General features: G+C 52.7%; 54 protein-coding genes (2 of these 54 running past the window's edge). 29 read left to right on the forward strand and 25 right to left on the reverse strand.

Translation table 11 applies throughout. The features are described from left to right. A protein-coding gene (locus LDL70_RS01970) for a hypothetical protein (RefSeq protein WP_225686469.1) crosses the window boundary here: on the reverse strand, positions 1-284 show its 5' portion. It extends 94 nt beyond the left edge of the window; 284 of the gene's 378 nt are visible here — the first part of the coding sequence; it begins with the start codon at positions 282-284; the stop codon falls past the left edge of the window. Between the two features lie 825 nt (positions 285-1,109). Here LDL70_RS01970 and LDL70_RS01975 point away from each other — a divergent pair. From LDL70_RS01975 to tdh, 11 genes are all read left to right on the forward strand, one after another. Next, entirely contained in the window at positions 1,110-2,219 is a 1,110-nt protein-coding gene (locus LDL70_RS01975; protein WP_022709484.1) for an extracellular solute-binding protein, read from the forward strand. A 116-nt stretch (positions 2,220-2,335) separates the two neighbouring features. Further along, positions 2,336-3,322 (forward strand): ABC transporter permease, encoded by a 987-nt coding sequence (locus tag LDL70_RS01980; protein ID WP_033315823.1) that lies wholly within the window; start codon positions 2,336-2,338, stop codon positions 3,320-3,322. Further along, positions 3,322-4,116 carry an ABC transporter permease gene (locus tag LDL70_RS01985; RefSeq protein ID WP_022709486.1) on the forward strand — a complete coding sequence of 265 codons (795 nt, stop codon included), beginning with the start codon at positions 3,322-3,324 and terminating at the stop codon, positions 4,114-4,116. Before LDL70_RS01980 ends, LDL70_RS01985 begins: the two co-directional genes overlap by 1 nt. Next, a complete protein-coding gene (locus LDL70_RS01990; protein ID WP_225686471.1) occupies positions 4,116-5,192 on the forward strand; it encodes an ABC transporter ATP-binding protein in 1,077 nt (358 codons plus the stop codon). Before LDL70_RS01985 ends, LDL70_RS01990 begins: the two co-directional genes overlap by 1 nt. 78 nt (positions 5,193-5,270) lie before the next feature. After that, entirely contained in the window at positions 5,271-6,770 is a 1,500-nt protein-coding gene (locus LDL70_RS01995) for an NAD(P)/FAD-dependent oxidoreductase (RefSeq protein ID WP_225686473.1), read from the forward strand. Continuing rightward, complete coding sequence (locus LDL70_RS02000; protein WP_225686475.1) at positions 6,770-7,273, forward strand: CMD domain-containing protein; 504 nt, start codon at positions 6,770-6,772, stop codon at positions 7,271-7,273. The genes LDL70_RS01995 and LDL70_RS02000 overlap by 1 nt, the downstream gene beginning before the upstream one ends. Beyond that, positions 7,266-7,841, forward strand: coding sequence for a peroxidase-related enzyme (locus LDL70_RS02005; RefSeq protein ID WP_225686477.1), 576 nt, complete (start codon positions 7,266-7,268; stop codon positions 7,839-7,841). Before LDL70_RS02000 ends, LDL70_RS02005 begins: the two co-directional genes overlap by 8 nt. 29 nt (positions 7,842-7,870) lie before the next feature. Next, positions 7,871-8,476 (forward strand): helix-turn-helix domain-containing protein, encoded by a 606-nt coding sequence (locus LDL70_RS02010; protein WP_022709491.1) that lies wholly within the window; start codon positions 7,871-7,873, stop codon positions 8,474-8,476. Positions 8,477-8,534: 58 nt separating this feature from the next. Continuing rightward, positions 8,535-9,617, forward strand: coding sequence for an NAD/NADP octopine/nopaline dehydrogenase family protein (locus LDL70_RS02015; protein WP_225686486.1), 1,083 nt, complete (start codon positions 8,535-8,537; stop codon positions 9,615-9,617). Positions 9,618-9,703: 86 nt separating this feature from the next. Next, on the forward strand, positions 9,704-10,891 hold the full coding sequence (locus tag LDL70_RS02020; protein WP_075654271.1) for a glycine C-acetyltransferase: 1,188 nt from the start codon (positions 9,704-9,706) through the stop codon (positions 10,889-10,891). Between the two features lie 10 nt (positions 10,892-10,901). Beyond that, positions 10,902-11,936, forward strand: coding sequence for an L-threonine 3-dehydrogenase (gene tdh, locus LDL70_RS02025; protein ID WP_225686488.1), 1,035 nt, complete (start codon positions 10,902-10,904; stop codon positions 11,934-11,936). 68 nt (positions 11,937-12,004) lie between these two features. On the opposite strand, the gene LDL70_RS02030 is transcribed toward tdh, so the two are convergent. Beyond that, positions 12,005-12,664, reverse strand: coding sequence for a TetR family transcriptional regulator (locus LDL70_RS02030; protein WP_151158543.1), 660 nt, complete (start codon positions 12,662-12,664; stop codon positions 12,005-12,007). Positions 12,665-12,810: 146 nt separating this feature from the next. On the opposite strand from LDL70_RS02030, the gene LDL70_RS02035 reads away from it, so the two are divergent. From LDL70_RS02035 to LDL70_RS02065, 7 genes are all read left to right on the forward strand, one after another. Then, a complete protein-coding gene (locus LDL70_RS02035; RefSeq protein ID WP_225686490.1) occupies positions 12,811-14,322 on the forward strand; it encodes an ABC transporter substrate-binding protein in 1,512 nt (503 codons plus the stop codon). 179 nt (positions 14,323-14,501) lie between these two features. After that, positions 14,502-15,506 carry an ABC transporter permease gene (locus LDL70_RS02040; RefSeq protein ID WP_022709497.1) on the forward strand — a complete coding sequence of 335 codons (1,005 nt, stop codon included), beginning with the start codon at positions 14,502-14,504 and terminating at the stop codon, positions 15,504-15,506. 5 nt (positions 15,507-15,511) lie between these two features. After that, on the forward strand, positions 15,512-16,366 hold the full coding sequence (locus tag LDL70_RS02045; protein WP_225686492.1) for an ABC transporter permease: 855 nt from the start codon (positions 15,512-15,514) through the stop codon (positions 16,364-16,366). A 53-nt stretch (positions 16,367-16,419) separates the two neighbouring features. Beyond that, entirely contained in the window at positions 16,420-16,779 is a 360-nt protein-coding gene (locus LDL70_RS02050) for a RidA family protein (protein ID WP_022709499.1), read from the forward strand. Between the two features lie 40 nt (positions 16,780-16,819). Then, complete coding sequence (locus tag LDL70_RS02055) at positions 16,820-17,182, forward strand: Rid family hydrolase (protein WP_022709500.1); 363 nt, start codon at positions 16,820-16,822, stop codon at positions 17,180-17,182. A gap of 28 nt (positions 17,183-17,210) precedes the next feature. After that, positions 17,211-18,974 (forward strand): ABC transporter ATP-binding protein, encoded by a 1,764-nt coding sequence (locus tag LDL70_RS02060; RefSeq protein ID WP_225686494.1) that lies wholly within the window; start codon positions 17,211-17,213, stop codon positions 18,972-18,974. Positions 18,975-19,081: 107 nt separating this feature from the next. Beyond that, on the forward strand, positions 19,082-20,290 hold the full coding sequence (locus LDL70_RS02065) for a cyanate transporter (protein ID WP_225686504.1): 1,209 nt from the start codon (positions 19,082-19,084) through the stop codon (positions 20,288-20,290). Between the two features lie 9 nt (positions 20,291-20,299). On the opposite strand, the gene LDL70_RS02070 is transcribed toward LDL70_RS02065, so the two are convergent. The 11 genes from LDL70_RS02070 to LDL70_RS02120 form a co-directional block, all read right to left on the reverse strand. After that, positions 20,300-20,983 carry a phosphoribosyltransferase gene (locus tag LDL70_RS02070; RefSeq protein WP_225688317.1) on the reverse strand — a complete coding sequence of 228 codons (684 nt, stop codon included), beginning with the start codon at positions 20,981-20,983 and terminating at the stop codon, positions 20,300-20,302. After that, positions 20,970-22,151, reverse strand: coding sequence for a M20 aminoacylase family protein (locus LDL70_RS02075; protein WP_225686506.1), 1,182 nt, complete (start codon positions 22,149-22,151; stop codon positions 20,970-20,972). The genes LDL70_RS02070 and LDL70_RS02075 overlap by 14 nt, the downstream gene beginning before the upstream one ends. 70 nt (positions 22,152-22,221) lie before the next feature. Further along, complete coding sequence (locus LDL70_RS02080; RefSeq protein ID WP_225686508.1) at positions 22,222-24,042, reverse strand: adenine deaminase; 1,821 nt, start codon at positions 24,040-24,042, stop codon at positions 22,222-22,224. Further along, positions 24,039-24,965, reverse strand: coding sequence for a nucleoside hydrolase (locus tag LDL70_RS02085; protein ID WP_225686515.1), 927 nt, complete (start codon positions 24,963-24,965; stop codon positions 24,039-24,041). Before LDL70_RS02085 ends, LDL70_RS02080 begins: the two co-directional genes overlap by 4 nt. Positions 24,966-24,973: 8 nt before the next feature. After that, positions 24,974-25,996 (reverse strand): ABC transporter ATP-binding protein, encoded by a 1,023-nt coding sequence (locus LDL70_RS02090; protein ID WP_225686524.1) that lies wholly within the window; start codon positions 25,994-25,996, stop codon positions 24,974-24,976. Continuing rightward, positions 25,989-26,786, reverse strand: coding sequence for an ABC transporter permease (locus LDL70_RS02095; RefSeq protein WP_225686525.1), 798 nt, complete (start codon positions 26,784-26,786; stop codon positions 25,989-25,991). Before LDL70_RS02095 ends, LDL70_RS02090 begins: the two co-directional genes overlap by 8 nt. After that, positions 26,783-27,610 (reverse strand): ABC transporter permease, encoded by an 828-nt coding sequence (locus tag LDL70_RS02100; protein ID WP_022709509.1) that lies wholly within the window; start codon positions 27,608-27,610, stop codon positions 26,783-26,785. The genes LDL70_RS02095 and LDL70_RS02100 overlap by 4 nt, the downstream gene beginning before the upstream one ends. 210 nt (positions 27,611-27,820) lie before the next feature. After that, positions 27,821-28,837, reverse strand: coding sequence for a PotD/PotF family extracellular solute-binding protein (locus LDL70_RS02105; RefSeq protein WP_225688319.1), 1,017 nt, complete (start codon positions 28,835-28,837; stop codon positions 27,821-27,823). 109 nt (positions 28,838-28,946) lie between these two features. Beyond that, positions 28,947-30,002: a LacI family DNA-binding transcriptional regulator gene (locus tag LDL70_RS02110; RefSeq protein ID WP_225686527.1), complete on the reverse strand. Its 1,056-nt coding sequence runs from the start codon at positions 30,000-30,002 to the stop codon at positions 28,947-28,949. Between the two features lie 101 nt (positions 30,003-30,103). Further along, the gene (locus tag LDL70_RS02115; protein ID WP_225686529.1) at positions 30,104-31,237 is read right to left on the reverse strand and encodes a sterol desaturase family protein; all 1,134 of its coding nucleotides are present in this window, start codon (positions 31,235-31,237) and stop codon (positions 30,104-30,106) included. Further along, the gene (locus LDL70_RS02120; RefSeq protein WP_225686531.1) at positions 31,234-31,854 is read right to left on the reverse strand and encodes a phosphatase PAP2 family protein; all 621 of its coding nucleotides are present in this window, start codon (positions 31,852-31,854) and stop codon (positions 31,234-31,236) included. The genes LDL70_RS02115 and LDL70_RS02120 overlap by 4 nt, the downstream gene beginning before the upstream one ends. Before the next feature lie 164 nt (positions 31,855-32,018). Here LDL70_RS02120 and LDL70_RS02125 point away from each other — a divergent pair, with 164 nt between their 5' ends. Genes LDL70_RS02125 through LDL70_RS02140 form a run of 4 tightly spaced genes read left to right on the forward strand, consistent with a single transcriptional unit; the run spans position 32,019 to position 36,145 of the window. Continuing rightward, positions 32,019-33,053, forward strand: a complete 1,035-nt coding sequence (locus tag LDL70_RS02125) for a 3-oxoacyl-[acyl-carrier-protein] synthase III C-terminal domain-containing protein (protein WP_225686533.1) — start codon at positions 32,019-32,021, stop codon at positions 33,051-33,053. Beyond that, positions 33,053-34,030 carry an NAD(P)-dependent oxidoreductase gene (locus LDL70_RS02130; RefSeq protein ID WP_225686535.1) on the forward strand — a complete coding sequence of 326 codons (978 nt, stop codon included), beginning with the start codon at positions 33,053-33,055 and terminating at the stop codon, positions 34,028-34,030. The genes LDL70_RS02125 and LDL70_RS02130 overlap by 1 nt, the downstream gene beginning before the upstream one ends. Continuing rightward, positions 34,014-34,874, forward strand: a complete 861-nt coding sequence (locus tag LDL70_RS02135; RefSeq protein WP_225686537.1) for an MBL fold metallo-hydrolase — start codon at positions 34,014-34,016, stop codon at positions 34,872-34,874. Before LDL70_RS02130 ends, LDL70_RS02135 begins: the two co-directional genes overlap by 17 nt. Continuing rightward, positions 34,871-36,145, forward strand: coding sequence for a F390 synthetase-related protein (locus LDL70_RS02140; RefSeq protein WP_225686539.1), 1,275 nt, complete (start codon positions 34,871-34,873; stop codon positions 36,143-36,145). Before LDL70_RS02135 ends, LDL70_RS02140 begins: the two co-directional genes overlap by 4 nt. 32 nt (positions 36,146-36,177) lie before the next feature. Here the strand turns inward: LDL70_RS02140 and LDL70_RS02145 are convergent, their stop codons facing one another. Next, positions 36,178-36,990: an arginase family protein gene (locus LDL70_RS02145; RefSeq protein ID WP_225686541.1), complete on the reverse strand. Its 813-nt coding sequence runs from the start codon at positions 36,988-36,990 to the stop codon at positions 36,178-36,180. Between the two features lie 99 nt (positions 36,991-37,089). After that, the gene (locus LDL70_RS02150; RefSeq protein ID WP_225686543.1) at positions 37,090-37,653 is read right to left on the reverse strand and encodes a hypothetical protein; all 564 of its coding nucleotides are present in this window, start codon (positions 37,651-37,653) and stop codon (positions 37,090-37,092) included. Positions 37,654-37,877: 224 nt separating this feature from the next. On the opposite strand from LDL70_RS02150, the gene LDL70_RS02155 reads away from it, so the two are divergent. Beyond that, the gene (locus LDL70_RS02155; RefSeq protein ID WP_225686545.1) at positions 37,878-38,591 is read left to right on the forward strand and encodes a DUF6683 family protein; all 714 of its coding nucleotides are present in this window, start codon (positions 37,878-37,880) and stop codon (positions 38,589-38,591) included. A gap of 20 nt (positions 38,592-38,611) precedes the next feature. Here the strand turns inward: LDL70_RS02155 and LDL70_RS02160 are convergent, their stop codons facing one another. Then, entirely contained in the window at positions 38,612-40,399 is a 1,788-nt protein-coding gene (locus LDL70_RS02160) for a monovalent cation:proton antiporter-2 (CPA2) family protein (protein WP_225686548.1), read from the reverse strand. A gap of 132 nt (positions 40,400-40,531) precedes the next feature. Further along, the gene (locus LDL70_RS02165) at positions 40,532-41,275 is read right to left on the reverse strand and encodes a hypothetical protein (RefSeq protein ID WP_225686550.1); all 744 of its coding nucleotides are present in this window, start codon (positions 41,273-41,275) and stop codon (positions 40,532-40,534) included. Positions 41,276-41,551: 276 nt separating this feature from the next. Between LDL70_RS02165 and LDL70_RS02170 the strand changes: the two genes are divergently transcribed. Further along, the gene (locus LDL70_RS02170; protein WP_225686560.1) at positions 41,552-42,232 is read left to right on the forward strand and encodes a lysozyme inhibitor LprI family protein; all 681 of its coding nucleotides are present in this window, start codon (positions 41,552-41,554) and stop codon (positions 42,230-42,232) included. A 117-nt stretch (positions 42,233-42,349) separates the two neighbouring features. Here LDL70_RS02170 and LDL70_RS02175 read toward each other — a convergent pair whose 3' ends face one another. From LDL70_RS02175 to LDL70_RS02200, 6 genes are all read right to left on the reverse strand, one after another. Further along, a complete protein-coding gene (locus tag LDL70_RS02175) occupies positions 42,350-44,746 on the reverse strand; it encodes a TonB-dependent receptor (protein WP_225686569.1) in 2,397 nt (798 codons plus the stop codon). Positions 44,747-44,911: 165 nt separating this feature from the next. Continuing rightward, positions 44,912-45,871 (reverse strand): FecR domain-containing protein, encoded by a 960-nt coding sequence (locus LDL70_RS02180; protein WP_225686578.1) that lies wholly within the window; start codon positions 45,869-45,871, stop codon positions 44,912-44,914. Continuing rightward, a complete protein-coding gene (locus LDL70_RS02185) occupies positions 45,868-46,398 on the reverse strand; it encodes an RNA polymerase sigma factor (RefSeq protein WP_225686586.1) in 531 nt (176 codons plus the stop codon). Before LDL70_RS02185 ends, LDL70_RS02180 begins: the two co-directional genes overlap by 4 nt. A 306-nt stretch (positions 46,399-46,704) precedes the next feature. Further along, a complete protein-coding gene (locus LDL70_RS02190; RefSeq protein WP_225686588.1) occupies positions 46,705-47,826 on the reverse strand; it encodes a porin in 1,122 nt (373 codons plus the stop codon). Between the two features lie 153 nt (positions 47,827-47,979). Next, complete coding sequence (locus LDL70_RS02195) at positions 47,980-50,166, reverse strand: OmpA family protein (protein ID WP_225686590.1); 2,187 nt, start codon at positions 50,164-50,166, stop codon at positions 47,980-47,982. A 205-nt stretch (positions 50,167-50,371) separates the two neighbouring features. Beyond that, entirely contained in the window at positions 50,372-51,703 is a 1,332-nt protein-coding gene (locus LDL70_RS02200) for a PLP-dependent aminotransferase family protein (RefSeq protein ID WP_225686592.1), read from the reverse strand. Positions 51,704-51,805: 102 nt separating this feature from the next. Between LDL70_RS02200 and LDL70_RS02205 the strand changes: the two genes are divergently transcribed. The 5 genes from LDL70_RS02205 to LDL70_RS02225 all read left to right on the forward strand — a co-directional run bounded on the left by LDL70_RS02205 (position 51,806) and on the right by LDL70_RS02225 (position 56,812). After that, positions 51,806-52,768: a nitrate ABC transporter substrate-binding protein gene (locus LDL70_RS02205; protein WP_151158516.1), complete on the forward strand. Its 963-nt coding sequence runs from the start codon at positions 51,806-51,808 to the stop codon at positions 52,766-52,768. Between the two features lie 132 nt (positions 52,769-52,900). Next, on the forward strand, positions 52,901-53,785 hold the full coding sequence (locus tag LDL70_RS02210) for an ABC transporter substrate-binding protein (protein ID WP_220159087.1): 885 nt from the start codon (positions 52,901-52,903) through the stop codon (positions 53,783-53,785). After that, positions 53,782-54,702: an amino acid ABC transporter permease gene (locus LDL70_RS02215; protein ID WP_151158515.1), complete on the forward strand. Its 921-nt coding sequence runs from the start codon at positions 53,782-53,784 to the stop codon at positions 54,700-54,702. The genes LDL70_RS02210 and LDL70_RS02215 overlap by 4 nt, the downstream gene beginning before the upstream one ends. Beyond that, complete coding sequence (locus LDL70_RS02220; RefSeq protein WP_370637749.1) at positions 54,699-55,484, forward strand: amino acid ABC transporter ATP-binding protein; 786 nt, start codon at positions 54,699-54,701, stop codon at positions 55,482-55,484. Before LDL70_RS02215 ends, LDL70_RS02220 begins: the two co-directional genes overlap by 4 nt. A 134-nt stretch (positions 55,485-55,618) precedes the next feature. Further along, positions 55,619-56,812 (forward strand): M20 aminoacylase family protein, encoded by a 1,194-nt coding sequence (locus tag LDL70_RS02225; protein WP_028233281.1) that lies wholly within the window; start codon positions 55,619-55,621, stop codon positions 56,810-56,812. Between the two features lie 163 nt (positions 56,813-56,975). Here the strand turns inward: LDL70_RS02225 and LDL70_RS02230 are convergent, their stop codons facing one another. Both LDL70_RS02230 and LDL70_RS02235 read right to left on the reverse strand, forming a co-directional pair. Continuing rightward, positions 56,976-57,566, reverse strand: coding sequence for a 3'-5' exonuclease (locus LDL70_RS02230; protein WP_221719386.1), 591 nt, complete (start codon positions 57,564-57,566; stop codon positions 56,976-56,978). Between the two features lie 89 nt (positions 57,567-57,655). Beyond that, positions 57,656-57,671: the 3' end of a LysR family transcriptional regulator gene (locus LDL70_RS02235; RefSeq protein WP_116086726.1), read on the reverse strand. 893 nt of this gene lie beyond the right edge of the window; only the last 16 of its 909 coding nucleotides appear in the window; the start codon falls outside the window, past its right edge; the stop codon is at positions 57,656-57,658.

Genomic DNA, 57,671 nt, shown 5'->3' on the forward strand with positions numbered 1-57,671 from the left:
ACTGATTTTGAAGATGTCACTGTTTTGGTAGCAGCAACACGCGGTGCACGTTGCGTGCGCGGGGCTTGTATATCATCTGCTTTGGCGATGGCAGTGGTTTTTGCAGGCAGGCCATAACCGACTTTGGTGACAGATGTTGCCTGTGTTTCAGCAACATTATAGCCAGTGCTGCATCCGGCAATAGCCAGACTGCCAGCCAGAACGGCTGTAAGAGCGAGTGTTGTGGATTTGAAAGGCATGCGATTACGGTGACCCGCGAGGATCTTTGCGGAGAAGAGTTGCATTCGTGTGAACCTTTGTTCCGATGCCGTGACACAGGAACGTATAAACTGAATAAATTAATACGAAGTGATTAAGATCGGGACAATTAGCAATTGAAGCATTGCCTAATTGAGTTAGATCTAAAGTTGTAAGGGCTTCATATAGTATCAGTCACGGGAACCCAACCCCTTTTCGCGGGAATGCTGCCGGACAGCGGATCAGGCTTGTAACTCATGATACCGTTTTTTGTACTTGTCCGGCGTGCTGCATAAAATTTACTGCAATTCAATAACTTGCCTGCCTGCAACCGTTTTCCCTGCAATCGGCAGCATCAAGGCGTTTGTGTTAGATTTTTGTACAGATGGTTTAATTTGCGTCGAAATGGCGCATGCAGGTCAGGAGATTCTCTCTGTGAGATTTATCCGGTTTCATTGTTGAGCTGTGCAGAAGCGGAAGCAGCGGAAAAAATCCGCTATAAAAGATTTTTCAGTTTGGGTTGCACAGAGCAGAATTGTCAATTCTCCTGCGTAAATCAGACGTGACTAAAAAAATATTCTCTGGTAAAATTTATCAATAAAATTATGATGTTAGATCAAATGCAATTTTGATTTGCTTTGCATTTTAAGGACTGTTGTTTATAGTTGTTGATTATAATGCTAAAAATTATTTCTTTATAATAAAGCCCTTGACATATTTCTGCTTTATCGGAATTATCCATTTTAGCGGACATTTTTCCACCAGATCCGATATTTCTGCCGAAGGGAAGCGGCGAAGTATTTTCAATTGATCCTGTGGGTGAGCCTGATCTGCGCCTGATAATAAAAAACAAATATCTTCAGGGGAACATAATGAGGAAGACTCTTCTGGTTAACCGCCGGTCAGCATTGAAGCTGGTTGCGGCAGGGACAGCTGTGCTGTCGTCACCATATATCATCAGACCGCGTCCGGCATGGGCTGAAAACGGCGTTCTGAATGTTACAACCTATGACAAATTTCTGCCGCAGGACTTTTTGGACAAGTTCCAGAAGGATACCGGTATTGAAGTGCGCGTTCGTCTGACAGACGATCAGGGCAAGCAATATAACCTGCTGACTGCAGAAGGCGCCAATCCGTCAACCGATATCGTGACGGTTGCAGGGCACCGCTATAGCCAGTTCATCCAGTCCAAGCTGATTTCTGCAATTGATACAGATAAAATCAGCAACTGGAAAAACCTTAATTCTGTCTATCAGGATGCCAAATGGGCACGCGTTGAGGACAAGCTCTGGGGGCTGCCAATTCTGGCTGGCTATGAGGGGCTTGCACGCAATACTGATTACGTTAAGGAAGCGGACAGTCTGGAGATCATGTTTGATCCGGAATATAAGGGGCAGACCTCTTATATCGTCAGCGACTTCCTGACACTGGCCATGCAATATCTTGGCTATGACGGTGACTTTGTCAGCTATACGGATAATCGTGAGCTTGCACAAAAGGCTACCAATGATGCCCGCGACCTCCTGATTAAACACAAGGATATGGTGCGTAAATATTACGATGCCGGTTCCGAAGTGCAGCAGATGTTTATCAATGAAGATATTTATCTGGCGCATTCCTGGTCAGGCCCGGTTGCCAAGCTGATTATGGAAGGCCATCCGATCCAGCTTTCTGCACCGAAAGAAGGCACATTCGGCTTCGTATATACGCTGAACATCGTCAATAATGCGCCTAATCAGGAAAATGCCTATAAGCTGCTTAATGCAGTTCTGGCAGATCCGGCAGTCGGTGCATCGATGACCCGTCAGTCCGGCTACAGTTCCACCATCAATGGTGTGGCTGATCTGCTGAATGACCGTGAGAAGATGGCAGCAACCTTGCCGCAGAACCAGCTTGAGCGGGTTATCTTCTTCAGCTCTGTCAACCGCGATATGAAAAACGAACTGGTTGACCGTGCGACCGCTGAGGTCAAGGCCGCCTGACGGTTCTGCGTTCTGAATGAATGTTTGCGCCCGATCCGGCGCAAACATCCTTCCCGTAAAATGACTGTCTGATGAAACAGCACGACATGCGTCGCAGGGCTGAACAGGAAAGCTATATGTCTGACACCTCTATCAGGGACGATATTGGTATAAGCCAAAAAGCGGAAATGCCGCGCTATTCAACACGGATAGCAAAAGTCATGAATTCCGGCTTGTATCAGAAAACATTGGGAGCCGCGGTCAATTCGCGTTACGGACGCGTGATCCTGCTGGCAGGTTTTCCTCTGCTCTGGCTCATTTTTCTGCATGTCGGGCCGATTTATCAGATGCTAAAAATCAGCCTGATGTCGCAATATCCGCTGCCTGCAGGCAGTGAGCCGCAATATACGCTGGATAATTATGCGATCTTCTTTCAGGAGTCGATTTACTTCACGCCCCTGATCCGCAGCTTCTTTTTCTCGCTTTTTGCAACTACAGCCACCCTGATCGTGGTTTATCCGGTTGCCTATTATGTTGCGAAAATTGTGCGTCCGGAGGGTCGCTCCAAAGCACTGCTGCTGCTGCTCGTCCCGTTCTGGGCAGGGGAGCTGATCCGCACATTCTCGGTGATTATGCTGCTGGCAAACCGTGGTGCGCTCAATGTTTTTCTGCGGGAAATCGGTCTGATCGACCGGCCGATCCAGATGCTTTACGGCCCGTTCTCTCTGACATTCGGCCTGATCTATCTCGTGTGCCTGTATATGTTGCTGCCGCTTTATTCAGCGATTGAGAAAATCCCGTCATCCTATCTCGATGCCGCTGCCGATCTTGGTGCAGGCCCGTGGACACGGTTCCGCAGAATTATTCTGCCTTTGTCCAAGGAAGGCATTATTTCGGGTTGCTCACTGGTCTTTCTCACAACAGTCGGTGTTTTCGCCACGCCGATGCTGCTTGGCGGGCCCGGCACAGTGATGTTCCCTGAAACCATCAGCGGCTTCTTCCACGGCGCCAGCAATAAATGGCCGGTAGGCGCGGCTTTTGCCATCATCATGCTGGTAACCGCTTTAACCGCAGCCGGAATTTTCATGCGCCTTGTCGGCGGCCGTAAACGGAGGGTGATCTGATGCGTAACCTGTTTCATGATGCACCGCGCACGGCTCTGACAGCAACCTATTGGGCCTTTGTCATCTATCTGATGCTGCCGCTGATGCTGATGATGGCGATGAGTTTTAAAGATGCCAGTTTCATTGCTTTTCCGATCAGCGAATGGACCTTCGACTGGTATGTCAAGGTCATGCAGGACAAGCAGTTTCTCGAAGCTGTTATCTATTCCGTTCTGATTGCTGCGGCGACCACGCTGGCGGCTACGACGATCGGCACATGGATTGCCATGCTGATTGTGGCGGAAGGGATTAAAGGTCAGGCAATTATTTTTGCGCTTGCCTGTCTGCCTGCCGTGGTGCCGGGGATGATCTCGGCGATTTCGATGCGCATTTTCATCTCGTCCATTGATATGCCGACAGGTACAGCCGCCATTATTCTGGGGCACACAGTACACGCCGTGCCTTTTGTGGTGGTGATGGTGCTGACAAGACTGCGCACAATGCCGGGCAATCTGGTGGATGCGGCGCGTGATCTCGGGGCGGACAGCGTTGTGGCTTTCTTCCGGGTGACACTGCCTTATCTCTGGCCTGCAATCATGGGCGGTATGATCTTTTGCGTGCTGCTGTCGATTGATGACTTTGTGCGCACCTTCTTTCTGGGTGGTTACAAGCCGACGCTCCCGATGCTGATTTTCGCCAAAGTGCAGGGCGGTATGTCTCCTGAAATCAATGCCATGGCAACGCTTGTCCTTTTGGTGACCGCAGCCGTTGGCCTCTATGCAGAATATAAAACCCGCCGTTCGAGGACACGCTAATGGAACCGATCGTTAAATTTGAGAATGTAACAAAAAGCTATGGTTCTTTTGTTGCGGTGGAAGAGCTTAACCTGACCATTGAAGCAGGCAAATTCATCACATTGCTCGGGCCTTCCGGCTGCGGTAAATCCACCACTTTGCGCATGCTCGGCGGCTTTGAAACACCGACATCCGGCCGCATTATCATCGCAGGCAAAGACGTGACAAAGCTGCCGCCTAACAAGCGCGATGTGAATATTGTGTTTCAGGATTATGCGCTGTTTCCGCATATGTCCGTTGCTAAGAATATTGCCTTCGGTCTGGAGCTAAAAGGCCGCGACAAGCACTTTATTCACAAGCGGGTGACCGAGCTGCTGGAACTGGTGCAGTTGCAGGATTATGCACATCGCCTGCCGTCAGAACTTTCCGGCGGTCAGCGTCAGCGTGTGGCTCTGATGCGTGCGCTTGCACCGGATCCGCAGGTTTTGCTGCTGGATGAGCCGCTCTCGGCACTCGATGCAAAACTGCGCCAGCAAATGCAGATCGAACTGAAATCCATTCAGGAAAAAACCGGCAAGACCTTTGTCTTTGTTACACATGATCAGGAAGAGGCACTTACAATGTCTGACCAGATTATTGTGATGAACAAAGGTCGCATTGAACAGATGGGTGATCCGCATACACTCTATCGTGCACCGAAGAGCGTTTTTGTTGCCAATTTTATCGGTGAAACCAATCTGCTGCGCAGTCAGGTTTCCGGCGTTGAAAATGATATGCTGAAGCTGAACTGGAATGACAATATTCTGACGGCTCCGCGCGGCACTGCGAGCGCTTCAACGCAGGACGGCTATTTCATTGCTCTGCGCCCTGAAGCGATCCGCTGCACAGAAACAGCTCCGGAAAGCCAGAACCGTCTGAAGGGCCGCATCCGTCAGCTGGTGTTCAAAGGCAATCATACATCTGTCTTTGTTGAAGTGGACGGCGGTACCGTTCTCAATGCGCTCAGCCATCCGGCAGATATCACTTCTTCCGTCGGGGATGACATCTGGGTCAGCTGGAAGCCGGAAAGCGCAACAGTCCTGCCTGTTTCGAGCTGAGGTCATGCAGATCATTCCGGTCGCTTTGATGTGGCCGGAACTTCATCATTATCTGAGAAAACCGGATGGAAATGAGTTATGCAATATAACGTGCAGGCACCGCTTAACGTTGCCGCTTCCACTCTTGAAGAACTGGAACATCGTGTCCGCGATGATCTGGCCTGTCTGTGTTATCCGCCTGCAAACTGGGTGGAAACAACTGATGGTGCAGAGAAAGTGCATGATGTCGTGATTATCGGCGGCGGCATGTGCGGGCTCGTTGCCGGATTTTCACTGCTGGCGGGCGGCATCCGGAATATTCGTATTTTTGACCGCAGTCCTGAAGGTTTTGAAGGCCCGTGGCTGACCTATGCGCGTATGGAAACACTGCGCTCACCAAAACAGCTGACAGGCCCTGCCTATGGTATTGCTTCGCTGACATTCCGCTCGTGGTACGTGGCGCAATTCGGCAATGATGCATGGGCTGAGATGGATAAAATCCCGCGCCCGATGTGGATGGACTATCTGCGCTGGTACCGGAAAGTTCTGTCTCTGCCGGTTGAGAATAATGTCGAGGTCAAATCCATCCTGCCGAAAGGGTCGCTGATGCGCCTGACACTGGCGGGTAGCGGTGCAAAGGAAGCGACTATTCTGGCGCGCAAAATTGTCATGGCGACTGGCCGTGACGGTATGGGGCATCCCAATATTCCGGATTTTGTAGCGGGGCTGGACAGGAAGTTCTGGGCGCATTCTTCTGATGCGATTGATTTTCAGGCGCTGCGTTCCAAACGGGTGGTTGTGGTCGGTGTGGGAGCCTCTGCGGTGGATAATGCCGCCGAGGCACTGGAAGCCGGTGCCAAAGAAGTGCGCCATCTTATCCGCCGCAAGGAAATGCCGCAGATCAACAAGCTGATGGGTATTGGCTCCTTTGGTTTTACGGCCGCTTTTTCCAAATTGGATGATGCACGCCGCTGGCAGATCATGAATTATTCATTACGCACCCAGACCCCTGCGCCGCGCGGCTCAACGCTGCGGGTCAGCCGTCATGACAATGCGTATTTTCATTTTAATGCCGGTGTGAAATCGGTCGAGCAGAGCGGTGATGAACTCATTATCACAACGCAGGACGGTAGCCGGCTGGTTACGGATTTCCTGATCCTCGGCACCGGCTTCACCGTTGACCCGCTGGCACGCAAAGAACTGGAAGCCTATGCGGATAAAATCCTGCTCTGGCGCGATTGCTATACACCTCCGGCCGGTGAAGAAAATAAAGAACTCGGCAATCATCCTTATCTCTCAGCGGATTTCTCTTTCCGCGAGAAAGAGGCGGGCACGGCTCCCTGGCTGGCTAATATCTATAGTTTCAATGCCGGTGCGGCGGCCAGTCTTGGCAAGCTGAGCGGCGATATTCCGGGCATCAGCGAAGGCGCGGCCATTCTCGCCCGTGAGATTGCAGCCCGGCTTTATCAGGAAAATTTTGAGCAGCACTGGCAGGCTTTGCTGGATTACAGCACGCCGGAACTGCAGGGCGATGAGTGGAAAGCTTCACCTTTGCCGGATGCAGAGCAGATACAGTCGCAACAGGCGGAGGAGGTATAATGACGGAAACTGCGGATATTCTTATCAGCGCCGCCGGTATCGGAGCCACAGATCCTCTGCGTGAGGTACTGGCAGGCCGTGCGGATATTCTGGCGCTGACACAGCAAACCCATGACAGTGCCTTAATGCCTGCCGATGCGGGTGGGCTATCCCGTGCCGAACGCGCTGCCATTGCGGTGCGAGTTGCCAGACATAATCAGGACGAAGCGCTGACACAGCATTTCACAACTTTGCTGGAACAGGCGGATAATGCTGCAGAAGCGGCTCTGATCGCTGATCTGAGCTTCAGCGGCGGTGACGATCAGCGTTTGCAGGCTTTGATCCGGCATACGGATATTGTGACGCGCTCTCCTAAAGATGCCACGGGTGCCGATATTGAAAAGCTGCGTCAGGCCGGTGTGAATGACGCTGATATTGTACGGCTTTCGGAGCTTTTGGCTTTTGTCAGCTATCAGATCCGCGTTGCAGCCGGTTTGCGTTTGATGAGAGGTTTACATGGGTAAGACCATTCATGAATTCACGACAACAGTGCCGGTCTGGAAACCCTATGTGACGCCGGTTGTGCTGGCGGATGCAACGCCGGAGCAGTTGGATGCGCTGAAAGTCACGCCATCCAACACCAAGGTTTCTGACTATCTTCTGGTGCTGGCGCATGATGCTGAAACGCTGAAACACCGGTCTCCGCTGTTTAACGGCGTGATGTATAATCGCGGCGGCATGTCCCGCGCAGAGCGGGAAATCGGGGCAGTGGGAGCCTCGGTTGTAAACCAATGTATCTATTGCGCGGCGGTACATGCAAGCCGCTATAATCAGCTGGCAAAGGAAGAGGATACCATTGCCGCCATTTTTAAGGATGGTGTGAATGCGGATATTGAACCGCGGCTGAAAGCAATTTTCAATTTTGCAGTTCGCCTCTCGGCCTGCCCGCCGCAGGCGGACGCAACTGACATGCAGGCTTTGGCTGAGGCGGGGCTGGATCAGAATGAAATCCTCGATCTCATTTTGTCTGCATCGCTTTTCGGCTGGGCAAACAGACTGATGCATACATTGGGAGAGCCTGTAGAGGAATAGGTCTGCGGCATAGTTTGAGGAGTGAGCAAATGAAGCAGCTGACACCACCGGAAATCGGGCCTCGTTTGCAGGCTTTGCGTAAAGAGCGAAAACTTACACTGGCAGATCTCTCCGTTATGGCAGGTGTATCGCGTTCCATTCTTTCCGAGATCGAGCGCGGTAATGCCAATCCGACCTATGGCACGCTGTGGCATCTGACACAGGCGCTTGGGGTTAATCTGGATTGCCTGATGGGCGGCGTGACCAATGAGCGGACAGATCAGATTCATCTGCTGCCCGGCAATCTGACGCCGACAATCCGCAGTCCGGACGGTACCTGTACTTTGCAGATTCTGGCACCGGCCGGCATGATTGCACTGATCGAATGGTATCTCCTGAATTTTGATCTCAACGGCAAACTGGAGAGTGAGGCGCACAGTCCGGGAACAATGGAGCATCTGCATTGTCTTGAGGGTGAAATTCACGTTTCCAACACAGCGTCGCAAACGGTGGTCAGGGCAGGCGAGACAGCCCGTTATTCGGCAGAGGTGCCGCATTGCCTGACCAGTATCGGCAGCCAGCCTGCCAAAGCTTTTCTGGTCGTTGCCTTTGCCGGTGTGAATGGCGGTTTTGGCAGCAATTTACGACCCAAATAACAAAATGCGGAACAACCGCAGAATAATTTGAATGATTATGAGTGAGGAACAAAAAACTATGCGGGTAGGGATTATTGGCGCCGGATCAATCGCGTTTGGTATGGCAGCATTTCTGGAGCAGGCAGGCCATACAGCTATTCTCTGGTCACCATCGGGTGAGCGCACAAAAGCGCTGGCTGCAGGCGAGGCGCTGACTGCCTCCGGTGCTGTGACCGGCACATTCCGGCCGCAGGTGGCTGCTGATGCACGTACATTGGCCGAAGGTTCTGATGTGCTGGTGGTGGCTCTGCCTGCCTATGGGCACAAGGCGGTGCTGGATGCTGTGGCACCTTATATCCGTGCGGAGCAGAGCGTTATCATCAGCTCCCATGCCTCCTTTGGTGCGCTCTATCTGTCCCGTCTGCTGGCTGCGCGTGATATCAGCGTTCCGGTTATTGCGTGGGGAACTACGATTGTCTCAGGCCGTCAGCTGAGCCAGACGGAAGTGAATGTAAATACTGTGCGCAAACGTATTGATCTTGCGACAGTGCCGGAGTCGCGCAGCGCAGAAGGGCTGGCACTTTGCCAGACATTGTTCGGGGATCGTTTCGTGGACCGCGGCAGCCTGCTGGCCATCGCTTTGTCCAATCTCAATCCACAAAACCATATGGGTATTGCACTGGGGAATATGACCCGTATGGAACGCGGTGAAAGCTGGAGCCAGGGGCAGAATGTAACACCGAATGTCGGGCGTCTTCTGGAAGATCTGGATCAGGAGCGCATCAATGTTGCTACGGCTCTGGGGCTGCAAGTGCGGACAATTTTCGAGCATTTCCATCTTTCATTCCATGTTCCTGTCAGCTCGATTTCGCAGATGAATCAGGAAATGCATGCCGCAGGCAATGGCGGTTCCGGCCCGACCACAGCGGACAGCCGCTATGTCACGGAAGATGTGCCGTTCGGTCTGGTGATGACTGCCAGACTGGCACGCCTTGCAGGTAAGCCTGCCGAATTGCATGAAGCAGGCGTTAAAATCTTCTCGGCAATGTACGGACGGGATTTTACTGCTGAAAACGATCTTTTGAACGCATTGGATATGGATGCGCTTTCCTTGTCTGATCTGACCGGACTTTGCAAAAATGGCTATGCAACCGGTCAATAACTGATCTGCATTCTGTCTGCCCTGCATCGGAAAATACTGATAAAATGCAGGGCAGATGCCGGTATAATTGTGAGAGAGCTTCAAGCATGACACATGATTTTCTTCGACATCTCCGTTCCGAGCTGGATGGCCTGAAAACATCCGGCCTGTATAAGACCGAGCGTATTATTACCTCCAAACAGGCCGGTGAAATCGAAGTGGCCTCGGGAGATCGCGTTCTGAATTTTTGTGCCAATAATTATCTCGGACTGGCGGATAATGAAGAACTGACAGAATCTGCCAAGCAGGCGCTCGACCGTTATGGCTACGGCATGGCTTCGGTGCGCTTTATCTGCGGGACGCAGGAAGAGCACAAACAGCTGGAAGACCGGATTTCCTCATTCCTCGGTATGGAAGATACCATTCTTTATTCTTCCTGTTTTGATGCGAATGGCGGGCTTTTTGAAACGCTGTTCGGTGAAGAAGACGCAATTATTTCTGATGCGCTGAACCATGCCTCGATTATTGACGGTATCCGCCTGTCGAAGGCAAAACGGTTCCGTTACGCCAATAATGATATGGCCGCGCTTGAAGAAGAGCTGAAGAAGGCGGAAGGCTCCCGCTTTAAACTGATCGCCACAGACGGCGTGTTCTCGATGGACGGGATTATTGCCAATCTGCAGGGCGTTTGTGATCTCGCAGACAAATATAATGCAATGGTCATGGTCGATGACAGCCATGCGGTTGGTTTTGTCGGCAAAAATGGTCGCGGCTCTGCTGAATATTGCGGCGTTGAAGGACGGGTTGATATTATCACCGGCACGCTCGGTAAGGCGCTTGGCGGTGCATCCGGCGGCTATACATCTGCCAAGGCTGAAACTGTGGAATGGCTGCGTCAGCGCTCACGGCCTTATCTGTTTTCCAACACGCTTGCGCCGGTTATTGCTGCGGCATCACTGAAAGTTTTTGATCTCATCGAAAACGGTGCGGAGCTGCGCGCGCGTCTCGCTGCGAATGCAGAACTGTTCCGCCGTGAAATGACGAAACTCGGTTTTACACTTGCCGGAGACGGCCACCCGATCATTCCGGTGATGCTGGGTGATGCTGCGCTGGCACAGGAAATGGCCGCGCGAATGCTTGAAAAAGGCGTCTATGTAACCGGCTTTTCGTTCCCTGTGGTGCCGAAAGGTCAGGCGCGTATCCGTACACAAATGTCGGCAGCCCATTCGGAGCAGGATGTACGCAAAGCCATTGCGGTCTTTGAACAAACCGGCCGTGAATTAGGCATTATCTGAGGGAACTCCAATGACGAATATGATGAAAGCCCTGGTGAAAGCAAAGGCAGAACCGGGTCTGTGGATGGAGCACGTCCCTGTTCCTGAGATCGGCCCGAATGATGTGCTGATTAAGGTCAAAAAATCCGCAATCTGCGGTACGGATGTGCATATCTGGAACTGGGATCAGTGGGCGCAAAACACCGTGCCTGTCCCGATGGTTGTCGGTCATGAATTTATGGGCGAGATCGCAGAGATCGGCTCGGCTGTAACTAAATATAAAGTCGGCGAACGCGTCTCGGGTGAGGGGCATATTGTGTGCGGCAAGTGCCGTAACTGCCGTGCGGGGCGTGGCCATCTGTGCCGTAATACGCTGGGTGTGGGTGTGCACCGCGCGGGTTCTTTCGGGGAGTTCATCTGCCTGCCGGAATATAATGTGGTGGCAATTCCCGAAGAAGTGCCGGATGAAATCGCCGCTATTTTTGATCCTTTCGGCAATGCGGTGCATACGGCTTTGTCCTTTGATCTGATTGGCGAAGATGTGCTGGTTACTGGTGCAGGCCCGATCGGCATCATGGGGGCAATGGTCGCCAAACGTGCAGGCGCGCGCAAGGTTGTCATCACTGATATTAATCCGGTGCGGCTGGATCTGGCCAAAAAAGTCGGCATTGATTATGTGGTGGATGCCTCAAGAGAAAATCTTGATGACGTGATGAAGTCTATCGGTATGACAGAAGGCTTTGATGTCGGGCTGGAAATGTCCGGTGCTGCACCCGCATTCCGCGATATGATCGACAAGATGAATAATGGCGGCAAGATCGCTATTCTCGGTATCGCCCCTGCCGGTTTTGAAATCGACTGGAACAAGGTCATTTTCAAAATGCTTAATCTGAAAGGCATCTACGGGCGGGAGATGTTTGAGACCTGGTACAAGATGATCGCCTTTGTGCAGGGCGGGCTTGATCTGTCTCCGGTTATTACGCACCGTATCAAGATTGATGAATTCCGCGACGGTTTCGAGGCCATGCGCTCCGGTAATTCCGGCAAAGTTGTCATGGACTGGTAAATACGGCTTGCGCTTTCTATGCTGCCGTCAGATTTTAGCGATCTGACGGCAGTTTTATTTCATAAGGCTTATTCCGCGCCTAGCTTCAGATATTTCTCAATCATATCCACAACGTGAAGGCGGCGTGTGCGGATATTCTCCTCCGAGGATATATCGACGCCAAAAGTAACGGACAGCGTATATTGGCTGGAAAGATACATGAAGCTGAGAGAGACGATAGAAATGTAAAGCTGGGTGGCGTCGATCCCTGAGCGGAATATTCCTGCTGCAACACCGCGGTCGAGCTGTGTCTGAATCGACTGGATAAACGGGCGTGACGAGCGCGGTATGCTCGGGATGGTACGGATGAACTCCCCTTGCAACAGGTTTTCGCCAAGTACGAGTTTGATAAAAGCGGGGGTGTCCCGCATATAATCAAAGGTGAATGCGGTCAGGGTTTTAATAGCATCCATCGGGTCGCGGTCGAGTATGCTCAGCTCTGCTTCCCTGCCGCGCAGCTGATTATAAACCTGTTCCAGAGCCGCTTTATACAGCGTCTCTTTGTTCTGGAAATAATGGTAAAGCATGCGGATATTACAGCCCGCACGCTCGACGATACGCGATGTGCTGGCGCCGCTCAGGCCATATTCGCAAAATTCAACAATGGCTGATTCGAGAATAGCCTGGCTTGTGGCTTGTGCATTGCGCGAGCGCACAGCTTTGGAAGTGTTCATATCCACTTTACTCATTCTGTAATCCTCCAACGCTCTGACATTTCAGAGCGTATATTTACGCATTTTGCAATGAGGGTAATTGACAAGAAAGTAAGTAATAGCTTACTTATTTAAAAAAAACTACTTCTTGTCACGCATGACATAAAAAGAGGAGGGGAAAGATGATTAAGGGAATTAAAAAGGCCCTGCTGCTGGGTGCTGCACTGGCTGTCAGTGTTGCGGGATCACCGGCACAGGCTCAGAAGTCTGATCAGATCACTGTTGCGATTACCGAAGGTGTGACGGGTTATAATCCCTATGCGGATTCCGTTGTGCTGATCGGCTCGATCTGGTGTCAGATTTATGGCTGCCTGACGCGCTGGGATTTTGAACAGGCAAAATTCGTTCCGTTTCTGGCAGAGAGTCTTGAGCCTGAAGATGACCTGAACTGGATTCTGACATTACGGCCGGATCAGAAGCGTCATAACGGCGATCCGGTTGTCATTGCAGATGTGATCCATTCGATGGAGCGCGCGCGGAACGACCCGCAGAGCATGTCGCAGGCCTCTGTCCAGTATATTAAAAATGTTGAAGCGCTTGATGATCTGCGTATGCGGATTACAACAACGCAAAAAATCTCCACACTGCCGAATTATCTGGCATTCATGCAGATCACATCCAAATCCATCTATGACAAATACGGCGCGCAGGAGGCTGATCGTCAGCATCCGATTGGTGCAGGCCCGTATAAATTGGTGGAAGTCGGTATCGGCAGCCATATTGTGATTGAGCGCGTGGATGGCCATCCGATGGTCAGTGAGACAAATCCGAAGCGCATTCTTTACCGGATGATGACCGAGCCGGAACAGCGTGTGACCGCGCTGGCCAATGGCGAGGTGCAGATCGCGCAGGTAATTCCGCCGCAGCTCATTAACCGCGTGCAGCAGATGTCGAACGCGACAGTTGAAATGGTCGATTCCGCAGAAGCTATGTTCATTGCCATGAGCCCTGAGACCAAACCATGGGATGATGCACGGGTACGTAAAGCGGTATGTCATGCAATCAATCGTGAGGGTATTGCCCGCGCTATTCTCGGTAATCAGGCAACCTTACTGAACGGACCGGTCGGTGCAGGCCAGCTTGGCTATGACGCGGATTACAAAACGCCGTTTGATTATAATCCGGAAAAAGCAAAGAGCTTGCTGGCAGAGGCCGGTGCAACCGGTGCTGCGGTTGATCTTTACACGCCGGTAGGACGCTATATTGCAGACCGCCAGATCACAGAAGCGATTATTCCGATGCTGGAAGAGGCGGGCTTTAAAGCAACGCTGAAGACACCGGAATGGGCAACTCTGTGGACGAATGTACAGCGCGGCGACACACCATTCTATTATATGGGGCGCGGCAATATGCTGGATCCGTCCCCTGCGCTGGCGCAATATTTTGAAACCGGTGCATCACCGCGTCTGAAATATTCCAATGCGGAAGTCGATAAATTGCTGCAGGCCGAGCGTGAAGAATTTGACTTCACCAAACGGGTCTCCATGCTGAATAAAGCCATGGTGACAATCACGGAAGACGCTCCGGCTTGTTTCCTCTGGCTGCACCGTCTGGCATGGGGTGTTTCCAAAAGCATCGATTTCAAACCGAGCAAAGCCGACCGCGTGAACGGCTGGGAAATCCACCTGCGCTGATTTCCGATGCGGATTTTCTGAAACCGGATAAGGGACATTCCTGTCCGGTTTCAGGAGCCGGCCGATCCGGTTGCACTGATCAGACTATGTACCCGTCTTTTTAATATTGCGTATGCCGCAGCCGGAAGTTTGCTTCCGCTTCGCCGTGGCATGCTCCGGTCAATTCCCGAGGATTTTCCATGTTGGGCTATACGCTGAAGCGCGTGTTGGGCACAATTCCTGTGCTCTTCATGGTGACACTTTTGATTTTTGTACTGATAAAACTCGCACCCGGCGATCCTGTGGATATGCTGGTCAGCGATGAGGTAACTGAAGAGATCCGGCAGAATATCCGTATTGCCTGGGGGCTCGATCAGCCTGTCTATATTCAGTATCTGACCTTTATCAAGAATGCACTGATGGGAGATCTGGGAGAATCCTTCCGCTATCGCGAACCTGTCATGGATCTCATTTTACAGCGTTTGCCAGCCAGTATTGAGCTTGCCATTTATTCCACACTGCTTGCCGTCATTCTGGGGCTGCCGCTTGGTGTCTGGGCTGCCAGCAAGCCGAATTCCTTTGTCGATACGATCGGCTCAATCGGCGGTTTTTTCGGCATCAGCCTGCCAAATTTCTGGCTTGGTATTCTCCTGATCCTGCTCTTCGCTGGCATGTTCAATCTCCTGCCATCGGGAGGGCGTGCAACATGGGGCATGGATGTTCCGGCTATTACAGGCTTCCTGACAATCGATGCACTGCTTGCAGGGCGCTGGGATGCGCTTTGGGATGCAGTGCGACATCTGACATTGCCGGTTATCGTATTGGGCACCAATATGGCGGGCATTATTATGCAGATTACCCGTGCATCCGTGCTGGAAAATCTGCAGGAAGATTACGTCATGACCGCCCGCGCCAAAGGTATGTCGGCACGTGTCGTTTTGTGGCGCCATGCTTTCCGCAATGCTTTGATTTCCGTTGTCACCATCATCGGACTTGAATTCGGCACACTCATCAGCGGTGCGATCATTGTTGAGACGGTCTTCTCGTGGCCCGGCATCGGCTATCTGCTGCTACAGGGCATAACCTTCCGCGATTTTCCGCTGATTACCGGCCTTGTCCTCGTCTACACCTCGCTTTTCGTTTTCATTAATCTCGTGATTGACATGATTTACACGATTGTCGATCCGCGTATCCGTCTGAGGTAACACCGATGACTTTCCGCTACAGTACAGAAAAACTCACAGAGATTGTCAGAACTCCGAAAGCTGTTTTCGGGCTGGGTGTTGTCAGCCTGTTGTTGATCGCCAGCCTCTTTGCCCCTTTGCTGGCACCGTTTGACCCGAATAAGCAGGATCTGATGCTGGCTTTGATGCCGCCGCAACCGACCGGCCCGCATTTTCTCGGAACGGATCATGTCGGACGGGATCTGTTAAGCCGCATCATTTACGGCTCGCGCGTTTCGCTGATTATTGCCGTTGCCGTGGTTATTTTCTCCGGTCTGGTTGGCGTCACACTCGGCGTGGTTTCCGGCTATTACGGCGGTCGTGTTGACTCTGTCATTCAGAAATTTCTGGAGGTCGTCTGGGCTTTCCCGCCCTTGCTGCTGGCGATTTCCATTGTCGCGTTTCTTGGCCAGAGCCTTGGCATTCTGATAATCGCGCTCGCCTCACAACGCTGGATTCCCTATTGTCGTCTGGCACGCGCTGAGGCGCTGAGCTTGCGCGAACGGGATTTTGTTGTTGCCGCACGGTCTCTCGGTGCGCGGGACGGTCACATCCTGTGGAAACATATTCTGCCTAATCTCATTCAGTCATCCCTGATTGTCGGTACTTTCGCCATGGCGACAGCGATTATTGCTGAATCAAGCCTCAGTTTTCTGGGGCTGGGTGTACCTGCATCAACGCCGACATGGGGCGGAATGCTGGCAGATGCCCGCTCTTACATCAGCACATCCTGGTGGATGGCATTTTTCCCGGGCCTTTGCATCTTCACCACAGTTTTGGCGATCAACCTGCTTGGTGATGTTCTCAGGACGCATTTTGATCCTCGTCTGAGTACGAGATGATCTGAACTTCGTTATCCAAAAATTCTGCAACTTAAAAAGAAGGAACAACTACTTTGGTCGAACGTATTGAAATCTCAAAGACTGATGGCGCTCTGAAAAGCATGGCCGTTGTTCATAATGATATGGTGTTTTTGTCCGGTGTGCATGCAACCGACACAAGCGGCGATATTAAAGAGCAGACGAGAGAAGTGCTGCAGAAGATCGACCGGCTTCTGGAAACCGCAGGCTCCGATCACAAATCCATTTTCGTTGTTCATATCTGGCTGAAAGACATGCGCTATTTCGGTGCCATGAATTCTGTGTGGAATGAATGGGCTGACCCTGCCAACCCGCCGGCACGTACCTGCGTCAGCGGAGAACTCTACCGTTCTGATGTGCTCGTGGAAGCTGTTGTGATTGCTTATCGCAGCTGAAACGCAGACCGAACTCAAGCCTTAAGAACTGGAGAACCCTATGGAACTGAGAGAGCTTGGCCGGATCGACGGAGCAGGGCATCAGCCGAGAATATGTCTCGGAAAAGCATCCGACAAACTGGCTTCGGTCTGTTTGACCGCACCGGATAAAGGGGGAGATGTCAAAGACCAGTCTTTGCAGATCCTGAATATCATTGATGACTATTTTCAGAGTGTCGGATCATCGCGCAAAGACATTTTGATGGTGCAGGTCTGGCTGTTTGATATCAGCGAATATGACGCTTTTTGCGAAGTGTGGAATGACTGGATTGATCCTGAAGGTGTTCCGGCATTGTCGGTCGTAACGGGACATGCGGCACGGCGTGACTGCGCCGTGGAAATTCGCGCTTACGCCGCTTGCTGAGACCATAAAAGCCTGTTTGCCGGAGATTATGATGACCGAAAAATTGCTCGAAATTTCTGACCTCGCTGTAAAGTTTAAGGGCATGGATGCCGCAACTTTTGCAGTGAAAGGCATAGACCTTGCCATCGGGCGCGGGGAGATCGTGGCGCTGGTCGGTGAGTCCGGCTCCGGCAAATCGGTAACGGCCAAGTCGGTGATGCGGCTGGTCGGATTTATGGGCGGCACAATCACCGGCGGGCAGGCATTGCTCTATGACAAAGCGGGGCAGAGCGTTGATCTCTACGCGATGGATGAAAAGCAGGTGCAGGCGCTGCGTGGTGATCGGATTGCCATGATCTTTCAGGAGCCGATGACTTCGCTCAATCCGGTTCTGACGATTGAGGCGCAACTGGCTGAGGTTGTTATCAAGCACCGGCAGGTGAGCAAGGCTGAAGCGGCGCGTCTTGCATTGGAGGCGCTTAATCAGGTGCGCATTCCGGAAGCAGAGCGACGGTTGAAACAATATCCCCATGAGCTGTCAGGCGGTATGCGCCAGCGTGTGATGATTGCCATGGCCATTTTGTGCAAGCCGGATTTGCTGATTGCTGATGAGCCGACGACTGCACTGGATGTGACTGTGCAGGCGGAAATTCTGGCTCTGCTAAAAACTATTCAGCAGGAAACCGGCATGGCCATTCTGCTGATTACCCATGATATGGGTATCGTGGCCGAGATCGCCGACAAGGTTGTGGTGATGCTGAACGGAGCAATTGTTGAAAGGGGGGAGGTTCACGCTGTTTTCAACAATCCGCAGCATGAATATACCCGCCGTTTGCTGGATGCCGCGCCTAAACTTGGCGAAATGCGCGGTAATGATGCCATTGCCGTTGAGAATACATCGGATGCTGTACTGAGTGTGCGCAACCTCGTGACACGGTTTTCGGTGCGTCAGGGCATGTTTCAGCGCGTTGTTGCCAATGTTCATGCAGTGGAGAATGTCTCCTTCGAATTGCGGGAAAAAGAAACCTTGTCACTGGTTGGCGAAAGCGGTTGCGGCAAATCCACGACCGGCAAAGCAATCATGCAACTGATACAGGCCAATAGCGGTGAAATCTGGCTGCAGGGACGTAAACTGGGAGACATGAATGCCTCGGATATGCGCGAAACACGCAAGCGTATCCAGATGGTTTTTCAGGATCCATATGCATCTTTGAACCCGCGTATGACAGTTGCGCAGATTGTTGCGGAACCGTTGCATATTCATGGTATGGGAACTGCCGCTGAAATACAGGCACGGGTTTTGCAATTGCTGGACAGGGTGGGGCTGACAAAAGCACAGGCTGACCGCTACCCGCATCAGTTTTCCGGTGGTCAGCGGCAGCGTATCTGCATTGCCCGCGCACTGGCTCTGAACCCGAAAGTCATTATCGCCGATGAGCCGGTTTCCGCTCTGGATGTGTCCATTCAGGCGCAAATTCTGGACTTGCTGGAGGAAATTCAGGAGGAATATGCCATTTCCATCCTTTTCATTTCCCATGATATGGCGGTGGTTGAAAAAGTCAGCGATCGCATCGCGGTCATGTATCTGGGGGAGATTATCGAGATCGGCCCGCGTGATGCTGTCTTGAGTTCACCTGCACATCCTTATACGCGGCGCTTGCTGGATGCGGTGCCGATTGTGCATCCGGAGAAGCGTCGTGAGCGCAAACTTTTGTCCCGTGAACTCAAAAGCCCGATCCGTCCGGTCGGCTATCAGCATGAAGCAATTCCTCTGAAGAGCGTCGGCTTTGAACATTACGCGCGTATCAGCTGACATATAAGACAAGATTCCGGTAAAGCAGGCAGTTTTTCAGGGCGCTATGAGCGGGGTGCGTAGCTGCCTGCTTCACTATGCCTGCAGGCAAAACGATCAGGAGAAAGATGAATATGAAGGAGGGCAGAAATTATATTTTCCTGATGGCTGTTATTGTTGTGGCGCTTAATCTCCGGCCCTTTATTGCGGCTATCGGCCCTCTCGCAGAAGATATCAGTCACGCAACCGGACTGAGCCATCACGGTATGGCGCTGCTGACACTGATACCTATGGCGCTGATGGGTTGCGTGGCATTTGCCGGCCCCGCATTGTTACGCACGGGTGAGATGCGCGGCATTCTTCTTGCGGCACTGACCTGTATCACTGTCGGTACTTTGATGCGGCTGACTGTAACCACAGGGCCTGCATTACTGATGACCGCAGCAATTATCGGCCTTGGCGTTGCGGCGGTGCAGGCTCTCTTTCCTGCAATTATCAAGCAGCGTTTTCCTGAGTGTTTTGCCAATATTATGGGGCTTTATTCCGCTATGCTACTGGCAGGCGGCGCGCTTGGTGCGCAATTGTCACCTGTTATTGTGCAGCTGACCGGAACATGGCAGGCAGGCTTCGGTTATTTTGCAATTTTGGGACTTCTTGCAACTGTTCTGGTCTGGGCGGTACTCCCCGCTTCAACCACAGTTCAGGCCGGTAAAAGCCTGACAAAATTATTCTCCCGTCCGCGGACATGGTTGCTGATGATTGCATTCGGGCTGGTGAATGGCGGTTATTCATCCGTCATAGCCTGGCTTGCGCCTTATTATCAGGAAGCGGGGTGGAGTGTTACGGCGAGCGGTAGTCTGCTTGCCGTCATGGCACTGTGTCAGGCTGTTTCCGCGCTGATTATGCCTGCTTTGGCGCAGGGCAACAGCAGGGATCGCAGACCATGGCTGTGGCTGGCGCTGGCGATGCAGTTTACAGGATTTGCCGGTTTTGCTTTTGCACCAGCAAGCGCTCCGTTTCTTTATGTTGCGCTTGTCGGTGCGGGACTGGGAGGCTGTTTTTCACTGCTGCTGGTGGTGGCTCTGGAGCATATTCCTGACCCGTTACAGGCCGGAGCGCTTTCCGCAGTCATGCAGGGCGGAGGCTTTTTGCTGGCAGCTCTGCCGCCTTTGATTGTTTCCGTGCTGCATGAGCAGACCGGAAGTTTTGCTGCTGGCTGGAAATGGCACATGGTCAGCATTGCTATTGCAGCAATCCTGACCAGGCGTCTTGATCCTGAAACTTACAGTCCGGCTATGTTGTTGCTGACTGAGCCTGTGAATGCATCTGACCTGTAAACGGCCTTGTCAGGCGGCGATTGTCCAACTGCCGTTTTCGCCATGCTTCAGCATCGGTGTGGTGAAGCAGCCGCGTGTCATCTCTGCAAATTCAGTGCCGAGTTGCTCAAGCGGGGCACGCCAGCGCTGGGTTTGCAGCATAGCCGCACCGATAACAACCGGCTTAAGCGCACGGGAGTTCAGCAGATTGAGCGCAGCCACAATCGACGTACCGCTGGAAATCACATCATCCACCAGAGCAATGCGGCGGCCGTCGAGCAGTGGTAGCATACGCGGGTCGATATAGAGCCGCTTGATCTGATCCGGTGTGGTGATGGAAGACAGCGGTACCGACAGTTCTTCCTCATACCAGAATTTGCGCGAGGTGCCCAAAGGCACATAGCGGCTGTGGCCGAGTTTACGTGCCACTTCACTGGCAAGGGTCAGACCCAGTGTCGGCAGGCCGACAATCACATCCGGCTCAAAAACCTTGAGTTTAGCGGCCAGATCATCAGACAAAGCATCAACCACATCAAAAGCAGCCTGATTGACGATCAGCGATGCCAGCGCGTGCTGTTTATCCGAGAGCGGGCGGATTGGCAGTTGCAGCTGCCGGCCGTCATCCAGCGTTGCCGGAAAGAAGGTTTCATGCATGCCCTGCACATCAAATGTTTCAGGCGCATAGAGTTTTTGCCAGAATTCATGCGGTTGCATCATGGTCTCCCGACAATTCCTGCTCCACAAGGCGCGTCCAGAAGCGCACGCCATGTTCAATAGCGTCGTCATTGAAGTCATAGGCGGTATTGTGGTGCAGGGCACCGTCTACAGCAGGACCGTTGCCGAGCCAGACATAGCAACCCGGAGCTTCACCGGCGAAGAAGGCGAAATCATCGCCCGCAGTGGAAGGCGGGAAGCTGGTGCGCACTTTGCTGCCAAACACATCCTGTGCTGCACGTAATGCGCGGGCTGTGGCATCGGCATTGTTGACGACCGGCGGGATGCGGCGAATGAAGTCATATTCGGCAATAATGCCATACATCATCGCAGTACCCTGTGCGAGGCGGCCGATTTCCTGCTCAAGCTGGTCACGAACATGCGGGGTATAAGCACGGGCCGTGCCGCCGATTTCCACAATATCCGGAATAACATTAAGCGCCTTCGGATCACCGGCCTGCAATGAACAAGCGCTGACGACAGCCGGTTGCAGCGGGTCAATCACGCGACCAATAATCGTCTGTAATGAAGCGATGAAAGTTGCGGCTGCCGTGACCGGATCTTTGCCGAGATGCGGCTTGGCACCATGGGTGCCGGTGCCGCGGAACGTCACACGCCAGCTGTCAGAAGAGGCAAGCTGGGGGCCTTCAACCACAGCGATTTCATCAGGATCAAGACCCGGCATATTATGCAGGCCATAGACCGCATCGCACGGAAACAGGTTGAACAGACCTTCTTCCACCATGCGCTTGGCGCCACCGCGCCCTTCTTCTGCAGGCTGGAAGATGAAATGCACCGTGCCGGAGAAGTTACGGCTTTTGGCCAGAGCGCGGGCTGCACCCAGCAAAAGTGTGGTGTGACCATCATGGCCGCAGGCATGCATTTTACCGGCGAATTTTGATTTATAAGGACGATCTGCCATTTCCGGCATGGCCAGCGCATCCATATCGGCGCGTAGACCAATGGTACGGGTACCGTTACCGATCTGCAAAGTACCGACCACGCCTGTGCCGCCAAGACCGCGATGAATAGTGATACCTGCCTCTTCCAGAAGTTTGGCAACAATATCCGAGGTGCGCTCTTCTTCAAAACCGAGTTCAGGATGCGCATGCAGATCGCGGCGCAGCTCGGTCAGAAAAGCAATATCGTCGAGGATAGGGTCAGTCATAGGTATTACTCTGTCACTAAAGCATGTCGCAGCTAAATGGACTCATTTAGCGTTCGCGAACATGCGACAATTAAGAAAAACTAGGGCGAGCGCCATGAGTGAGATTAAACGCGACACGCTCTAGCAAGATAGGGGAGGCCAGCACTTGTCCGGTTTTAACATCGGCAATGCCCTGATCAGTCTGGTGCGGGCCGGCATTGCAGGCTAGTGTTGCACCAAAACAGGCTTTGAAAATGAGATAAGGTGGCTGCCAGTCAACCACATCATCCATCGCTGTGCGCAAAGCTGCAAATTGCGCGGCGACATTGGCCAGCGATGCCTCAGACACGAGACCGGAGACAGGCAGCGGCAGCAGGGCGGTGACTTTGCCGTTCAGCGCAACAGCCATACCGCCACCGGCCGTAATCACGGCATTGGCTGCGAGTGCCATATCTTCTTCATTGCCGCCAAAGACTGTGAGATTATGGCTGTCATGGGAAACTGTAGTGGCGAAAGCACCGCGCCAGCTGCCCCATTCACGCAGAAAGCCAACGCGCGGTTTCGCTGCTGCGCGGCCATGGCGATGGGCAACGGCAATCATGGTTGCACCTTGCGGCGGCACAACAAAACCATTGGTGACGACCGTTTCCGCTTGTCCCCATTGGGTAAAGCGCGGGCGATCAATAGTTGCCACAACAACACGCTTGGCATCGCTGCGAATGCGGAAATCATCGGCGCTTAAAGCACCGATCTTCATGGATTGCAGGAAATCACCGGCGCTGGTGTTGGTGAGCTTTTGTGCGAGAATGCCATTTTCAGCAGCTACGGTACCATTGGTCAGCACGGTTTGTGCGGTGAAGTCAGACAGGTTGTCGAAGATCACAATATCCGCACGGCGACCTGCTGCAATCAGCCCCAGATCATCACGGCCAAAGCGACGTGCTGCGTTGAGCGTTGCCGCCTGCAAAGCCCATTCCGGTTTCATGCCATAGCGTACCAATCGGCGTACCACATCATCCAGACCACCGGCATTGAGCAGATCGTCGGGGAACACATCGTCCGTGCAGAGGGTAACAGTCTGCGGCAGATGGCCGAGGCGGTTCAGTTCCTGCACAAATTCCGGCAACAGATGGTCATGGGAGCCACGCATCTCAATGGTGAGACCGGCACGCAGTTTTTCCATCAGGTCTTGGCCGGAAACCAGTTCATGATCGGAGGTCACACCCGCTGCCATAAAGGCCGCGAGATCAGAGCCGGTAAGGCTGCGTGCATGGCCGCAAACCGGCTTGCCCGCTGCCAGCCCCGCATGGACAATGGCACTCATGCGCGGTTCGCCGTCAATGACATTGCGCATGGTCATGACCTCGGCAATACCGCCGATTTCAGGCCGCGCCAGCAGATTGTTCAGCACATCAGCGTCAAAATCTGCACCGGCCAGTTCCAGCCCCGGTGCGGACGGCACACAGGAAGGTGCCAGCATAATCGTGCGCAGCGGCAGATCACGGGTCGCAGCAATTGCCCAGTCAACACCGGCTACGCCATGTACATTGCCGAATTCATGCGGGTCCCAGACAATGGTTGTTACACCACGCGGCACCACAGCATTGGCATAGGTGGCAGGGGTGATCATCGAGCTTTCAATATGCATATGCGTATCGATCAGACCGGGCGTGATATAACCGCCTTTGGCATCAATGATTTTGGCCGCATCTTTGCGGCTGTCCGGTGCATGAACGGAGGCAATCAGAGCGCCGGTGATGCCGATATCGGCACGGCGATGTTCGCCGGTCACCATATCAATGACGGTGCCGTTGATAATCAGGCTGTCAAAAGCTTCTGCACCACGAGCCGCTGCTGCTGCTCTAAGGCGAAGTTCAGGAGAACTCAGATCAAAGGGTTCTGCATGTGTCATGATTTGGCTGCCTCTGTTCTGAGGGCATCGAGAATAATGCCGAGAATGGCTTCCGCATCGCCGTCAGCTGCATAGGCGGCGTTGAATGTGGCATGGCTGGAGCGTGTTTCCACCACGGTGCGGCCGCGTGTCAGCGAGCCGCAAAGTTCCGCACCAATGAACGCCCTGTCAAAACGCACCAGATGTGACTGCGCAAAAGCCACGGCTGCCGCCGGATCATAGAGCGCCATGGCTGTGCGGCCGCGCGAGATCGCAATATTGATAAAGCCGCCGGTCATATCGGCGATTAAAGCGGCATTGGCACCACCGGCTGCGCGGATCGGATGCACATCATCCGGCGTGGCGAGAATTTTACGGCAGAAATCAAGCTCCACCATTTTCAGCGGCAGCTCATGGGTAAGCACAATCGCCAGTGCTTCCGGATCGGCCAGAGCGTTAAACTCGGCTGAGGCCGTGTGATTGCCTTTACCAACGCCGCCGCCCATCCAGACCAGCTCGTCAATCCGTGTTGCCAGATCAGGGCGTGCCAGTGCCAGTGCGGCAATATTGGTGAGGGGCCCAAGTGCAAGAACGCGCTTGGTGCCGCAGGTATTTTCCAGCCAGTTGCACAGGGCGGTGAAGGCACAGCCCTGTGTATTATCTTCACAGACAGGTAAGTTCAGGCCGAGTGTCGGAATGCCGGTTTCGCCGAGAATTCCGGCGGCAGTTTCAATCTCCGCCAGAACCGGTTTGTGCCGCCCGCGATAGATCGGAAAATCCCAGCCGAAAACCTGTGTTGCGCCTGCCGCATTGCGGCAGACCTGACCAAGCTCCGTATTTCCGAAAATGAGAGACACACCGTCGATTTCAAGACCCAGATGTTTCACCACCAGAATGGCGGCGATATCATCAAAGCCCATATCCGTATCAATCCAGACACCCATGCTGCAATTTACTCCCGTTCCAGAATTGCCGCCTGATCAAGTGGCAGATCAAAGGCAACCTCATCGCCCAGTGCATAGGCAGGCAGAGCGGCATCAACATCGGCTTTGACTGAGCCGAATGGTGTTTCCAGCACATATTCACGGGTATTACCCGCAAATGCCGCGCCGCGCACAATACCTTTGAGCGGGCCGGTACCAAGCGTGACGATCTTCGGGCGGAACGCCAGACCGGCAGCTTTCGGCAGTGGCGCATTGAGCGGCACTTCAGCAGTTTCGGAATAGAGTTTGCCGTCGCGAATTGCATAGACATTCTCGAAGCCGACAAAGTCAGCCACAAAGCGCGATGCCGGATGATTATAGATTTCTTCCGGTGTGCCGATCTGTTCAATAGCACCGGCACGCATCACCACGATACGGTCAGCGAGCGCCAGAGCTTCTGCCTGATCGTGAGTCACGAAGATCATGGTCACGCCGGTTTCCTGCTGCACGCGCTGCAATTCGGTGCGCATGTCGAGACGCAGACGCGCATCCAGATTGGACAGCGGCTCATCGAGCAGCAGCACTTTCGGTTCCATCACCATCGAGCGGGCAAGGGCAACACGCTGCTGCTGACCACCGGACAATTCCGGCGGCTTACGGTCAGCGAATTTGGCCAGACCAACGGACTTCAGGCCGCTTTCAACCTTCTGGCGCAGTTCATCACCCTTGATGCCTTTAAGCTTGAGGCCGAAGGCAACATTGTCAAATACGGTGAGGTGCGGGAACAGCGCATAGGACTGAAACACCAGCCCGATTTCACGCTTATTGGCGGCAACACGGGTAATGTCTTTGTCGTCCAGACGGATGGTGCCGCCTGCCACATCCATCAGGCCTGCAATCGCACGCATGGTGGTGGTTTTGCCGCAGCCCGAAGGGCCGAGCAGCGCCAGCAACTCACCTTTATTGATTGTGAGATTGAGCTTATCCACGGCCGTGGTGTTGCCATAACGCAGTGTCAGCTGGTCGAGAGTAAGAAAGGCATGATCAGACATAGCGGGAGAATCCTAGGAAACGTTCTGCGAGAAGGACAATGCCCATGGACAGAAAAGCAAGCAGAGAGGAGAGGGCGGCGATGGAAGGGTCAAAAACGATTTCCATATAGCCCAGCATATCAATTGGCAGGGTGCGCACACCGGGGCCGGAGAGGAACAGCGACACCGGCACCTGATTGAAGCTGGTGACAAAACCGAGAATAAAAGCGGAAAGAATACCGCCGCGGATATTCGGCATTACCACGCGGAAGAACGCACCGGCGCGCGAGCAACCGAGCAGCACAGCCGCTTCTTCCATATCGGAGCGCAGATTGTTGAGACTGGCAGACACCACGCGCACTGCGTAAGGCAGCACCAGCGCCGTATGCGCCAGAAACAGCGCCAGCGTGATGGACATACCAACCGGCACCACGAAATAACGCAGCAGTGCTAAGCCGACGATGATGCCCGGCACGATGATCGGCGAGGATACGATTGTGCGCACGGTTTCAGAAAACGGCATGTCATAGCGTGCCATCGCATAGGCTGCCGGTACACCGAGTGCCAAAGCCACCAGAGTGCCGCCGACCGCCAGAACCATGGAGGTGACGAAGCTCTGCTGGAAACTCTCGATGGTAAAGACCTTATAGACCCATTTCAGCGAGAAGCCCTGCGGCGGGAATGCCAGTGTGTCACCGGCCGAGAAAGAGGCGGCAACGATGATGAGGAACGGGCCGATCAGAAAGACAATGACGAGCCAGAGAACCAGATTGGCCGGATTAATCAGCCGTGAAAGCAAATTCGAGTTCATTTTTTGCCCTTCACTGTCGCAATACGCTTCAGAAGAATATTAGCGGCAAAGCTCATCACGACGAGAATGAGTGCGATAACGCTGGCCGCAGCAAAATTATTGGATACGGTTACGTGCTGATAGAGTAGTGTTTCCAGCATCAGAACCTTGGAGCCACCAAGAATGGCCGGCGTGATATAGGCGGTGAGCGAACCGGTGAAGACCAGTGTGCCGCCAACAACCAGACCTTCTTTGGTCAGCGGCAGAATGATTTTCCAGAAAACGGTAAACCAGCTGGCACCGAGCACGCGGGCTGCAGGCACCACATCTTTGGGCAGGTTTTCCAGCGCACTGATCAGTGAGATTACCATCAGCGGCAAAAACAGCTGCAACAGACCGATGAAAATCGCGGTTTCGGTGAACAGAATACGCAACGGTGCATCGCTTAAGCCCACAGCCTGCAAGGCCTGATTGATAATACCGGTGCGGCCGAGAATAACGATCCACGCATAGGTACGGGCAACCGGTGAGATCATCATCGGCAGCATGATCAGACCGATCATCCGGCCTTTGGAATTGGCAGGCAGGCCGACAATCGCCCATGCGGTGGCATAGCCGATAATCGCGGCGACAACGGTGACTTCCAGCCCCAGCCGCAAGGTGCGCCAGAACACAGTACGGTTCATCGGCTCGGAGAAGAAATCAATCCATGGGGCAATTGTCCATCCTTCTGTCGATCTGAAACCTTCAGACAGCAGAAGAATGACAGGGACGAGGAAGACAAGTGCCGCGAAAAGCGCTGCCGGCAAGGCCAGCCACATGGCTTCGGTGCGGTTGTTGAACATAAGCTTTCCTATAAGACAGGTGGCCTACACCATAATTCCTTAAATTTGAAACAATTTAAGGAATTATGGTGTAAATATAATGTGTTAGAGCGACCTTTGTGCGCCCGAGAGGGCGCCCGGCGCTCTAGCCGGGAATGGGGGCATAGATCAAAAAAGAAAGCTGCCCGTGAACTGAAAATGTTACGGGCAGCTGCTGTTATTTGGGCCGGATTACTGGCCGATTTTGGCGTTCCATTCTTTCAGCCATGTGTCACGGTTATCGAGAACGACATCGGACGGAATGAGCTGAAGGCTTTTAGCGGTTTCTTCGCCAATGGTGAGGTTACCGGCAATTTCGTCAGAAACCTTGACTTCTTTATTGGCAGGGCTGTCGACCAGCTTTTCAGCAATTTTGGTCTGAATTTCAGTGGAGAGCCAGAAATCCATGAATTCCAGAGCCAGATCGCGGTTCTTGGAATCCTTGGCAACGACCATCACATTCATGCCGCCGGTCTGGCCTTCTTTCGGTGTTGCCCAGCCGAGCGGCAGGTCAAGCTTGGTGAAAGGCGCCCAGGAGAAGCGGCCGATTGGCGCTGCCCAGATTTCTTCCTGCTGCATCAGCTGCACGAGCTGCGAGGATTTGACGTAGAAAGTCACGATATCGTCGGATTTTTCACCAACCGCAGCAATGGCGTTTTTCAGATCAGCTTCATTATGGCCGAGGGATTTTTCCAGCATGTACAGCGCTGTCGGGCCCTGATTGGTGGTCACATTCGGGAAAGCAATATGCGGTGCATATTCAGGCTTCAGCAGATCTGCCCAGGATTCGATTTTCATCTTGTCGGTGCGGTAGACGATGGATGTCGCGTAGAAGGTGTAGCCAACGCTCATGCCGTCTTTGTTCGGGTCTTTGGCAATGTCGTAGAGCTTGTCAAAGTTGGACAACTTGGCTGTGTCGATCTTGTCGATCAGACCGGCACGGGAGGCTTGCAGCGCATCCGCCATGGAAACAACAGCCATATCCACAACTGGGCTGGCTTTGTTGGCTTCCATTTTAGCCAGACGCTCTACGCTGTTGCCGGTTTCAACAACCAGTTTGCAGCCGCATTTTTCTTCAAACGGCTTGTAGAGGATTTCTTTGAAGTCATCCTGCGCAAAAGCGTAAACCGAGATGGTCAGGGTCTTGTCAGCGGCATAAGACGCTGTGGTCAGAAGCGCCATGGTGGATGCGGCGATGAGTTTCTTCAGCACTTTTAAAGTCCTTTTGCGGAGTTGGAGCATTTCCAGAAAAAGTGGGAACCGGTTTTTCGTCCGGATAATGCGATAAGAACAAAGAGACAGAGCATTTCTGATGTTTTCATTGATACTGGAAATGCTCTGATGAGTGATCGAACAGAATAGAACGGCATGTTTGGCGGGCAATCAGTGTCATCGGCACACGGGATGTGCCGAAGGTCGGCACCGGTCCTTTGCGATTTTCACTTTTGCTCTCAATAGCTTGCACCAGTGAGGCAATGGCAATCTCACCGATGCGCGGCAAATCCATGCGCACGGTGGAAAGTGCAGGCGTAATGCCTGACGCCCAGAACAGGTCATCAAAACCAATAACACTGACATCATCCGGCACGCGGTACCCGCTGTGATAAAGCTCGGTCATCGCGCGCAGGGCATGCACATCAGACACGGCAGCAATGGCCGTTGTACCGGATGCAATTTTCTCATTCAGGCCGAGATGGGCACCTTTGCCGAATTCAGCCTCGTGATGTTCGATCCACAGAACATCAATTTCTGTTTGTTTGCCTAATCCTGCACGAATACCGCCTAAGCGGTCATTCTGCACGATAGAGGCCGGATTTTTACCGATCAGCAGCACTTTACGGTGTCCGCCGGATAGCAGATGCTGGCCGACCAGCTCGCCGCCCTGCCAGTGATCCGCCGCAACCGTATTGCCTGGTGTTGAAGGGCTGTCGATCACCGCGACAGGAATATCCAGATCCGCAATGCGGGTGCCAAGGCGCGGTACGATCACCAGACCATCAACACCATATTCAATCAGACGATTAATTGCCTCAGTCTGCAGGCTGACATCGCCGCGCGAGTCCGCAATCAGAATACCATAACCGGCAGCCGCAGCCGCTGCTTCAATCGCCTGTGCAATCTGCGGAAACAGCGGATTGGCAATATCCGGCAATACCAGACCCAGAACGCTGTTGCGTCCTGTGCGTAAAGCCCGCCCTGTATGGCTCGGGACATAACCCATCTGGGCAGCTTTGGTTTTAATACGGGAGATAAGACTGGCCGATACGCGTCCTTTGCCGGACAAGGCATTGGACACCGTTGCAACTGACACGCCAAGAGCCTTAGCGACATCGCTAAGATTGACCGTTTGTTTTGGTTGCAGGGAATCGGACATAAGACGATCTTGATTAAACGATTAATCATCTTTCGATACGGCTTCTTCGCCGGAGAGTCAATGCGACTAAGACGGATGTTTTACCGGATAAGTTGCAGAGATTATTTCAGGGTGTCAGCGCTGTGGATTACGGCAATGCGCCCCCAGCCGAATAACACTGCGGTACTGTGTGCGGCTAAGGCAGCCATAAAAGTCATCCAGAACAGGCCGTGCCATTGAAAATACAGGGCAAAACTGAGCAGCATCAGCCATGTAATCGCAAACCAGCCTAGAACTGCCCATTGTCTGCCCTCGCTGATACCGCCTAAAGCAATAGAGCCGGTTGCGAGGAAAATAAACAACAAAGCCTGTTCTGTGACAGATTGGCTGAGCTGATAGCCATAGAGCCAGATATAGCCGGTCACGAGCGCAAACAGGATGACGGCACCGCTTAGGATAATAAAACCGGAGCTGACAAAATCCGGCGCTTTCTGTTGTTTTTTCTCTCTGCGTGCCTGCAAATATTGGCGGAAAGGCTCATTGCTGGCAATAAACGGGTTCTGAGAAGACTTGTTACCTTTTACGCCATAGGCGAAATCTGTTTCGGGCAGATCCGGACGATAGGTGCCGAACAGCCTGTCCCAGAACACAAAACTTCCTGCATAATTCGAGTCTGAATAGGCTCTGTCATCCACATGATGGATGCGGTGATGCGCCGGTGTGACCAGAATATACTCCAGAAAACCAAGCCTTGGTGTGAGAGCGCTATGGTTCATCAACTGAATGGCATAATGCAGCACCGAAACCGTGATGAAGACGGATAGCGGAACGCCCAGCAGTGCCATGGGAATAAAGAAAGGAATGGAGGCGAGGGAGGAATACCATGAATTGCGCACGGCCAGCGACAGATTGAAATGCTCTCCCTGATGATGCACCACATGCACGGCCCAGAGCAGCGCGAATTTATGATGCAGACGATGCAGCCAGTAAAAGCAGAAATCCCACATCAGAATAGCAAACAGCCACAGCCAGACCGGCGGCCAGTCCGACACAATATTCAGGCTGAAATTCGCAACGATAAAACCATAACAGGCAAGTTCCAGACCACGAAACAGCCAGAGCATCAGATGGCCGGAATTCAGGTTGAACACCACATCATGCCAGTCGACTTTTTCCTTACCCGTTTTGCTCAGGATAATCATTTCACTAAGCACAAGGATAATCAGCAGAAAAATCGGAAAGGTAATAGCGATCATGTGGCGCGCCTCACAGCCATTTCCGCTCTGATATTCAGCACCCGCTGCGTGAGCAGGCCTGTGCAGATAGCCAGAGCCGCGCCGCCGAGCAGGTCTACGAATTGGTGGCGATGTAATTGCAGAATAGACACTGTAATCGCTGCGCCCCACAGCGCTATAACGGTACTGCGCAGAATATGCGTTCTTTGCCAAAGCGCGCAGACTGCCAGTATTGTGAGCGTCACATGCAGGGATGGCAGGCAGTTCTGCAATGAATCATATTGGATCAGTAATTTCAGAACCGAGGCGCTGAATGTATCCTGTGTAACCGGCGGAAACTGCATTGTTGTCGGCCAGAAAGTGAAAATGATCCCTGCGCCTAAGGCAGAAAGCTGCATGGATCTCGCCAGCCAGATCAGCCGTGTTTGCGGGCAAAACAGATATGCCAGCGCCACCAGCGGGAAAAATGACAAGTATAGCCAGATAGCATTCGGGTCGAAATCAAACCACAGATCAATCGCTGACGGTTGCAGCATGATGGCCGATGCCTGATCCTGACTGCTGGTCAGGCTGTAAATCAGCCCGACAGCACCCCAGCCGGTCAGCATAGCCCAAAGGCGCAAATACAGCGAATTCATCCGGTCTCCCGCTCATTTCCCGTCTGCGAAACATGGTCTTTCGCTGAAACACAGACCCGTTAAATAGCCTGACTTTGCCGTCATTGTCACTAAACTCCGTTATAAAACGTCTCTTGACGGAGACCGGCTATCATGCGACCCCGTTAAGGAACACCATAATTTAAATGCGAGTATCAATGGCCATCGTTGAAAATGGTGCGGGAAATCCCGGATTGAAACCAGGGTTGAAAATCGCAGGAACCGGCGCTTATCTGCCTGAAAAATGTGTTCTCTCCACGGAAATTGATGCGATGCTGGACTGGCCGTCCGGTACTGTGGAAAACCGCTTTGGCCTCAATGCCCGCTATGTGGCGCAAGGTGCGGAAACCAGTTCTTTCATGGCTGAGCAGGCCGCATTGCAGGCACTGGATGCTGCCGGTATTGCGCCGCAGGAGCTTGATCTTATCCTTGGCGCCTGCGGGGTTATGGAGCAGGTTATTCCTTCAACCGCTACACTGGTTCAGCACCGGCTGGGTTTGGGAAAATCCGGTATTGCAGCTTATGATGTGAATGCAACCTGTCTCAGTTTTATTCAGGCGCTTGATCTTGCCGCTATGAAAATTCAATTGGGGCTTGCCCGCAATGTACTGATCTTTTCCGCAGATATTGCTTCAGTCGGTCTGGACTGGAATGAACCGGATGTTGCCGCCATTTTTGGCGATGGTGCAGCAGCCGTTGTGCTGACAGCCGACGGCGAAGGTCTGCTTGCCAGCCGATTTGAAACCTATTCGGAAGGGCGCGATGCCTGTGTTCTCGCCGGTGGCGGCACGCGGATATCAGCCGCGGTTGATCCGGCGGCGGCAGCGGATGCCTCTTATTTCCGCATGAACGGGCAGGCAGCTTTCCGCGTAACGGCGCGTTATCTGCCACGGTTTTTGAAGCGTTTATTCGCGCAAGGTGCGCTGAATATTGCGGATATTGACTGTATCATTCCCCATCAGGCGAGCGGCCCGTCACTGACACACGGACTGGCACGGATCGGACTTCATCCGGATAAGGTTATCCAGACATTTTCGCGTTTCGGCAATCAGATCGCCACGTCCATTCCGATGGCACTCCATATGGCGGTGACGGAACAACGGCTTAAGCGCAATGATCTGGTTTTGCTTGCCGGTACTTCGGCAGGGATTTCCATCGGCGGAACAATATTGCGGTATTAATGGCAAAGATACTTGTGACAGGGGCAACAGGATGCCTCGGCAACGCTCTGGCAAAATATCTGTCTGCGCAGGGACATCAGGTTCTGGCACAGGGGCGTGATGCGCGTGCCGGTCAATTGCTGCAAGCGCACGGGATTGAGTTTATCTCTTTTGACCTGCGCGCCAATTATCCGGCGCAAGCCTTTCAGCAGGTTGATATTGTCTTTCATTGCGCCGCTCTTTCAACAGCTTGGGGCAAAGCGGAAGATTTTCAGGCGATCAATGTAACCGCGACACAGCACTTGCTGGATGCTGCACGCAAAGCGGATGTGGCGCGGTTTGTCTTCGCATCTTCACCGAGTATTTATGCCAACGGAGAAGACCGGTTTAATCTGGCGGAAGATGCGGAATTGCCTGCAAATTTCCCCAGTCATTATGCCCGCACCAAATATGAAGCGGAATGTCTGGTGCTTGCCGCAGACCGGCAGGGAGCTATGCGCACCAGTGCCTTGCGTCCCAGAGCGATTTACGGCACCGGTGACCGCTCGCTGATGCCGCGTTTACTGCAGGCAATCCGCCGCGGGCGGGTGCCGATGATCGGCGGCGGGCAAAGCCGGATCGATATTACTCATGTGTCGGACGCAGCACAGGCTATGGCGTTGGCCGGTTTCAGTGAAAATGCCTGCGGTGAGGTTTTCAATATCACGTCCGGCAAGGCTTACAGTTTCTCGGAATTGCTTGCAGCAGTCTGTGCATTAAACGGTGCTCATCCGCGTGAAATTCATATTTCCTATGGTAATGCCATGCGGCTGGCCAAAGGGCTGGAATTTTTGCATCGCATTTTCGCACCTGACCGCGAGCCGGTGCTGACCTGTCAGGCAGTGGCCTCGCTCGGTCGCAGTCTCACACTGGATATCAGTAAAGCACAGGAAAAACTGGGATACAGGCCGGCCGTGGCGATTGAGGACGGGATTAAAGATTATGCCGGCAATCTCTGAAACCATTCTGGATTTTACAGCTTTTCATGTCGGCTATTGCAGCGGGCCGCTGGCGATGACGCAGCGCGGTGCATCGTGGCGCATCGGGCGCTTTCCTGCCGGTATTGCAGTGCTGCGTCATCCGGTGCGCGGCACTATTCTGTTTGATACGGGGTACGGTAGGCTGTTCGAAGAGGCAACGACACCTTTCCCCGAGCGGATTTATCGCTGGCTGACACCCGTTACCTTTGATGCTGATGACAGCCTGCCAAAACAGTTGCAAAAGCGTGGCATTGCTCAACCGGATCTTGTTTTTCTTTCGCATCTTCATGCCGATCATGTGTCGGGCCTGTTCGATCTGCCTGCAATGCCGCCGGTGATAACATCGCGTCAGGCGATTGAGAAACTCGCCGCACCCCGTTTTGCGACTTTACAGGCGGGATGTCCGGCGCTCATCCGCGATAAGCTACAGTCTCTTAATTTGCAGGCCGTCGAGTCATTGCCTTGCGTCAGTCTTGCAACTTACGGGCTTGAGGCTTTCGGCAATGGTTATGACCTTCTGGGCGATCAGTCGGCGCTGGTTGTGGAACTTCCGGGGCATGGCTTCGGTCAGACAGGTTTGTTTCTGCCTGCCACAACACAAGGCGCAATTTTTCTGGTGGCGGACGCGATCTGGAGCCTTGAAGCACTGAGACAAAACCGGTTGCCGCCGGATATGACTTTACGCCGTCTTGGCGACCGCAATGCTTTTATCGAGACCTTTGCAAAGCTGCGCGCATTTCATCTGGCCAATCCGCAGGTGCGGATTATGGCCTCGCATTGCATGGAAGCCTATCCTCTGAACAGTTGCGAGAAGAGAGGATGAACCCGCTTACCGTCTTTCTCCGTGCCCGATATGGCAAAGGTTTTGCATCCCGTGAGGCGATTTCGCAGCATCAGCAAAAGGCGTTTCAGCATTTGCGCCGCAATATCATGCCGCGCTCTCCTTTTTATGCGCCTTATGCCGGTAAGCCGTTATCTGACTGGCCGTTGATGAATAAAGCTCTGATGATGGAGCATTTCACCGATATCAATACCGTCGGTATCACGAAGGAAGAAGCACTGCTTGTTGCGCTGACCTCGGAGCAGGAACGTGATTTCGCACCGATGATCCGCAATATTGCTGTGGGGCTTTCCACCGGCACATCAGGACAACGCGGGCTTTTTGCCTCGAACAAGCGTGAGCGGGCATTATGGGCTGCGCTGATGCTGGGGCGTTTTTCACCGTCATTCCTGCAGCGACAGCGTGTGTCTCTGTTTCTGCGCGCCAATAATATGCTCTATGAGCGGCTGGGCAATGCGCTGATCAGTTTTGAATTTTATGATCTGTTACAATCATTTAACAGCCATTTGCAAAGACTGGCGGATCAGCAGCCCACAGTGCTGATCGCACCGGCGCAAATTCTTGGTCTGCTGGCAAAGGCGCAGAAGGAGCGGATAATCAATATCGCCCCGCGCTGTCTTATCTCCGTGGCGGAAGTGCTGTCACCGGAGGACAAAAGCGCGATTGAAGCGGTGTTTGGCGTGCGGGTCGATCAGGTCTATCAATGCACGGAAGGTGTGTTGGGCATGACCTGCCGCGCCGGTAATCTGCATCTTAACGAAGCCTATATGCATATTGAGCGTGATATAATTGATGAAGCCAGCGGCGCATTTGCTCCAATCATCACGGATCTGACGCGCGAGACACAGCCGGTGCTGAAATATCGTCTCGACGATATATTAATCCCCGATAATGAACCTTGTCCGTGCGGTTGCGTCAGTCTTCGTCTGAAGCGGATTGAGGGGCGTTGCGATGATATTCTCTATTGGCGCACAGCAGACGGCACATTGCGTATGATCCCGTCTGATCTTATCCGGCAGGCGATGGCAACAGCCAAGACCGGTATCAGCGATTACCGGGCTGTACAGCACGGCCAGAAACTCTTGGAAATATGGCTGGAAGCGGCTGATTATGAACAGGCCTGTGCAGAGGTAGCGCGTAATTTGGCGGAACAGGCTGTGTCAGTGAAAGCGCAATTGCCGGAACTGCGCTTTCATGCAGGTATTCATACGCAATATGATCAGAAGCGGCGGCGCGTCATCGCTAAGCCCTGAGATTGCTTGTGAGCAGCCAGCAGGTTGGATATTTATCCTTTTGTGAATAAAGGAGTGACAATCTCTTTCAGGACGGTCAGCGCTGCGGCATTGGCCTGATCGTCATCCGATGCTTCAAATTCCGCAAGTTCAATCCCTGCAATTTTCTCACGCGGCAGCGCTGCAAATAATGCGCGGAGTTGTTCCGGCAGCAAGCCGTCCTGCACTTTATATGCGGCAGGCACAAAGCCCGGTTCAAGCGCATCCCAGTCAACATGAATCCAGACCGGTGCATCGCCGGTGGCTTTTATAATGGCTTCCGGTGTTACTTCTGATGGCGGAATAACGCGGACACCGGCTTTTTGCAGCAATGCAGCTTCTTCATCATCAATGTCCCGCCCGCCGACAATAATCACCTGTTCCGGCCGCAAGCCGCTGCCTGAGCCGCTGTCCCAGAGGCCGCAGGCCGCAGCAACTACCATGCCGCCAAGATAGCCGGAGCCGGTTGTGGCAGGGGTGTTGAAATCGCCATGGGCATCAATCCATAAAACCACACTGTCCGGTCGTTCGCGGGCAGCCACAGGCAGACTGGCGAGACTTGCTGAACAGGTATTGGCAAGCAACACCGGTATCCGGTTTTGGCGAAGGCTGTTTGCCACAGCATTGCTGATAGCGGTTAATGTGTCATGCGCCTGAGGCAGGCTCTCTGACCAGTCATCCTCTTTGGCCGGTGAAGGTGTTCCGACCGTGGTGACCGTTGCGGGGATGAGCTCCCCAACCATAGCGGCGGTGAGGGCGGCACCGGGAATTGCGCCCAATGTACGGTCGGCAATACGGCCCTGAGAAAGAATGATGTCGAAGGCCATATCCGGTCTCGCTTTTCATGGTAACGGAATTTGCTGTTACGCACTTCTATAAGCGGGATAAATATTTGTCATCTTTAAACTTTTCCCCGAACAACATATTCAGTGCACGGCAGCGGCACGCAGGGATTGGTCGAATGCAGCACGCGCCGGACGCGACAGCGCAGATACAGATTGGGAGAACCATTCTGCAATATCCTGCCCTGCTGCCGGTGCAGCCAGACCGGCTCCGGTGCTGAAATTTCCGATCGCCTGAGGGTGTTGGCTGAGCGCTGCGGTAATGCCACCGGCAAAGAAACCGGCATCTTTTGCATGGGGAAACCACACGCTACCGTCTTTCTTCTCAGCCTTGTCCAGCATAGCGCTATTCGCAATAAGCCCCGCCCACTGCTTGCCCAAACGCTCTGCCTGCCCATGTGTCAGCATAGCAGATGCGTATTGTTGCAGGGCTTTGCGCCCGCCAATATTGCTCTGCAAATGATTGGCTGTTTCCGGCAGATTTGCTTCAACCGCAACGGCCAGTTTTTCAAGCTTTGCAGCATCGATATCGGTTGTTGCACCGATGAAACTGTCCAATGTGATATTGGCCGCAAAAACCGGCGCACTATACAATGTTGCAATTGTAATAATGATTTTCAGTGCCGGTATTTTGCGAATGATTGTCATAGCTGTTTCAACTCATGAAATAGGTGAAATTGTTCCATTGACTGAAATATTCAATATCAGCGCTTGCCGGTGGTGACATTACACTTATTATTTCAACTGTGGTCAATCAAAGGCGCGTTCTCAGACTTTTATGAAGCTTTGGCCACTTTATGGACACAGAAAAATCATCTGCTACCATGATCTGAATATTCTGAGCTTTCCTCAACGTGATACGGAGAGACTGCATGAGTAGCAAACGCCTCTGCTGGGCGGTTATCCTGTTCCTCGGAGTGCCGAATTCCGGCATGGCGCAGGATTATCTGTTCCAGAATTTTGCGGCGAGCGATGCGCTCGGACAGATGCATCAATCCATGCGTGATAATATGATGCCCTCTGCGCGGGAGCGCCCTGCACCGCAGAGGAAAAGCAAGCAAAGAGCAGTCTCCACAACCTATCTTGCATCTCCGGCTGTATCATTACGGGTGCAAAGACAATTTACGGATTTCGTGGAAAAAACATCGGGACGTCAGGCCGGACAGCAAGTGCGGGAAATCTTCCGCAAACGTAATCCGGTCGCCAGCTGGGTCAGTATTGTTAAGGCAGACGGATTTCGCTCCGGCGATGTGGTTGATGCCGTTGCTGCCTATCTGATCCTGAACTGGATGATGGCCAATGGCAGCGATAATAATCAGCAGCAAGCGAGTGCTGTGCGGCAGCAAATCCGGCAGGCCTTGAGCAATAATCCGGGATTTTCCCGCTTGGGTAATGATGAGCGTCAGGCGCTCGCTGAAACCTCAATGCTGAATTTTCTTGTCCAGCATGCGGCCTATATTGATGCGCTCAAACGCGGTGACAAAGTGATGATTCGCCGTCTCAGTGATGCGGCGGTTGCCCGTTTTCAAAACCAGATGAATATGAACCTGCGGGAAGTGAAAATAACCGCAGCGGGCTTCCGGTGAAGTCTGATGCATGCTGACGGTTATTGAGGCGTATCTTCTGCGGTGCTTGTTCTTGCCGGTGGGGTCAGCGGTTCCGGCACAGGGATGCCGGTGAGTAATTGTTCGCGTCCGGAAAAAATGTCACCCTGAACCTGTTCCGTCAGACGTTTGGCATCACGGCTGCGGATATCATAAAGCGTATCAACCGCGCTTTCATCATCAAGACCGAGCTGGCGCAGCCCTTCCATACCGAAGAGCAGTGCGGATTCAAAAGTCTCACGCAATTCGAAATCAACACCGGCCTTGCGCAATTCAATGGAATGGGTTCGGTCAAACGATCGTACAAGAAGTTTTGCAACGGGAAAATGCTGTTTAATCAGATCAACAATGTGATTGGTCACTTTGGGATCATCAATACAGATCATGATGATTTCAGCTTCATCTGCGCCGGAATGATGCAAAATGTCGAGCCGTGATCCGTCACCATAGAAAATCCTGAAACCGAATTTCTGCGCTTCACGGATACGGTTCGGGTCGGATTCAATGATGGCGACTTCTGTCTGATGTGCCAGCAGCAATTGCGATGCGATCTGCCCAAAACGCCCGAAGCCGATCAGCAAAACCCTGCCTTTCAGATTGCAAACCGGCTCAACGCCGTCAAGGGAGGCGGTTTCCTGTTTCATAAACCGTGCGCCTGCCAGCAGGATCAGCGGCGTGACGGCCATGGACAGAATAATCACCGTTGAAAACAATGCATTGTCGCGGGCATCGATAAGGCCGTTGCCGAAAGCTGAAGTGTAGAGCACGAAAGCGAATTCACCGCCCTGCGCAAAGAGCAGGGTACGTTCCAGTGAATGATGGTGACTTGAGCCGAAAAGCCGTGCAACACTGTAAATCCCGACGGCTTTGGTAAGAATATAGGCAATCAGAAATAAGAGGATCGTCGGCCAGTCGGTTGCGACAATGCCGAGATCGAGCGACATGCCGACGGCAAGAAAAAACAGTCCCATTAAAAGCCCTTTAAAAGGCTCAATGTCGCTTTCAATCTGGTGACGATAACTCGATCCGGAAAGCATAACGCCGGCCAGAAAGGCACCCATTGCCATGGACAGGCCGCTGGCTTCCATCAGCAATGCGGCGCCGAGCACAACAATCAGGGCACCGGCAGTCAGAACTTCGCGAGCACGGGCGCGTGCCAGCAAGGCAAAAAACGGATCAAGCAACCATCGTCCGACGGCGATCAGCAGCAGAATGGCGCCGACGGCAATTGCGATGCCGGTCAGGCCGCTGGCCTCCTGCTGCTGGGGTGCAAGAAAAGCCACCAGTGCCAGCAGAGGCACGATCATCAGATCTTCAAGCAGCAGAATGGAAACGGCTTTTTGTCCCTCAGGCGTCGCGATCTCACCGCGCTCCTGTAGCATGGACATGATGACGGCTGTCGAAGACAGGACAAAACCCGCTCCGGCAATCAGGGCTGTGACGGGCGCAAGACCAAGAAGCATTCCGACACCGCTGAGCAGGGCAATACAGCCGAGAACCTGCGCCAGGCCAAGGCCAAAAATCTGATGCCGCATCGTCCAGAGTTTGCTTGGTCGCATCTCCAGTCCGATGACAAAGAGAAACATGACAACGCCGAGTTCGGAGAAATGCAGTATTGTGGCAGGGTCAGTAAACAGCCCCAGAACGGATGGTCCGACAAGAGCACCGGCAGCGAAATAGCCAAGTACAGAGCCCAGACCAAGTCTGCGAAAAAGCGGTACAGCCGCCACACCTGCTGCGAGAAGTACCACTGCCGGTCCGAGTGTTTGTCCAAGCCCTTCTGCTGCCATAGACGCTCCGTTCCGAATGTTGGATTTTAAGTATTGCTTATATAAAAAGACATTATTTTTGTATTGCGGTCAATATAATTGCCGAAGGGGAAATCCCCTCCGGCCGGTTTGCGGGTGTTTTCATCCGGCAGTTCAGCAGGAAGGAACGCGGCTCTGACCTTCAAGGGTGAAGCGCCCGTCTGCGCCGCGCTTATAGACTTCCTGAAAACTCTCTGATCCGCTCTTGTAGGAAACCGTAATGCTTTTGCCTTTTTCAGCGGCAGTAATCATGCCGGTAACTTCTTTGGCTGTTGCTTCATCACGGGCATCGGAGAAAGCGACTGGGATGCGTGCGATTTCAACAGGACCGGATGCGCCAAGTTCGGTCAGAACGCCGAATGAGCAGAAAAGTCCCTGTCCGCCGCCACCGCCTTCCGTGTAGAGAACCGGCGCGTCAGCAATATCTGCGCTCCATCCCCAGTTGTCTGCGGGATTGCCGACAACGCCTGTCATGCCGACATTCAGCCATTCACCCTGAGATGTATAGGGATATCGCGGTTCGCCTGCATCATGGTCCAGATAATGGACAGCATTGAGACCTGAGCAAGCCTGACTGGTGCATTCATTGGCACCGGTACTTACAAGGGCAACACGGGTATCAGATAACGGGATGAATGCTAAAGGCACAAAAAGAAAATTATCATCGCCGACTGTGACTTTGGCCTCACTGCGCGCAGCTTTCGGGAATGCAACTTCAAAGGCTGCGGGCACACCGGCGGGAACGACATCGCGGTTTACGGCTGTTATTTCAAACAGGGGTTGAGCAGAGACTGCAACTGCCGGAACTGTCAGGAAAGTAGCCAGACCGCAAATGAGGGTAATATTGCGATATCTCATATAACCGCGACTCCAATAATGTTGTTGTGTTGGCGTAAATTTTACGGGGCTCATAAAGAGCATTGTTTTTATATCTGGCGCAACAGGAAACAACAGAAGCTTCCGGAAGATATAATTTGCAATTATTGTTTCGATGTCAAAATTGTTGCTGATGAAATTGTGTAATCTATTGTGATGCGCTGATGCGTTGATGCGGTTTTATGGAAATTCATTTTTGTATAGGTTGTTGATATTCGGTCTGACGACGGTTCATATTTGCACTGAAAGGCTTTCATAATGCTGATTTCTTTGATGCATAAATCCGGCTGGGCGCTGGCGGCTTTAACCGCAGGTTTGATGACGGCTCAGGCGGCGCCTTCCTTTGATTGTGCAAAAGCATCCGGTGATGCCGAGAAGGCTATTTGTGCATCTGCGGAGATTTCTGCAGCGGATAAGAAACTCGCTGAAACCTATGCGGAATTGCTGAAGAAGCTGGATAATGAAGCGGCCGCAGCCCTGAGGAATGATCAACGGCAGTTCATTGCAGACAGAGATGAACTTTTCACTCTGACCACACAAACGCAGGAGAGGCTGACGGAACGGCTTGAGTTTACGCTGACCAACAGGGAGAAAATCCTCAGTGCTGTTGAACCAACGCCTCCGGCGGGATTACAGGGAACATGGCGTAACAATAATGCGCTGCTCACAATCTCTGCCGATAAAGCGGGCAAGCTTACATTCGACGGCAATGGCACGGAACAGGTCACAGGCTATTGGACATGCAATGCTGAAGGTGTTGTAGAGCCTGATGGCGAAGCAAAAGGGAAAGTTGCTGTCGATAATGGCTGGACGATAGAGCTGACCCGTGCAGGTTCAGTTTTGAAGCTCACGGAAAACGGGCCTTCCGGCACTGTGCCTTATTGCGGTTTGAACGGTGCAATGGCCGGTACATATTTCTATGTCGGTGCTGCACATTAGAGCTCCGTGCCCCCGTTGGACGCACAAGGGGCGCACAAAACTCGCTCTGGCACTTTAAAATTATGCTCTAAGCGGAGCGCTGAAGTATCATCAGCGCTCCGATCATTTTTATGCGGATCAGAAACGCAGTGTCATGCCGCCGATAACCGTGCGGCCACGGCCGAGTTTTTGTGCATCCATATATTGCGCAGGCTTGTAAGCCTGATTGGTGATATTCTCAATATTGAGAAAGAAGGTCGCATTTTCATTATATTTGTAGGAAGCATAGGCATCTGCAAGCATATAGCCTTCAACATCAATCAGCTGAGGTCCCATCGGCGGTTTCACCGCTTTGGTCTTGCCAACACGGCGGATTTGTCCGCCGATTGTCAGTTTTTCATCCAATGCGCGGAAACCGGCATTAATGGTCACAGTATAGTCCGGCAGGCCGTTCAGCTCGCCAATACCAAAACCGTCCGACCACATGCCATAAGGCAGGTCTGTTTTGGTTTTTGAGTAGGAAATACCGGCAAAAGCAAAGCCGCTGTCATAATTGGCTTCCAGTTCAAAACCTTTGATACGGGTTTTACCCGGTATATTGATGAATTTCAGCATCGGCATATTCTTCATCGAGTAAGGGCCTGATGTGATGTAATTTTCAACATCATTGCTGAAATAATTGGCTTTCATGCGCAGGGCATCGCCGGAGGCCAGCACATCTTTTTCCAGCACATTCACACCGAATTCCCAACCCTTGCTGGTCTCGCCTTCGAGATCAGGATTAGGACTGGTCGGGTTTGGTGTCTTGCCATGTGCGCCAGGGAAGAAAGTTTCAGTCACAGTCGGCGGACGGAAGGTTTTCGCATAGGTGCTGTAGAGCTGGATGCCGTTCACAGGTGTTACAGCCAGTGTGACCCGCGGGTTGAGGCTGCTGTCAGACCGGTCTATTGCTTCTAGCACGGTTTCGCTGCCGCGTTTTCTGGCAACATCACCCTGCAGCCGGAATGTGTCATAGTGGAAGCCGGTTGTCAGATCGAACATGCCATAGGAGAAAGTCGCATCGGTAAACAGGCTGCCAATGCCGATTTTGCCGTCCCCGGGGCCGCCTGTGCCCCAGGACTGACCATTGGTCACATCATCATGATAGTATGCGCCGCCATAGGTCAGTTTCAGCGCAATATCATTGGTCAGATCCAGATGACTGCGATTGGTGACATCAATCCCCATACCCTTATCGCGGGTGAACTGCCCTGCATAATTTCCTTCCGTAAATCTGACCTGCGCATCATTATAATAGGCGTTAACGGTCAGATCGATCAGGTCATTATCGGGCGTGAAATCATAACGCGCCGTATAAGTCTGATTGCGATAGGTTTGCGGTTCACTGCGGATTGTGGATTTATTATTATACCAGACACCGCCCAGCAGCAGTTTGTGATCCTCACCATTGCCAAATTCCAGTTTGGCAAGGCCGGACTTCAGATCTTCCTGCTGGTTGGGATTGATCAGGCGGCGACCTTTTTCATCCACCCCGCTTTTCGGTGCGCCGGAGTCGCGACGGTTGAAAGCGCCCATAAAACCGATACCGTTTTGCGTGCGTGCACCGGCTGCAGCCATTCTTGACCAGTCATAGGCATTATTACCGAATTTAATGGTCGACATGGCACCATAGGAATTGCCGGGCAAGATCACATCATCAATACCCAGAGTGCGGAAATTGGCCGCCCCGCCCAGCGTGCCGACACCGGCAGCACCACCCAGAGAACCGCGCCCCATATCCATTCCGGCGAGCAGATCACTGTCGACAAAGGCAGAGCCGCCGGACACGCCATGTCCCATCACGCGGATATTCTGACGGGCACCGTCAATCATCATATTCACACGGCCATAGCCTTCCATGCCGCGTATATTGACCGCAACACCGGCACCGGACATTGCCTTGCGGGTAAATGTGCCTGCAGATGCGCGCAGGGCATTATCAATATTACCGGCATTCTTCTCCTGAAGTGTAGCCGCATCAATGGAGGTTACCGCCGCAGTTGTTTCATAAGGGGCATCTTTACCGGCAACCAGACCGCTGACACTCGGCGTGCCGGTGTTGACGGTAATCACATTCAGCTGCACATCCGCATTACCTGCCTTTGCTGCATTCTGTGTGCCGGGGCGGATCAGGGTGAAAGAGCGCGCATCATTGCGGCGATAGGAATAGCCTGTGCCGCTGAGCATTTGTGCAAGTGCCGCATCGACACTCAGCTTGCCTCGCACGGGTGCGGTGCGGATATTGGCGGGCAGGGTGCCGTCAACAAAAATATTCGTGCCGGTTTGCGCTGCGAAGCGCACAATCGCGGAAGACAGTGGTTGTGCAGCAAGCGAAAAGTCACGTTTTGCTTCTGCGGCAGCCGTCGCAGTTGCTTCAGGCTGCTGCGCATGAGCCGCAGGCATAATGAGTGCAGCAATCGCCACAGAACAGGCCCATATTTGCGGACGCAAAATCATACGCTTTTTGAGGTTTCCGCTTTTTACCGGCAATGGCATTCCGTTTCTCCAGATCAGCAAACAGGTTCTGACTGTAAGACGGAAAGCTTTTGTGATTTTCTGATAAAAATTATCATATTTTAAAAAATAATTTGAAAGAGCAGTTTTCCGCTAATTTGAAAGTGTTAGAGCGACCTATGTGTGCCCAATCTGGCACACGGCGCTCTAGGCGCTATAAATCAGCGTGCCCCATAGCGGTATATGGCGGGTCTTAATCGGCAAAGTTTGGGTGAGTTGTGTCAGCACCGTATCAATGTCCTGAATATTGATGACCAGTGTCACCGGACGTTGTGCAAGACTGCTATCCATTAATATCAGCTGCTCTGCCGACCAGCGATTGAGCACCTGAACAATATCACTCAAAGGCTTGTCGATGAAAACCAGCCGTCCTTCCAGCCATGACAGATCAATCTGGTCGTCCGCAGGCAGCGGAGCGCTGATCTGCTGCTTTTCATAAGTGAGTTTTTGTCCCTGCTGCAACGTGACGGATTGTGCAGCATAATCAATGCGAACAGCATGTTCTGTCACCAGAACTTCAGCCAGATCATTGAGCAAAGCAATATTGAATTTTGTGCCAAGCGCTGTCACACGGCCGGAAGCTGCCTGAACAGTGAAAGGCGCCTGACCGCGTGCAACGCTGAAATAGGCTTCGCCGTGATGCAGGATAATATTGCGCTGCGTCTCTGTTATTTTGACGGACAGAGCAGTGCCGCCGGACATATGAATTTGCGAACCGTCCGCTAAAGCCACAAGACGGCGCTCTCCGCTGGCAGTTTGAAAATCCGGTGCGGTTGTTTTCATCACGCCATAGCTGCCTGCGCCAAAAGCGGCGAGCAACAATAATTTGCCGAAATTGCGCCGGTTCATGCGGCGCGTGGTCTTGCGTTTTTGTATCCGGTGCATCTGCGCTGTACCTGCCCAGAGTATTTCCGCTTTTCTATAGGCCTCGGCATGGTGCGGATCGGCTGCAATCCAGCGCCGATGCGCGGCTATTGTCTCTGCATCGGCTTGTCCGTCACTCAGCACTGTAAACCAGTCGATTGCCCTGCGCATCACCGGATCGAGTGCCTGTTCGGCCTCCGCGCTCCAGTGTTCATTGTCGCTGATATCTGGTTTGGTGGTCATGCGCGTTTACCTGTCAGACCGTTTTCCGCCTGACTGATGCGATATTGCAGATGGATCATCACGCGGTTCATCTGACTATAGGCAGTTTGCAGCGGCAGATGCAATTCACGGGCAATGTCAGCAAATGTCTTGCCGTCAAGCCGCATGAGATAAACCCGACGCGGAATATCCGGCACTTCCGACAAAGCCTGTTCGAGTATGCGCATGAATTCAGCACTGATCAAAATTTCATCGGCCAGCGGCGCGGGATCGGCAAATGTTTCGCTTAATGCGGCGGTGTGGCCTGCCAGCGGGTTCAGTTTCTGGCTGCGGGCATGGTCGGTCTGCAAGTTAGCAGCTACGCGGAAAAGATAGGCTTTGTGATTATCGGGCAGGGTTGCAAATTTATTCTTACGCGCTGAGGTCATCAGGCGCAGAAAAGTCTCCTGAGTCAGGTCTGCCGCCACATCCTGCGCAGCACCGCGGCGACGCAGGAAACGTTGCAGCTCTGCGCTGTAATTTCTAAAAAGGGAGGTGAAGTTCCACATTATCAGGTCAAAAACTACCGCTACCGCATAAAGGATTCTGTCAGGAATTTTATGTGTGTAGTAAATATGACTTAAATAATCAAGTTAATCTATGTATTTGTATCCAGCTAATAAATGCCTCGCCGGAGATAAATGATCGGCAGGGGGGCAGATACAAAAAAACACGGTGAAAAGTCTCCTTTTCACCGTGTCTTCCCAACGTGGCTTTCATTATTAGTTTTTCAAAGACTGGAGGTCAGAAGAACTATTAAATATCCACGTCTGTTAAGGAGAATAATCGTTGAAAAATCTCCTTAATACTGTTCATCAGAAGGAGCGCTGGAAACGAACCACACCGCCGACAGCATCTTTTTCACCACTGAGAATACGAACAGGATGGTCTTTTTTCCATGTGGTGTAGTTGAATTCCGGAGTGATGGTGAAACCCGGAACCAGCTGATAGGCGACATTCGCAGCAAAAGCAGTTTTGCCCCAATCTTCATAAGCAGCCTGAATGTTGAAAGTCGCATTGTCGGTTGCTTTGTACTGCGCACCACCCCAGACAGCCCAGTCACCACCCCAGTTTCCATACATGCCGGTATTCTCTTCATAAGAAGCGTAACCGCCCTGCATCCACAGGGAGAGTGTGTCTGTTACATTCACATCAAGGCGAACTTTACCGGCCCATTCTTCAAGATTGGAGTCATAGGCGACAGTGCCTGCAATAGCGCCCCAACCCTGTTCAAATTTCAGGCCGCCAACAACATGCGGCATATAGCTGTCGATACGGTTGTTGAAATCGCGCTGCAGCCAAACACCGGAGGCATCATCATAATAATTATCTTGCCCTTTATCGCCGCCTTGTTCGAGCGATATGATAGCTGAGAAACCATTGCCGCCGGCAAAAGTGTAGCTGATCAGATTGGTGCGGTAATAACCGGCTGCAACCACATCATCATTGATGATGTCGCCGAGATATCCGGTGAAAGTATGAAATGCGGATTCATCCAGCCCCATCCGCAGGCCGCCAAGCTGTATATAAGCATAATTCAGCGTATGGGCGCCTTGTGAACCATTTGAGAAGTTGAAGCGGTTTTCAGTAAAAGTTTTGAGCGTGCCCAGTTCGGTTTCCGAAGTGGTATAGGTGCGCAGAGTGAAACGTGCGAGTTTATCCCAAGTGTCTTGATGGTCGCCATTCACATCAACATAACCGAGCTTGCTGCCGGTGTAGGGATCATCGCCAAAAGATGCATCGTAACGAACATATCCGCCGATGCGTAAGCAGGTTTCTGTGCCGGGAATGTAAAAATAGCCCGCGCCGTAAGCATCGCAAACGCGCACATATTCCACGGCTTCCGGTTCCGGCGCAATAACAGCGTCGGCGGCCTGCGCTCCGGTTGCCGCAATAAGTGCAGCAACAGAGCCAAGAAGAAGACTCTTAATAGTCATGGCGTTTATCCCGCTTAGCTTTGTCAGTGTGAAATCTACTGGCTAAAGTTTACGGGTTGTGGTCGCTCTTACTACTGTAGAATCTTGCAGGATGCGGTGTAAATTTCAGAAAGCCGGTCAGGAATTGACGCCTGACCGGCTTGTTTTTGCATTTTATTTGCGTGCAACGGGGCGGACCAATGGTGTCACGCGTCTGATGGTAACGCGGCGGTTTTCCTGCTCGGCAGCTTGCGTGCGGATTTTCAGGAAGCGTTCGCCATATCCCTGCGTTACAAGGTTTTCTGCCGGAATGTCATAGACTTCTGTCAGCAGGCTGGCCACGGATTCCGCGCGCTGGTCGGACAGCACGAGATTTGAGCGGTCAGAGCCGATAGCGTCTGTGTGCCCTTCAATGAAGAAGGTTTCACCAGGGTCTTTGGCGAGCACTTTTTGCATTGCGCTTGCAACTTTGCGCAGGGTTTTGGCCTGCGACAGTGAAACCTCGGCACTGCCGGTGGCAAAGTGAATTGTATCGAGATCGATACGGCGCACCTTGTCACGCAGACGCGCTGAGTGACGGACTTCATCAATCGTGTAGACACGTTCAACCCGTTCTACAGGCGGCTGAGCAAGGAAGTCATAGAAGTCACGTTCCGGATCTGCAGCGACATCAATAATATAGTCACTGACAGGAATGGTCAGCCGCATCGGCGGCAGATCATATCCGACATCGAAGATCGCCGCACGCGGAGTGTCATCATATTCAGGTGCATAGATCATCAGATATTCATTGCCGTCACGGTCGATACGTGAGCGCTGCAGAATATCGCCGTAACGGTCATAGATGGTTACGATCTCGTAGCCGCCGGGACGTACAATGGTTTCACGCAGGCGGCCGCGCGGCAATTCATCATAATAGGAACGCTCGGCATCACGACGCAGGCGGGGACGATCATCGCCACGGACGAAGATGCGGTCGCCCGTCTCCAGAATGATGCGGTTATCAACTTCCTCAACGACTTTCACATTGGTGATATTGTTGATTGTCGTGTTATTAATAACGGTATTATTCACAACCGTATTATTGATGATATTTGTAGTGTCCGGAACCACAAAGGCTGGTGCATCTTTGATGCGCGTGCCTTCTTCTTTGAGATTGGCTTCAATTTGCTGCGGCAGGTTTTCAGAGATCGTGGCCGGAATTTCAACCTGAGCAGCGGCATCATTCACAGGCGGAGGCGTATTCTGCTCCTCGGCTGCACGCTGTTGTTCACGCTGTTTACGGCGCTCTTCTCTGGATTGGTTGCCGCCGAAATTATCCGCATCCTTATCACTGTCAAGAATGGCGGCTCCGTTTTCAACGGGCAGAACAATGGTTTCATCTGTGCTGGCAGGATCTTTGGCAATCTCCTGCTTTTGCTCAGGTGTACGCTCGTCAATAATTTCAGCTTTCGGTTCGGCAGGCTGTGTGTTTTCAGGCTGCTGAACTTCCTGCTCCGGCTGTGGCTGCTGCACCGGCTGATCCGGCTGTTTGGCCGGTTCAGCCTCTTGTTCCTGAGGCTTTTCATCCGTCACAGGCGGCAGAGGGGCAGGTTGCTCAGGTGTTGTCTGAGGGACAGGCTGTTCTTCCGGTTGCTTTACAGGCTCCTGTTCGGTTGGTGCAGGAGGTGTTTCTTCGGATGGAGCAGGTTTCGGTTCAGGCTCCGGTTTAAGGTCAGGCTTTGGTTCTGGCGCTGGCTTCGGCTCCGGGCTTTCCTTGAGCTTGGATTGCTCTGCTGCCTCTTTGGCCTGCTTTTCTGCTTCTTCGTCTATAGCTTTTTGCTGGTCAGCATTTTTCTGCTGTTCCGCAGCGTCTTGCTGTGCCCGTTCTGCAGCCTGTTTTTGTTCTTCTGCCTGTCGGGCAGCCTCGTCCTGCGCTGCTTTTTGCTGCTCTTCAGCTACACGTTTCGCCTCTTCTTCGGCAGCACGCTGTTGTTCAGCGGCACGTTGCTGTTCTGCAGCCTGTCGTTCAGCTTCTTCCTGAGCGGCTTTTTGCTGCTCTTCAGCTGCACGTCTGGCTTCTTCTTCGGCCGCACGCTGTTGCTCGGCGGCACGTTGCTGTTCTGCGGCCTGTCTCTCAGCTTCTTCCTGAGCAGCTCTTTGCTGCTCTTCAGCTGCCCGTCGCGCTTCCTCTTCGGCTGCGCGCTGTTGTTCCTCAGCCTGTTGCTGACGCAGCATCTGGTCGTCAGCCGGCTGTTCACTGTTTTCCTGTGCGAGGATGATCGGGGCTTCTGATGTGCCGGCCTGAACAGGCTGCATCATGATGGAAGCCGAGAAAGCCGGAAAAACAACTGTTGCGAGCAGTTTAGAACGAAAACTCATAATCCCTCTCCTTAGGAAGGCAGAAATTGCATAGGTTGCATTTCGTCAATTCCCGATCGAAATAACACTTAATTGCCGGTGCTTATTATTTGCTGATTTATGGCAAATTTCGGCGATATGAGGAAATGGTTAGTTCACGTTTTATGAACCTTTGCTGAATGTCAGAGAGCAGAGGTCTTATGAGTATAGTAAAATCCGGCCGTTACTAAGCCGGTTTGCTGGCGAGAAATGCAGCTCGCGCGACATCCTCCACCTGATGATCCTGTAATGTGCTGGTTGCAATACGCACGGCTGCCAGCGGGCGGACGGAGAATTTGGAACCCGGTGCCACGGCAATATTGCGGGCGGCCAGCGTAATCAGTGCAAATTGTTCGGATTCCACCGGCATCAGACAGCACAGACCATGATTGTCCGGAATGTTTTTGCCGTGAGCGGCCAATGCCTGCTGAAAATAGCTGGCACGCTGCCGGTAAATCTGCTTTGCCTGCTCCAGACTATGTTGCGTTGCCTCATCCTTGAGCAGCCATGCCACTGCCGATTGCAGAATACGGCTTGTCCAGCCGGAACTGAAACTACGGTAAGACTGGATTTGTTCAACAAGGCTGGCTGAGCCGGAGAGAACTGCCAGACGCAAATCAGGACCTAAAGTCTTGGAATAAGACAGAATATGGACCACCCGATCAGGAAAACGTGCGCCGAGTGTCTGACGCGGTGCCATGGCAATGTCGGCAACACCGTCATCTTCAATGATGAGTGTATCATGCCCTTCCAGAACATCACCCAATGCCATCAACCGTTCTTTGCTCATGCAATGGCTGGTCACGGAATGAACCCGTGGCTGAAACAGAAACGCGGCAGGTTTCTGCTCCAGAGCGGATGCCAGAGAAGAGGGTAGCGGGCCCTGATCGTCACAGGTGACCGGAATGATTTTAGCACCGAAATCTTCAAGAATATCAAGCAGACGCATCGCTGTCGGATCTTCAATGGCGATGGATGATCCGGGCGTTACAAGGGCATGAATAAGCGTGTAAGTGGCGTTATAGCCGCCATTGGTGGCCAGAAAGGCTTCCGGCTCATAAGGCCAGTCGCGGCGTACGGCCTCTTCAAGCTCAGGTAATATGCGCACACGCTGATAGCTGTTGAGACCATCCGCCTGCGCACCATGGCGCAAAGCCTGTTCCAGTGATGGCAGTAAAGCTGTGTCCGGTATGGCCATTGAAAGATCCAGTACATCATCGCCGTAATTGCCGAAGCTCATCAATCGTGCCGGTTTTGCTGCAAAATGATCGCCGCTGACCCATGTGCCGTTGCGGCCTTTGCCATTGATAATTTTGAGCTTACGCAATTCGCTCAAGGCCTCGGAGATGGTGGCGGGGCTGATCCCCAGAACATAAGCCAGATCACGGATCGGCGGTAATTTAGTGCCGACCGGCAAGGCGCCGCGTCTGATTAATCCTGCCATGTCGCGGGCAATGCCGCGCATCGTGCGGTCTTCAAGGTGGCGGGCAAACCACTCGCTGGAGAAATCAGGCACCATAACTATTTATCCGATTTAATGTTCAGTAACATAATAATGTTTGATCGGTTCAATTTGAACATTTAACTTCATTTGTACAGAGGAAATTTTGAGGGAATATTTATGCCGGTTAAATTGCGTATCGCTGTGCGTGACTGGGATTATCTGACGCCGCTGGCTTTGGGCGATGTGCGTTCTGAAAAGCTTGATGTGATTGTTGACCGTGTGGGCACGCTGGTTTCTCATCCGGGAGAAGATGAGGCTCATGAAGCGTCCGAAATGTCATTTAGCCGTTACGTTTCTTTGCGTGATGAGGGCGATACCAGCATTACCGGCATTCCGAATTTCATCATGCGCGGTTTCCGCCATCGTTGCATCATCACCAGTACAGACAGCGGTATTACCGGTTTTGAACAGCTGAAAGACAAGAAGATCGGCGTCACCGGCTGGCGCGATTCCGGCAATACATGGACACGTGCGGCACTGCGCCGTCATGGCATCGGGGTTGAGGATGCCTATTGGTATGCAGGCCGCCTGACAGAAGCGCATCCGGTTACAGATCGTCTGGACGGTTTTGGCCGTGCAGGCCGGATTGAGGCTATGCCGGGTGAGCAACCGATGATGGATGCCCTGCGCGAGGGTGTGCTGGATGCGGTATTCACACCCTTTATGCCGGATGGTTATTTTGGCAAAAATTCCGGTTTCCGTCAGGTGCTGACCGATTTCCGCAGTGCGGAACTGGCCTATTATAATGATGTCGGTTACGTGCCGGGCATGCATCTGATGGGTATCAAGCCGGAAATTCTGGCAGAACATCCATGGGTGGCGCAGGAACTGAGCGATCTCTTGGATGAAAGCCAGCGTGTGTGGACAGCAAAGCGCCGCAAATATGCGGAAACCACGCCGTGGATGCTCGATGAATTGCTGAAATGCGCACAGGATTTGCCGGAAAACTGGAATGTCAGCGGTATCGCCGCCAATGAGGCGATGATCAATGATTTCGCTGAGGAATTGCATTTGCAGGGTATTTTGCAGCGCAAACTGAGCGTTGAAGAACTGTTTCCGTTTTATGCCAACAAGGCGTGATTGCGCCAGCCAAAGCGTATCCCGAAAAGTGCGAAGCGGTTTTCGGATAAGATACGCGTAAAAACAAACAGACAGAGCATTTCCTGTCATGGAAGATAAGCTGGAAATGCTCTGAACTATTGGGAGAGTGAGATGAAAAAAACTATACTGGCAGCTGCTGTATTTGGCAGCGTTTTTGCACAACAGGCTTTGGCTGAGGATGTGAAAATTCCGGAACAGGCATTGAATGAGGCGCTGCGCGCCCGTCTGCCGGAGGAAATCATCAAGGCCGGTGTTATTAATGATGTGAATTCCGGTTCCTTTCCTCCTTACCAGATCATCAATGGTAAGGACGTGAACGGCGCTGCGACTGACATGACCGATGCACTCGGTCAGCTGCTCGGTATCAAAATCACCCATTCGACAGTCAGCGGTCTGCCATCGGTTCTGAGCGGTATTTCTGCCGGACGTTACCAGCTTGGCTTTGGGCCGAACGGTGACTTCCCGTCCCGTCAGGGCGCCAATGATTTTGTCGACTGGGTGCGTGAATATGTGGTTTTCGCGGTGAAGCACGGCAATCCGGAAGGCATCACATCGCTGGATACAGCCTGTGGTAAGCGCATTGCTGTAATGGCAGGCGGTTCGGCTGAAAAAGTGATCAAGGAGCAGAATGAGAAATGCACAGCAGATGGCAAGCCGATTGAAGTGCAGTCTTATAATGACCAGCCAAGCTCTATTCTGGCCGTGCGCTCAAACCGTGCCGATGCGTTCTTCTCATCACAGGCACCTCTGACCTATTTTGTTCAGCAGTCCAATGGTCAGCTGGAACTGGCTGCAACCGGCCAGAAAAACGGCTTTGACGACTTGTATCAGGGCGCAGTTCTGCCAAAAGACTCCCCGCTGAGTGAAGTGTTCCGCGACGGTATCCAGATGCTGATCGACAACGGCACCTATGCCACGATCATGAAAAAATGGGGTCTGGAAAAAAACATGATTGACAAGGCCGGTATCAATCTCGCCGGAAAGACCGCGCAATGAGTGAGTTGCGTGGTTCAGGCGCAGCCGTGGGTGATGTCGAACGTTTCGACGTCGCCCGTGCGCGCGCACCCTTTCCGCTGAAACGTGTGATCCTGTGGGCTGTTGTTCTGGGTGTGGCACTCGATTTCGGGATTATTGTTGCCAATAATCCGAATTTCGGCTGGCCGGTCGTTGCCGCTTATTTCTTTGATTCAACAGTGATGGAAGGGCTGTATATCACCCTCAGCCTGACCGTTGTGGCGATGATTATCGGTGTCGCGCTTGGCCTTATTCTGGCAATTGCCCGCATGTCGCAGGACAGGCTGGCAAGCTCGCTGTCCAATCTGTTCATCTGGTTCTTCCGCGGTACGCCGCTGCTGGTGCAGTTGATCTTTTGGTACAATCTTTCAACATTGTTTCCGAAAATCTCGCTTGCTATCCCGTTCGGCCCGACACTTGTCAGCTGGAATACCAACGACCTCATCACACCGCTGACCGCTGCGATTGTTGGTCTGGCGCTGAATGAAGCGGCCTATATGGCGGAGATTATCCGTGGCGGCCTGTTGTCTGTTGATAAAGGACAGGGCGAAACCGCAGCCGCTTTCGGTATGACACGGGCACGCGCATTGCGTCGTATCATTATCCCGCAGGCCATGCGTTCTATCGTGCCGCCGACAGGGAACCAGCTGATCAGCATGATTAAAGCGACATCACTCGTCAGTGTTATCGCCATGGCCGATCTGCTTTATTCTGTTCAGTCGATCTATAACCGCACATTCGAGGTTATCCCGATGCTGCTGGTGGCGGTTGTGTGGTATCTGCTGATTACATCCGTGCTGAATGTCGGACAGAGTGCAATTGAACGTCATTATAACCGTGGTGAACGCGGCGATGCGGTCAAAGACGAAGCACCGGTTCAGATACAGGAGAATGCATGATGGATAAGACCACCAATATGCAAAAACCTCTTGTTCATGCCCATAATGTGCACAAAGCCTTTCACGGTATTGAAGTGCTGCGCGGCATTGATCTGGAAGTGCGCTCGGGCGAGGTCGTGGTCATTCTCGGGCCTTCCGGTTCGGGCAAATCCACCTTCCTGCGTTGTATCAACCGGCTTGAAACCATCGACAAAGGTTCGATTTTTGTCGATGAGCAGCAGATCGGTTATAAATATAAAAACGACCGCCTGCTGCCATTGTCAGACCGTGCTATCGCCAAACAGCGCAGCCAGATCGGTATGGTGTTCCAGCAGTTCAATCTCTATCCGCATATGACTGTTTTGCAGAATGTGATTGAGGCTCCTGTCGGTGTTCATGGCCGCAGCAAAAGCGAGGCTATTGAAACGGCCAAGGAATTGCTGGCGAAAGTCGGTATGTCCCACAAAATCAATGCCTATCCGCGCCAGCTTTCCGGCGGGCAGCAACAGCGTGTAGCGATTGCCCGTGCACTGGCCGTAAAGCCGAAACTCATCCTGTTTGATGAACCGACTTCCGCGCTTGATCCGGAACTGGTGGGTGAGGTGCTGACAACCATGCGCAGTCTCGCCGATCAGGGGCAAACGATGATCGTGGTCACTCACGAAATCGGCTTTGCCCGTGAAGCCGCAGACCGTGTGATCTTCATGGACGGTGGCAAGGTGGTTGAAGAGGGCACACCGGAAGAGGTGATCGAAAATCCTCAGCATCCGCGTACCCGCAGCTTCCTCAGCCGTTTTATCTGATAAAAAACAACACGCCGAAGACAAAACCGGCGTGTTTTGTATATATGATACAGTAGTTTGAGTCTCTGACCGCAATGCAGCATGCCTGCCGATAAATATTACAGGAGATCCCGTTATGAGGACGGGAGCAGACCATGACACAGTCCGATAATTTCGCCCGTATCGCCGATCTTGAACCACGCCGCAGCGCATTGGAAGAAATCCGCCATCATCTCCATGCCAATCCTGAATTGTCTTTCGAAGAAGAAAAGACCGCAGCCTATGTCGCTGAAAAGCTGGAAGGCTGGGGCTATGACGTTACCCGCAATGTCGGCGGTCATGGTGTTGTCGGCCGGCTGACTGTCGGTACCGGCGGTCGCAGTGTTGCGATCCGTGCCGATATGGATGCGCTGCCAATTCTGGAAAAAACCGGTCTGCCTTATGCAAGTACAGTGGCCGGTAAAATGCATGCCTGTGGTCATGATGGTCATACAACTATGCTGCTTGGTGCGGCTGAACATCTGGCACGGACAAAGAATTTCAACGGCACTGTCACACTGGTATTCCAGCCGGCAGAAGAAGCCGGTGAAATCAGCGGTGCGCAGGCAATGATCGCGGACGGTCTGTTCGAGCGCTTTCCGTGCGATGCGATTTTCGGCCTGCACAATCATCCGGGTGCGCCGGAAGGTACTATTCTCACCCGTTCCGGCCCGATGATGGCCGCGGCTGATACGGCTTATATCAAAGTCATCGGCAAAGGCGGTCACGCCTCCCGCCCGCATCTGACCGTTGATCCGGTGATGGTCGCCTGCAGTCTGGTGATGGCTCTGCAAACTGTGGTTGCCCGCAATGTCGATCCGACAGAAACAGCGGTGATTACAGTCGGCACTATTCACGGCGGCGAAGCATCCAATGTTATTCCTGATGATGTTGATCTGGCTGTGAGCATCCGCTCTTTCTCACCGGTCGTGCGTGAGCTGTTGCAAAAGCGCGTTTGCGAACTGACTGAGCAGCATGTGGCAGCCTATGGCGCAACAGCTGAGATCAAATATGAACTGGGTTATCCGGTGGTAGTCAATTCCGATGCGGAAACCGCTTTTGCGACGGAAGTAGCGCGTGAGCTGATCGGCGATGCCAAGGTTTCAACCTGTCCGCTGATCCCGGGCAGCGAGGATTTCTCTTATTTCCTCCAGCACAAGCCGGGCAGTTTCCTGCGTCTTGGCAATGGTGTGGATTCAGCCGTGCTGCATAATCCGAAATATAACTTCAATGATGCAAATCTGCCGGTTGGTTCTGCCCTCTGGGCACGACTGGCTGAACGTTATCTGGCTGCCGGTGGTAATAGCTAAAGCATGTCTCCCAAAAGTGGGCACCGGTTTTGAGATAAAGACATGCGTTAAAACAAAGAAATAGAGCGGGTGCAGCGGATCCGATTACATGCAACACGCTCTTGTGAAACGTATCTGAGAGATAAAAAGGTGGTTCGCCACCTTTTTATATGCACTCCTATCATTATTTTCTGCGGCTGGTGCAGGCTTCATATCCGTTGGCAAAGAGACGTCCGGCACGCATACCGATCATGCGCGGCATGTCCGCCAATGTGGCGGCACCCACAGAATGTGCCATAGCGATTGTTGCCTGAGCACAGATCGCAGCATCTTCCGCAGCATTATGATGATGAAAGCTCAGCCCAAGATAATCAGCAAGAATATTCAGTTTGTGTGACGGCAATTGCGGCCAGACTTTTTGTGCCATTTTGACGGAACACAGATAATGCAGTTCAGGATAGCTTTGCTGATATTGATCCAGCGAAGCGCGCCAGACACTGAAATCAAAAGCTGCATTATGGGCAATCATTGTGGCTCCCATAAAATCATCGGCGAATTCATCCATCACTTCCGGAAATTCTCCGGCATCTTCCACATGCTCCGGACGAATGCCGTGGATGGCAATGTTGAAAGAGGAAAAGCGCATAGTTTTCGGCCGGATAAAGCGCTCTTCAACCCGCACAACCTGACCATCTTCAATCCATGCCAAACCGACAGAACAGGCGCTGCCACGTTGCTCATTGGCAGTTTCAAAATCAATTGCAATGGTTTTCACGGGATGCTCCGGCACTGTCTGTATGTGTTGTTACTGGAGAATAATAAGCGCATGGTCAAGAACCGGAGCTGCTGATGGCGGTAAAGCCGTCAGATGGCACTCCAT

Origin of the sequence: Pseudochrobactrum sp. XF203, from assembly GCF_020341615.1 — a bacterium.
Taxonomy (GTDB): domain Bacteria; phylum Pseudomonadota; class Alphaproteobacteria; order Rhizobiales; family Rhizobiaceae; genus Pseudochrobactrum; species Pseudochrobactrum saccharolyticum.

Bases quoted from the DNA above. Each gene is read 5' to 3' on its own strand.
- LDL70_RS02015 (WP_225686486.1), top strand. From the start codon at position 8,535: ATGCGGGTAGGGATTATTGGCGCCGGATCAATCGCGTTTGGTATGGCA.
- LDL70_RS01995 (WP_225686473.1), top strand. From the start codon at position 5,271: ATGCAATATAACGTGCAGGCACCGCTTAACGTTGCCGCTTCCACTCTT.
- LDL70_RS02215 (WP_151158515.1), top strand. From the start codon at position 53,782: ATGAGTGAGTTGCGTGGTTCAGGCGCAGCCGTGGGTGATGTCGAACGT.
- LDL70_RS02090 (WP_225686524.1), bottom strand. From the start codon at position 25,996: ATGTCTGATCATGCCTTTCTTACTCTCGACCAGCTGACACTGCGTTAT.
- LDL70_RS02075 (WP_225686506.1), bottom strand. From the start codon at position 22,151: ATGACTGACCCTATCCTCGACGATATTGCTTTTCTGACCGAGCTGCGC.
- LDL70_RS02150 (WP_225686543.1), bottom strand. From the start codon at position 37,653: ATGACAATCATTCGCAAAATACCGGCACTGAAAATCATTATTACAATT.
- LDL70_RS01990 (WP_225686471.1), top strand. From the start codon at position 4,116: ATGGAACCGATCGTTAAATTTGAGAATGTAACAAAAAGCTATGGTTCT.
- LDL70_RS02160 (WP_225686548.1), bottom strand. From the start codon at position 40,399: ATGGCAGCAGAAGGGCTTGGACAAACACTCGGACCGGCAGTGGTACTT.
- LDL70_RS02125 (WP_225686533.1), top strand. From the start codon at position 32,019: ATGCGAGTATCAATGGCCATCGTTGAAAATGGTGCGGGAAATCCCGGA.
- LDL70_RS02195 (WP_225686590.1), bottom strand. From the start codon at position 50,166: ATGAGTTTTCGTTCTAAACTGCTCGCAACAGTTGTTTTTCCGGCTTTC.
- LDL70_RS02225 (WP_028233281.1), top strand. From the start codon at position 55,619: ATGACACAGTCCGATAATTTCGCCCGTATCGCCGATCTTGAACCACGC.
- LDL70_RS01975 (WP_022709484.1), top strand. From the start codon at position 1,110: ATGAGGAAGACTCTTCTGGTTAACCGCCGGTCAGCATTGAAGCTGGTT.
- LDL70_RS02045 (WP_225686492.1), top strand. From the start codon at position 15,512: ATGACTTTCCGCTACAGTACAGAAAAACTCACAGAGATTGTCAGAACT.
- LDL70_RS01985 (WP_022709486.1), top strand. From the start codon at position 3,322: ATGCGTAACCTGTTTCATGATGCACCGCGCACGGCTCTGACAGCAACC.
- LDL70_RS02055 (WP_022709500.1), top strand. From the start codon at position 16,820: ATGGAACTGAGAGAGCTTGGCCGGATCGACGGAGCAGGGCATCAGCCG.
- LDL70_RS02085 (WP_225686515.1), bottom strand. From the start codon at position 24,965: ATGGGTGTCTGGATTGATACGGATATGGGCTTTGATGATATCGCCGCC.
- LDL70_RS02005 (WP_225686477.1), top strand. From the start codon at position 7,266: ATGGGTAAGACCATTCATGAATTCACGACAACAGTGCCGGTCTGGAAA.
- LDL70_RS02180 (WP_225686578.1), bottom strand. From the start codon at position 45,871: ATGACCACCAAACCAGATATCAGCGACAATGAACACTGGAGCGCGGAG.
- LDL70_RS02030 (WP_151158543.1), bottom strand. From the start codon at position 12,664: ATGAGTAAAGTGGATATGAACACTTCCAAAGCTGTGCGCTCGCGCAAT.
- LDL70_RS02140 (WP_225686539.1), top strand. From the start codon at position 34,871: ATGAACCCGCTTACCGTCTTTCTCCGTGCCCGATATGGCAAAGGTTTT.
- LDL70_RS02205 (WP_151158516.1), top strand. From the start codon at position 51,806: ATGCCGGTTAAATTGCGTATCGCTGTGCGTGACTGGGATTATCTGACG.
- LDL70_RS02060 (WP_225686494.1), top strand. From the start codon at position 17,211: ATGATGACCGAAAAATTGCTCGAAATTTCTGACCTCGCTGTAAAGTTT.
- LDL70_RS02165 (WP_225686550.1), bottom strand. From the start codon at position 41,275: ATGAGATATCGCAATATTACCCTCATTTGCGGTCTGGCTACTTTCCTG.
- LDL70_RS02070 (WP_225688317.1), bottom strand. From the start codon at position 20,983: ATGCAACCGCATGAATTCTGGCAAAAACTCTATGCGCCTGAAACATTT.
- LDL70_RS02010 (WP_022709491.1), top strand. From the start codon at position 7,871: ATGAAGCAGCTGACACCACCGGAAATCGGGCCTCGTTTGCAGGCTTTG.
- LDL70_RS02035 (WP_225686490.1), top strand. From the start codon at position 12,811: ATGATTAAGGGAATTAAAAAGGCCCTGCTGCTGGGTGCTGCACTGGCT.
- tdh (WP_225686488.1), top strand. From the start codon at position 10,902: ATGACGAATATGATGAAAGCCCTGGTGAAAGCAAAGGCAGAACCGGGT.
- LDL70_RS02220 (WP_370637749.1), top strand. From the start codon at position 54,699: ATGATGGATAAGACCACCAATATGCAAAAACCTCTTGTTCATGCCCAT.
- LDL70_RS02020 (WP_075654271.1), top strand. From the start codon at position 9,704: ATGACACATGATTTTCTTCGACATCTCCGTTCCGAGCTGGATGGCCTG.
- LDL70_RS02115 (WP_225686529.1), bottom strand. From the start codon at position 31,237: ATGATCGCTATTACCTTTCCGATTTTTCTGCTGATTATCCTTGTGCTT.
- LDL70_RS02095 (WP_225686525.1), bottom strand. From the start codon at position 26,786: ATGAACTCGAATTTGCTTTCACGGCTGATTAATCCGGCCAATCTGGTT.
- LDL70_RS02000 (WP_225686475.1), top strand. From the start codon at position 6,770: ATGACGGAAACTGCGGATATTCTTATCAGCGCCGCCGGTATCGGAGCC.
- LDL70_RS02200 (WP_225686592.1), bottom strand. From the start codon at position 51,703: ATGGTGCCTGATTTCTCCAGCGAGTGGTTTGCCCGCCACCTTGAAGAC.
- LDL70_RS02155 (WP_225686545.1), top strand. From the start codon at position 37,878: ATGAGTAGCAAACGCCTCTGCTGGGCGGTTATCCTGTTCCTCGGAGTG.
- LDL70_RS02170 (WP_225686560.1), top strand. From the start codon at position 41,552: ATGCTGATTTCTTTGATGCATAAATCCGGCTGGGCGCTGGCGGCTTTA.
- LDL70_RS01980 (WP_033315823.1), top strand. From the start codon at position 2,336: ATGTCTGACACCTCTATCAGGGACGATATTGGTATAAGCCAAAAAGCG.
- LDL70_RS02135 (WP_225686537.1), top strand. From the start codon at position 34,014: ATGCCGGCAATCTCTGAAACCATTCTGGATTTTACAGCTTTTCATGTC.
- LDL70_RS02080 (WP_225686508.1), bottom strand. From the start codon at position 24,042: ATGACACATGCAGAACCCTTTGATCTGAGTTCTCCTGAACTTCGCCTT.
- LDL70_RS02190 (WP_225686588.1), bottom strand. From the start codon at position 47,826: ATGACTATTAAGAGTCTTCTTCTTGGCTCTGTTGCTGCACTTATTGCG.
- LDL70_RS02100 (WP_022709509.1), bottom strand. From the start codon at position 27,610: ATGTTCAACAACCGCACCGAAGCCATGTGGCTGGCCTTGCCGGCAGCG.
- LDL70_RS02065 (WP_225686504.1), top strand. From the start codon at position 19,082: ATGAATATGAAGGAGGGCAGAAATTATATTTTCCTGATGGCTGTTATT.
- LDL70_RS02185 (WP_225686586.1), bottom strand. From the start codon at position 46,398: ATGTGGAACTTCACCTCCCTTTTTAGAAATTACAGCGCAGAGCTGCAA.
- LDL70_RS02210 (WP_220159087.1), top strand. From the start codon at position 52,901: ATGAAAAAAACTATACTGGCAGCTGCTGTATTTGGCAGCGTTTTTGCA.
- LDL70_RS02130 (WP_225686535.1), top strand. From the start codon at position 33,053: ATGGCAAAGATACTTGTGACAGGGGCAACAGGATGCCTCGGCAACGCT.
- LDL70_RS02110 (WP_225686527.1), bottom strand. From the start codon at position 30,002: ATGTCCGATTCCCTGCAACCAAAACAAACGGTCAATCTTAGCGATGTC.
- LDL70_RS02120 (WP_225686531.1), bottom strand. From the start codon at position 31,854: ATGAATTCGCTGTATTTGCGCCTTTGGGCTATGCTGACCGGCTGGGGT.
- LDL70_RS02175 (WP_225686569.1), bottom strand. From the start codon at position 44,746: ATGCCATTGCCGGTAAAAAGCGGAAACCTCAAAAAGCGTATGATTTTG.
- LDL70_RS02145 (WP_225686541.1), bottom strand. From the start codon at position 36,990: ATGGCCTTCGACATCATTCTTTCTCAGGGCCGTATTGCCGACCGTACA.
- LDL70_RS02040 (WP_022709497.1), top strand. From the start codon at position 14,502: ATGTTGGGCTATACGCTGAAGCGCGTGTTGGGCACAATTCCTGTGCTC.